The organism is Streptococcus catagoni (assembly GCF_011421425.1).
GTDB classification, from domain to species: Bacteria; Bacillota; Bacilli; order Lactobacillales; family Streptococcaceae; genus Streptococcus; species Streptococcus catagoni.
The window spans coordinates 230,686-288,356 of sequence record NZ_WPCW01000002.1 but is presented as its reverse complement, the minus strand read 5'-3'; the positions used below and the strand labels follow the sequence as shown (position 1 = coordinate 288,356).

The 57,671-nt window shown below is 38.2% G+C and carries 55 protein-coding genes and 6 pseudogenes (2 of these 61 only partly in view); 9 read left to right on the top strand and 52 right to left on the bottom strand.

What is annotated here, in order from left to right:
* The 10 genes from HBN42_RS05315 to argF form a co-directional block, all read right to left on the bottom strand.
* Positions 1-1,069, bottom strand: partial view of an SEC10/PgrA surface exclusion domain-containing protein gene (locus HBN42_RS05315; RefSeq protein WP_165994027.1) — the 5' portion only. It extends 1,670 nt beyond the left edge of the window; only the first 1,069 of its 2,739 coding nucleotides appear in the window; the start codon lies at positions 1,067-1,069; its stop codon lies off the left edge, out of view.
* A 25-nt stretch (positions 1,070-1,094) separates the two neighbouring features.
* Positions 1,095-1,907 carry a pur operon repressor gene (purR, locus tag HBN42_RS05310; RefSeq protein WP_165994026.1) on the bottom strand — a complete coding sequence of 271 codons (813 nt, stop codon included), beginning with the start codon at positions 1,905-1,907 and terminating at the stop codon, positions 1,095-1,097.
* Between the two features lie 124 nt (positions 1,908-2,031).
* Positions 2,032-2,970, bottom strand: a complete 939-nt coding sequence (locus HBN42_RS05305; protein WP_165994025.1) for a 3'-5' exoribonuclease YhaM family protein — start codon at positions 2,968-2,970, stop codon at positions 2,032-2,034.
* The gene (locus HBN42_RS05300; protein ID WP_328804288.1) at positions 2,960-4,222 is read right to left on the bottom strand and encodes a DNA recombination protein RmuC; all 1,263 of its coding nucleotides are present in this window, start codon (positions 4,220-4,222) and stop codon (positions 2,960-2,962) included. Before HBN42_RS05300 ends, HBN42_RS05305 begins: the two co-directional genes overlap by 11 nt.
* Before the next feature lie 10 nt (positions 4,223-4,232).
* The gene (locus tag HBN42_RS05295; protein ID WP_165994023.1) at positions 4,233-4,865 is read right to left on the bottom strand and encodes a thiamine diphosphokinase; all 633 of its coding nucleotides are present in this window, start codon (positions 4,863-4,865) and stop codon (positions 4,233-4,235) included.
* Positions 4,858-5,520: a ribulose-phosphate 3-epimerase gene (rpe, locus tag HBN42_RS05290; protein WP_165994022.1), complete on the bottom strand. Its 663-nt coding sequence runs from the start codon at positions 5,518-5,520 to the stop codon at positions 4,858-4,860. Before rpe ends, HBN42_RS05295 begins: the two co-directional genes overlap by 8 nt.
* Before the next feature lie 8 nt (positions 5,521-5,528).
* Positions 5,529-6,401 carry a ribosome small subunit-dependent GTPase A gene (gene rsgA, locus HBN42_RS05285; protein WP_165994021.1) on the bottom strand — a complete coding sequence of 291 codons (873 nt, stop codon included), beginning with the start codon at positions 6,399-6,401 and terminating at the stop codon, positions 5,529-5,531.
* 230 nt (positions 6,402-6,631) lie between these two features.
* The gene (locus HBN42_RS05280) at positions 6,632-8,188 is read right to left on the bottom strand and encodes a YfcC family protein (protein WP_165994020.1); all 1,557 of its coding nucleotides are present in this window, start codon (positions 8,186-8,188) and stop codon (positions 6,632-6,634) included.
* Positions 8,189-8,304: 116 nt separating this feature from the next.
* Complete coding sequence (arcC, locus tag HBN42_RS05275; protein ID WP_165994019.1) at positions 8,305-9,234, bottom strand: carbamate kinase; 930 nt, start codon at positions 9,232-9,234, stop codon at positions 8,305-8,307.
* A gap of 10 nt (positions 9,235-9,244) precedes the next feature.
* Positions 9,245-10,243 carry an ornithine carbamoyltransferase gene (gene argF, locus HBN42_RS05270; protein WP_165994018.1) on the bottom strand — a complete coding sequence of 333 codons (999 nt, stop codon included), beginning with the start codon at positions 10,241-10,243 and terminating at the stop codon, positions 9,245-9,247.
* A gap of 100 nt (positions 10,244-10,343) precedes the next feature.
* Here argF and HBN42_RS05265 point away from each other — a divergent pair, with 100 nt between their 5' ends.
* Positions 10,344-11,639 carry a sensor histidine kinase gene (locus tag HBN42_RS05265; protein ID WP_165994017.1) on the top strand — a complete coding sequence of 432 codons (1,296 nt, stop codon included), beginning with the start codon at positions 10,344-10,346 and terminating at the stop codon, positions 11,637-11,639.
* Positions 11,636-12,475: a DNA-binding domain-containing protein gene (locus HBN42_RS05260; RefSeq protein WP_165994016.1), complete on the top strand. Its 840-nt coding sequence runs from the start codon at positions 11,636-11,638 to the stop codon at positions 12,473-12,475. Before HBN42_RS05265 ends, HBN42_RS05260 begins: the two co-directional genes overlap by 4 nt.
* A gap of 148 nt (positions 12,476-12,623) precedes the next feature.
* Here HBN42_RS05260 and HBN42_RS05255 read toward each other — a convergent pair whose 3' ends face one another.
* The 10 genes from HBN42_RS05255 to HBN42_RS05210 form a co-directional block, all read right to left on the bottom strand.
* The gene (locus HBN42_RS05255; RefSeq protein ID WP_165994015.1) at positions 12,624-12,809 is read right to left on the bottom strand and encodes a hypothetical protein; all 186 of its coding nucleotides are present in this window, start codon (positions 12,807-12,809) and stop codon (positions 12,624-12,626) included.
* Positions 12,793-13,128: an Fn3-like domain-containing protein gene (locus tag HBN42_RS05250; protein ID WP_165994014.1), complete on the bottom strand. Its 336-nt coding sequence runs from the start codon at positions 13,126-13,128 to the stop codon at positions 12,793-12,795. Before HBN42_RS05250 ends, HBN42_RS05255 begins: the two co-directional genes overlap by 17 nt.
* 99 nt (positions 13,129-13,227) lie before the next feature.
* Positions 13,228-13,932: a S8 family serine peptidase gene (locus HBN42_RS05245; protein WP_165994013.1), complete on the bottom strand. Its 705-nt coding sequence runs from the start codon at positions 13,930-13,932 to the stop codon at positions 13,228-13,230.
* A 98-nt stretch (positions 13,933-14,030) separates the two neighbouring features.
* Positions 14,031-14,876, bottom strand: a complete 846-nt coding sequence (locus HBN42_RS05240) for a putative RNA methyltransferase (RefSeq protein WP_207927415.1) — start codon at positions 14,874-14,876, stop codon at positions 14,031-14,033.
* A complete protein-coding gene (rsmA, locus tag HBN42_RS05235) occupies positions 14,873-15,751 on the bottom strand; it encodes a 16S rRNA (adenine(1518)-N(6)/adenine(1519)-N(6))-dimethyltransferase RsmA (RefSeq protein ID WP_165994011.1) in 879 nt (292 codons plus the stop codon). Before rsmA ends, HBN42_RS05240 begins: the two co-directional genes overlap by 4 nt.
* A 227-nt stretch (positions 15,752-15,978) precedes the next feature.
* Entirely contained in the window at positions 15,979-16,563 is a 585-nt protein-coding gene (gene rnmV / locus HBN42_RS05230; protein ID WP_165994010.1) for a ribonuclease M5, read from the bottom strand.
* Entirely contained in the window at positions 16,535-17,308 is a 774-nt protein-coding gene (locus HBN42_RS05225; RefSeq protein ID WP_165994009.1) for a TatD family hydrolase, read from the bottom strand. Before HBN42_RS05225 ends, rnmV begins: the two co-directional genes overlap by 29 nt.
* 140 nt (positions 17,309-17,448) lie before the next feature.
* The gene (locus tag HBN42_RS05220) at positions 17,449-17,847 is read right to left on the bottom strand and encodes a PTS sugar transporter subunit IIA (RefSeq protein WP_165994008.1); all 399 of its coding nucleotides are present in this window, start codon (positions 17,845-17,847) and stop codon (positions 17,449-17,451) included.
* Positions 17,828-18,175 carry a hypothetical protein gene (locus HBN42_RS05215; protein ID WP_165994007.1) on the bottom strand — a complete coding sequence of 116 codons (348 nt, stop codon included), beginning with the start codon at positions 18,173-18,175 and terminating at the stop codon, positions 17,828-17,830. The genes HBN42_RS05220 and HBN42_RS05215 overlap by 20 nt, the downstream gene beginning before the upstream one ends.
* Positions 18,148-18,501, bottom strand: a complete 354-nt coding sequence (locus HBN42_RS05210) for a PTS fructose transporter subunit IIB (RefSeq protein WP_165994006.1) — start codon at positions 18,499-18,501, stop codon at positions 18,148-18,150. Before HBN42_RS05210 ends, HBN42_RS05215 begins: the two co-directional genes overlap by 28 nt.
* A gap of 219 nt (positions 18,502-18,720) precedes the next feature.
* On the opposite strand from HBN42_RS05210, the pseudogene HBN42_RS10310 reads away from it, so the two are divergent.
* Positions 18,721-18,909: pseudogene (locus HBN42_RS10310) on the top strand (helix-turn-helix domain-containing protein); the annotation flags it as partial.
* 174 nt (positions 18,910-19,083) lie between these two features.
* The gene (locus tag HBN42_RS05200) at positions 19,084-20,001 is read left to right on the top strand and encodes a LysR family transcriptional regulator (RefSeq protein WP_165994004.1); all 918 of its coding nucleotides are present in this window, start codon (positions 19,084-19,086) and stop codon (positions 19,999-20,001) included.
* 106 nt (positions 20,002-20,107) lie between these two features.
* Here HBN42_RS05200 and HBN42_RS09990 read toward each other — a convergent pair.
* Positions 20,108-21,471: pseudogene (locus HBN42_RS09990) on the bottom strand (TIGR00366 family protein).
* Between the two features lie 352 nt (positions 21,472-21,823).
* Between HBN42_RS09990 and HBN42_RS05185 the strand changes: the two are divergent.
* Both HBN42_RS05185 and HBN42_RS05180 read left to right on the top strand, forming a co-directional pair.
* A complete protein-coding gene (locus tag HBN42_RS05185; RefSeq protein WP_165994002.1) occupies positions 21,824-22,636 on the top strand; it encodes a MurR/RpiR family transcriptional regulator in 813 nt (270 codons plus the stop codon).
* Positions 22,637-22,821: 185 nt separating this feature from the next.
* On the top strand, positions 22,822-23,055 hold the full coding sequence (locus HBN42_RS05180; protein WP_165994001.1) for a hypothetical protein: 234 nt from the start codon (positions 22,822-22,824) through the stop codon (positions 23,053-23,055).
* A gap of 82 nt (positions 23,056-23,137) precedes the next feature.
* On the opposite strand, the gene HBN42_RS05175 is transcribed toward HBN42_RS05180, so the two are convergent.
* The 24 genes and pseudogenes from HBN42_RS05175 to HBN42_RS05065 all read right to left on the bottom strand — a co-directional run bounded on the left by HBN42_RS05175 (position 23,138) and on the right by HBN42_RS05065 (position 48,023).
* Positions 23,138-24,031: an ROK family protein gene (locus tag HBN42_RS05175; protein WP_165994000.1), complete on the bottom strand. Its 894-nt coding sequence runs from the start codon at positions 24,029-24,031 to the stop codon at positions 23,138-23,140.
* A gap of 15 nt (positions 24,032-24,046) precedes the next feature.
* The gene (locus HBN42_RS05170) at positions 24,047-24,967 is read right to left on the bottom strand and encodes a dihydrodipicolinate synthase family protein (protein ID WP_165993999.1); all 921 of its coding nucleotides are present in this window, start codon (positions 24,965-24,967) and stop codon (positions 24,047-24,049) included.
* 24 nt (positions 24,968-24,991) lie between these two features.
* A complete protein-coding gene (locus HBN42_RS05165) occupies positions 24,992-25,444 on the bottom strand; it encodes a NanQ anomerase/TabA/YiaL family protein (protein ID WP_165993998.1) in 453 nt (150 codons plus the stop codon).
* 159 nt (positions 25,445-25,603) lie between these two features.
* Positions 25,604-27,067: pseudogene (locus tag HBN42_RS05160) on the bottom strand (sialidase family protein); the annotation flags it as partial.
* Positions 27,068-27,313: 246 nt separating this feature from the next.
* Positions 27,314-27,430: pseudogene (locus tag HBN42_RS10360) on the bottom strand (YSIRK-type signal peptide-containing protein); the annotation flags it as partial.
* A 125-nt stretch (positions 27,431-27,555) separates the two neighbouring features.
* Positions 27,556-28,191: a DUF624 domain-containing protein gene (locus HBN42_RS05155; protein WP_165993996.1), complete on the bottom strand. Its 636-nt coding sequence runs from the start codon at positions 28,189-28,191 to the stop codon at positions 27,556-27,558.
* A gap of 26 nt (positions 28,192-28,217) precedes the next feature.
* Positions 28,218-29,048, bottom strand: coding sequence for a carbohydrate ABC transporter permease (locus HBN42_RS05150; RefSeq protein WP_165993995.1), 831 nt, complete (start codon positions 29,046-29,048; stop codon positions 28,218-28,220).
* 11 nt (positions 29,049-29,059) lie between these two features.
* Positions 29,060-29,947 (bottom strand): carbohydrate ABC transporter permease, encoded by an 888-nt coding sequence (locus HBN42_RS05145; RefSeq protein ID WP_328804286.1) that lies wholly within the window; start codon positions 29,945-29,947, stop codon positions 29,060-29,062.
* An 88-nt stretch (positions 29,948-30,035) separates the two neighbouring features.
* Positions 30,036-31,355 carry an ABC transporter substrate-binding protein gene (locus HBN42_RS05140; protein ID WP_165993994.1) on the bottom strand — a complete coding sequence of 440 codons (1,320 nt, stop codon included), beginning with the start codon at positions 31,353-31,355 and terminating at the stop codon, positions 30,036-30,038.
* 42 nt (positions 31,356-31,397) lie between these two features.
* Positions 31,398-32,099: an N-acetylmannosamine-6-phosphate 2-epimerase gene (locus HBN42_RS05135; protein WP_165993993.1), complete on the bottom strand. Its 702-nt coding sequence runs from the start codon at positions 32,097-32,099 to the stop codon at positions 31,398-31,400.
* 102 nt (positions 32,100-32,201) lie between these two features.
* Positions 32,202-33,713 carry a PTS transporter subunit EIIC gene (locus HBN42_RS05130; protein WP_165993992.1) on the bottom strand — a complete coding sequence of 504 codons (1,512 nt, stop codon included), beginning with the start codon at positions 33,711-33,713 and terminating at the stop codon, positions 32,202-32,204.
* A 267-nt stretch (positions 33,714-33,980) separates the two neighbouring features.
* Complete coding sequence (gene rpmH / locus HBN42_RS05125; RefSeq protein WP_000831903.1) at positions 33,981-34,115, bottom strand: 50S ribosomal protein L34; 135 nt, start codon at positions 34,113-34,115, stop codon at positions 33,981-33,983.
* 894 nt (positions 34,116-35,009) lie between these two features.
* Positions 35,010-35,921, bottom strand: a complete 912-nt coding sequence (jag, locus tag HBN42_RS05120; RefSeq protein ID WP_165993991.1) for an RNA-binding cell elongation regulator Jag/EloR — start codon at positions 35,919-35,921, stop codon at positions 35,010-35,012.
* A 10-nt stretch (positions 35,922-35,931) separates the two neighbouring features.
* Positions 35,932-36,762 (bottom strand): YidC/Oxa1 family membrane protein insertase, encoded by an 831-nt coding sequence (locus tag HBN42_RS05115; protein ID WP_207927404.1) that lies wholly within the window; start codon positions 36,760-36,762, stop codon positions 35,932-35,934.
* Positions 36,728-37,087 (bottom strand): ribonuclease P protein component, encoded by a 360-nt coding sequence (gene rnpA / locus HBN42_RS05110; RefSeq protein WP_165993989.1) that lies wholly within the window; start codon positions 37,085-37,087, stop codon positions 36,728-36,730. The genes HBN42_RS05115 and rnpA overlap by 35 nt, the downstream gene beginning before the upstream one ends.
* Positions 37,088-37,611: 524 nt before the next feature.
* A complete protein-coding gene (locus tag HBN42_RS05105) occupies positions 37,612-38,349 on the bottom strand; it encodes a response regulator transcription factor (RefSeq protein WP_165993988.1) in 738 nt (245 codons plus the stop codon).
* A 6-nt stretch (positions 38,350-38,355) separates the two neighbouring features.
* Complete coding sequence (locus tag HBN42_RS05100) at positions 38,356-39,663, bottom strand: GHKL domain-containing protein (RefSeq protein ID WP_165993987.1); 1,308 nt, start codon at positions 39,661-39,663, stop codon at positions 38,356-38,358.
* Entirely contained in the window at positions 39,664-41,019 is a 1,356-nt protein-coding gene (locus HBN42_RS05095; RefSeq protein ID WP_165993986.1) for a GHKL domain-containing protein, read from the bottom strand.
* 448 nt (positions 41,020-41,467) lie between these two features.
* A pseudogene (locus tag HBN42_RS05090) lies at positions 41,468-42,250 on the bottom strand (group II intron maturase-specific domain-containing protein).
* Between the two features lie 552 nt (positions 42,251-42,802).
* Positions 42,803-44,248, bottom strand: a complete 1,446-nt coding sequence (gene gltX / locus HBN42_RS05085; protein WP_165993985.1) for a glutamate--tRNA ligase — start codon at positions 44,246-44,248, stop codon at positions 42,803-42,805.
* Between the two features lie 449 nt (positions 44,249-44,697).
* Positions 44,698-45,411: a TIGR00266 family protein gene (locus HBN42_RS05080; RefSeq protein WP_165993984.1), complete on the bottom strand. Its 714-nt coding sequence runs from the start codon at positions 45,409-45,411 to the stop codon at positions 44,698-44,700.
* 111 nt (positions 45,412-45,522) lie between these two features.
* Complete coding sequence (locus HBN42_RS05075; protein WP_165993983.1) at positions 45,523-46,023, bottom strand: beta-class carbonic anhydrase; 501 nt, start codon at positions 46,021-46,023, stop codon at positions 45,523-45,525.
* A 134-nt stretch (positions 46,024-46,157) separates the two neighbouring features.
* Positions 46,158-47,519 carry a DNA repair protein RadA gene (gene radA / locus HBN42_RS05070; protein WP_165993982.1) on the bottom strand — a complete coding sequence of 454 codons (1,362 nt, stop codon included), beginning with the start codon at positions 47,517-47,519 and terminating at the stop codon, positions 46,158-46,160.
* A gap of 57 nt (positions 47,520-47,576) precedes the next feature.
* A complete protein-coding gene (locus tag HBN42_RS05065) occupies positions 47,577-48,023 on the bottom strand; it encodes a dUTP diphosphatase (RefSeq protein WP_165993981.1) in 447 nt (148 codons plus the stop codon).
* A 142-nt stretch (positions 48,024-48,165) separates the two neighbouring features.
* On the opposite strand from HBN42_RS05065, the pseudogene HBN42_RS10240 reads away from it, so the two are divergent.
* A pseudogene (locus HBN42_RS10240) lies at positions 48,166-48,291 on the top strand (NAD(P)H-dependent oxidoreductase); the annotation flags it as partial.
* Positions 48,292-48,392: 101 nt separating this feature from the next.
* On the opposite strand, the gene HBN42_RS05060 reads toward HBN42_RS10240, so the two are convergent.
* The 4 genes from HBN42_RS05060 to HBN42_RS05045 all read right to left on the bottom strand — a co-directional run bounded on the left by HBN42_RS05060 (position 48,393) and on the right by HBN42_RS05045 (position 53,290).
* Positions 48,393-49,160: an epoxyqueuosine reductase QueH gene (locus tag HBN42_RS05060; RefSeq protein ID WP_165993980.1), complete on the bottom strand. Its 768-nt coding sequence runs from the start codon at positions 49,158-49,160 to the stop codon at positions 48,393-48,395.
* A gap of 194 nt (positions 49,161-49,354) precedes the next feature.
* Positions 49,355-51,139 carry an ABC transporter ATP-binding protein gene (locus HBN42_RS05055; RefSeq protein WP_165993979.1) on the bottom strand — a complete coding sequence of 595 codons (1,785 nt, stop codon included), beginning with the start codon at positions 51,137-51,139 and terminating at the stop codon, positions 49,355-49,357.
* On the bottom strand, positions 51,139-52,848 hold the full coding sequence (locus tag HBN42_RS05050; protein ID WP_165993978.1) for an ABC transporter ATP-binding protein: 1,710 nt from the start codon (positions 52,846-52,848) through the stop codon (positions 51,139-51,141). Before HBN42_RS05050 ends, HBN42_RS05055 begins: the two co-directional genes overlap by 1 nt.
* Positions 52,841-53,290 (bottom strand): MarR family winged helix-turn-helix transcriptional regulator, encoded by a 450-nt coding sequence (locus tag HBN42_RS05045; protein WP_165993977.1) that lies wholly within the window; start codon positions 53,288-53,290, stop codon positions 52,841-52,843. The genes HBN42_RS05050 and HBN42_RS05045 overlap by 8 nt, the downstream gene beginning before the upstream one ends.
* 198 nt (positions 53,291-53,488) lie before the next feature.
* Here HBN42_RS05045 and HBN42_RS05040 point away from each other — a divergent pair, with 198 nt between their 5' ends.
* Positions 53,489-54,505: an NAD(P)H-dependent glycerol-3-phosphate dehydrogenase gene (locus HBN42_RS05040; RefSeq protein ID WP_165993976.1), complete on the top strand. Its 1,017-nt coding sequence runs from the start codon at positions 53,489-53,491 to the stop codon at positions 54,503-54,505.
* 30 nt (positions 54,506-54,535) lie between these two features.
* A complete protein-coding gene (gene galU / locus HBN42_RS05035) occupies positions 54,536-55,438 on the top strand; it encodes a UTP--glucose-1-phosphate uridylyltransferase GalU (RefSeq protein ID WP_165993975.1) in 903 nt (300 codons plus the stop codon).
* Positions 55,439-55,463: 25 nt separating this feature from the next.
* On the opposite strand, the gene HBN42_RS05030 is transcribed toward galU, so the two are convergent.
* From HBN42_RS05030 to HBN42_RS05020, 3 genes are all read right to left on the bottom strand, one after another.
* Positions 55,464-56,135 (bottom strand): rhomboid family intramembrane serine protease, encoded by a 672-nt coding sequence (locus HBN42_RS05030; protein WP_165993974.1) that lies wholly within the window; start codon positions 56,133-56,135, stop codon positions 55,464-55,466.
* A complete protein-coding gene (locus HBN42_RS05025; protein WP_165993973.1) occupies positions 56,132-56,659 on the bottom strand; it encodes a 5-formyltetrahydrofolate cyclo-ligase in 528 nt (175 codons plus the stop codon). The genes HBN42_RS05030 and HBN42_RS05025 overlap by 4 nt, the downstream gene beginning before the upstream one ends.
* Positions 56,660-56,961: 302 nt before the next feature.
* Positions 56,962-57,671: the 3' portion of a nucleotide sugar dehydrogenase gene (locus HBN42_RS05020; protein ID WP_165993972.1), read on the bottom strand. The gene runs 496 nt beyond the window's last position; the window shows 710 of its 1,206 coding nt (coding positions 497-1,206); its start codon lies off the right edge, out of view — the gene reads right to left on this strand; the stop codon is at positions 56,962-56,964.

The window sequence follows — 57,671 nt, the reverse complement described above, 5'->3', positions numbered from 1 at the left end:
CTGAATTAATCATTTCAGAAGCAAAAACAGCTAATTCATGCTGTACTTCTGGTGTTAATTTGTCAGGATTAACAAAGCGGTTTAAATCCTTGGCAATATCCACGTAACGGTTCATCATTGCGCCTTGTTGTGACTTTTGAATAATAACATTTCGCAATGAATTGAAAGTACTCATGTAAGTCGGGCTACCAATATAGCTACTTGAAATAAGTTTTTTAATTTCGTTTATTGGATAGCCAGCTGGAGCCTTCATCACATTTTGACCAACAACATTAACAGCTACCTTGCTTGATGATTGCAATTTAGCTAATTCGGCTTGCTTAGTCTTTAAAGCAGTCTGATGGCTTGTCAATTCTTTTGTTAATTGAACTTTGCTGTTTTCTCTTGCCTTAGCCAATTCTCCTTCTGCTTTCACTAAAGCAACTGAAGTTGTTTTAAGATTGTTTTTAGCCTCTTTAGCCTTTGAAGAAACAAGATCTGGTTGATTAATAACCGCTTTAACACCTGATAATTTTTTATCAGCAGCAAGTGCTTGTTCAGCTAATTTTTTGGCTTCATTATTAGCAGCTGTGACAATAGCTTCTTGATTTGCAAGGGCTTTTTGAGCTGCTGCTTGATCAGCTTGTGCCTGTACTAATTTAGCATTTGTACTTGCCAAATTTTCTTTGTTTTTAGCAACTGCATCTGTAAATTCTTTTTGTGAAACAGCTGAAACGTCTGCTAAAACTTTCTTAGCATTAGCAACTGCTGCCTCATCTTTTTCTGCTTGAGCTTCAGTTGCAGTAATAACTTCCTTGGTTTTATCAATATTACCAGTAACAGTTTGCAATTCTGCTTTTTGTGTTTCAAGTATGTGTTGACTTGCAGCTAGAGCGGCATTTGCTCCTTCAGCTGTTGAAGGCATTTTGACAGATTCATCACTTGTCACCTTAGCTCTGCTATCATTACTGGTTACTTCATCAGCCTTAACTTGCTGGCTGGTACCGACACCTGCTCCCAACAATGCCAATGTTGATGTCAAGGCAATCGTTGTTTTAACGTGGTTTGATTTATTGTTTTCTAATTCCATGACTCTCCCTTAATTTTCCCAATTTTCAATCGAAAATATTTCCTTCTTCAACAACTACTCTATTGTTTTTGACATCAATTTCAGAAACCTTCAACAAAGATTTATAGGACATATGTTCGCGTTCTTCTTTTGCATTTTCTGCAAAGACAGCAACACCAACCAAGGTACTATCGAACTCTGCCAATAGGCTAATCATACCGGTGATGGTCCCACCACCCTTTAAAAAGTCATCAACAATGAGAACTCTACTGTTAGGTCGTAAACTACGCTTTGAGAGGAACATTTTCTCAATCCGATCACTAGATGCGCTAGCATAGTTGACTGACACTGTTGAGCCTTCTGTAATCTTTAAATCGCGTCGAACAATTACAAAGGGCACGTTTAAAATATTGGCAACTGCATTGGCCAAAGGAACTCCTTTAGTTGCGACTGTCATAACGGCATCAATTTTTTGTCCTTTGAAGGCATTAGCAATGATACGACCAATATTTTGTAAAATTTTAGGTGTACTCAATAAGTCGGTTAAATAGATGTATCCCCCAGGAAGAATACGGTTGTTCTCTGAAAGTCGCATGCATAAGTCCTTAATGATGGACCTTGCTTCTTCTTTGGAAATACTTGGTGTGAAAATAACCCCACCACTGGCACCTGTTAATGTTTCAATTTCTCCGATATTTCCTTCTTCAAATGCCTTTTTGATAATAGCGATATCTTCTGAGATAGAAGATTTGGCTGCTTCATACTTTGTTGCAAATGTATTTAAACTTGTCAATTTATAAGGATTGTTGATCAGATAATTTGAAATGACGACCATACGGTCACTACGTCTTAATTTCATATTCTCCCCATCTTATATTCTTTCCGACATTATACCATATTTTTAGAAAAAAGACGAACATTCATAAAAGAAACCGTTCGCCTCATTATTTATTTCTGACATTTTTTAACCTAATTGAAATATTTCAATATTTAGGTTTATAGAATGACCGGTTGTCCATGGCAAAAATTCTGCTGGTCATTTCACCCTCTCCAACCCTACTCAAGGCCGTTGTCATCATCATCATACTAGCATCGATGTTGTCAATCATGTGTAAAATTTCAGCCTCCATAATGCGTGGACGAACTGGACTTCCATACTCTAATTGTCCATGATGGCTTAAAATAAGGTGCCTTAAAACAGTAACTTCTTCTTTTGTGTCATCAATATTTAACTCATTTATAACTTTTGTAATCTCCTCATTAAGAAGAGAAATGTGACCTATTAAATTGCCACGAACAGTGTATTCTGTGTGATCTGGACCTGTTAATTCAATGACCTTAGCCAAGTCGTGTAACATAATTCCAGCAAAAAGTAAACTTCTATCTAGTTCAGCATAAATCTCACTAATACTATCAGCTAATCTAACCATTGTTGCCGTATGATAAGCTAAGCCTGATTCAAAAGCATGGTGATTTGTTTTGGCCGCAGGATAAGTATAAAACTCTTTATCAAACTTCCTATAGAGGGCTCTGACAATTCTTTGCCAGGTGGCATTTTCAATTTTAAATAGCATCTGATCAAGATAATCATGTACTTCTTGAACACTCACCGGAGCCTTTTCTTTGAAATCTTTGGGATCCTTAGGTTCACCGTCACGGGTATTTCTTAAGGTAATCTGGTTGACTTGAGGGGTGCCATTATAAACTTCTCGGCGTCCCTTCATATGAACGATTTTCCCAGCAGTAAATTCCTCAACATTGTAGGTTTGAGCATCCCATAGGTTGCCAGAAATTTCTCCCGTATCATCTTGGAAGGTGAAGGAAATGTAATCTTTACCAGCCCTTGTTTTTCGAACTTCTGCTGACTTGATTAAATAGAAACCTTCAAAAAGTTGATCTTTCTTCATTTGATTAATTTTCATTTTCTTCCTCTTCTAAAATTGGTATATTAAGCAGAGCTTTGGTATCCTTATCCTGATAGGTTTCAACAACTGAGAGTGCCTTAACAATGGCATTTGTACGTGTTGAGATTAATTGATCTAAGGTGGTGTTTGCTGTATTGATTTGTTTTTGAGCTTTGATGAGTAAGCTACCAAATTTTTCAAATTCTACTTTGACATTGCCCAATATCTTACTGATAGCGTCAGCATTCTTTTGAATATTTAAGGTTTTAAAGCCAACTGATAAGGAATTCAGCAGAGCAGATAAGGTTGAGGGACCAGCAACTACGATGTTATCTTCTCGGCGTAGAGCATCAAAAAAGGCAGCATTTCTGACAACTTCTGAGTAGAGACCCTCAGTTGGTAAAAACATGATGCCAAAGTTTGTAGTTTGAGGAGCTTTGACATATTTTCGATTGATATCTTTGGCAAATTTTTTGATGGCTGATAATAGGGCACGTCTAGAAATCTCTATCTGAGCCTTATCAGCTGTTTCATAGGCATCTTCCAAACGATAGTAATCTTCAAGTGGAAACTTGGAATCAATTGGTAAATAGATGTAATCCCCCTGACCACTACCAGGAAGTTTGACGGCATATTCAACACGTTCTCTAGAATCCTTTATGGTAGGAATTTCTTTTTCATACTGCTGTACTGTTAATATATCCTCGATGATTTGTCCCAATTGTAGCTCACCCATAATTCCCCTGGTCTTAGTGTTGGACAAGACCTTATTTAAGGTTCCTACATCTTTTGCTACGGTACGCATCTCACCCAGCCCCTGATTAACACTCTCTAACTGTTTAGAGACTGTTTCAAAGGAGACTTGCAGACGATTTTTTAGGGTTGCTTCTAACTTTTCTTCAACAGTTTGTCGCATTTCCTCTAGCCGCTTCTCATTGGATTCTTGCATTGATTTTACAGAAAGGGTGAGGTTTTGATTGATCTGTTCCAAACGTTGGTCCGAACGGTCTCTATTTTCAGTAAGATTTTGATGTAAAACAGTCTTTAGATCATTAAGCTGTTGGTAGAGATCACTTTGTTGGCGATTCATCAAGCTACTGATCTCAATCACCTGATTCTTACTGAATGTCTCTAGCTGATAGCTCAATTGATCAGACAAATTATCTGCATGACCTTCTAAGGTTTTATGTAATTGATTTTCTAAGCCTTGCAACTTATAATAGGTTAGCCCTAGTAAGACCAAAACTAAAAGAACTATAATCAATAGGATAACTTCCACTTTAACTCCAATCTTTACTGTGAATAATCAGGATATAACCCGAATTGACCGATACTTCTATCGAATCCTTAAGAAATTCATTGCTTGAGTAGATTTTCTTTTTGAAAAAATGATCTGGTCTTAGTTCAAACTTGGCTTTGTAAATACTCAGATCTGCATCCCCATCAGTCATAAAGGAAACATAGTCCATACCTTCTATTTTTTCAATAGAATGACTGCCTTGGGGGCGATATTCCAGAATATTTTCCTTATCTTCCAATCTAATCTGTGTCATAAAAGCTGCTAAATCTGGGTTGTTGGGGATAAAAACGTTAGATAAGAAATGGTCTAGCCGACCACCAAAGGCTCCGAAGATGGTTACTTGAGCGTGAGCATCCCTTGCAAAGACTGATTTTAAGGCTAATTCTGTGTCTGTGTCATTCTTATCAGCAGATGCTACAATCAGTTCTTTAGCCCTCTCTTTAATATTCGAAAATTCTTCCGCAGAAACAGAATCAAAATCACCAACAGCCATATCTAAAGGAAGCCCATTTCTCAATAAAAACAGGCTCCCAGCATCAACACCGACAAAATAATCAAAATTTTTACGATAGTGCCTGAGAGGGCCACCAGCAAAGAGGGCTACTTTAGTCATGTAAGGCTATCCTTAGACTTTCAACCCGTCTGACAAGATCAGTCGCTTTAAAGAGGTAAGAGCCTGCAACAAAAACATTTGCCCCAGCATTTTGACAAGCTGAAATGGTTTTATTATCCACTCCGCCATCAACTTCAATGTCAAAATTATAATGATTTTTTTCCCTCAGTTTTTTAAGAACCCTAACCTTGTCTAAACATTCTGGGATAAATGCTTGGCCACCAAAGCCTGGATTAACAGTCATAATAAGTACTTGATCAACTAGTGATAATAAGGGCTCAAGGGCACTAACCGGAGTCCCAGGATTAATAACCACACCAGCCTTCATTCCAGCAGCCTTAATCTTTTGAATGGCACCATGAATATGAGGAGTACTCTCAGTGTGAATAGTCATGATATCTGCACCAGCTTGGGCAAAAGCTTCAACATATCTTTCAGGGTTTACTACCATTAAATGGCAATCAAAAACAAGTTTACTGTGTTTACGCATACTAGCAACCACATCAGCACCAAAGGTAATATTTGGAACAAATTGTCCATCCATAATGTCTATATGAACGTATTCAGCATCTGTTTCTTCGATACGCTTGAGTTCTTTTTCAAAATTGGCATAGTCTGCTGCTAAGATGGATGGGGCTATTTTATTAGTAAACATGAATAAACCTACTTTCTTTTGATGACTTTTTTAAATGTTTCACGACGATTTTCTATTTCACTCAGGAATTGAAGGAAATTATCATAACGACTTTTCCAGATATGGCCAGCTTCAACTGCAACCATCACCGCACATTGCGGTTCATGACGATGGGTGCAGGATCTAAACTTGCACTGATGGCTATAATACCTTATTTCAGGAAAGGCCTCGCTCAAATCTTCAGCATTAGTAATATCATAATCTAAATTGGAAAATCCAGGTGTGTCCGCAATCTTGCCACCATGGAGATTATAAAAGCTGACAGCCCTTGTGGTATGGCGCCCCCTACCAAGACTCTCAGAAATGGCTGCTGTTTCTAGGGCCAAGTCCGGAGCTATTTTATTGAGAAGGGTCGACTTCCCAACACCAGTCTGTCCCATAAAGACTGTTATTTTATCAGTCAAGTAAGGAAGTAAACTATCCCTATCCATCACAAAGCTATAGCCTATTTCTTGATACCTTTGACCAATCATCTTTAGCTCCTTTGAGGACTCTAAGAGATCCATCTTTGAGATGTAAATGATGGGTTTTATCTTTTTATGTTCTAATAAGATCAAAAAGCGATCTAGCAAATTACTGTTAAAATCCGGCTCCTTAGCTGACATGATTACAATAGCCTGATCAATGTTCACTATTGGAGGCCTGACCAGTTCATTTTTACGATCATGAATGGCTAGAATGTAACCTTCGGAATTATCTGCTGCCGTAAAGTCAACAAAATCTCCTACATATGGCTTTTGACCCTTTTTTCTAAAATTACCACGCGCCCGTGTTTGGTATACTTTCCCTTCTGACTCTACATAATAAAAGCCAGCAAGAGACTTTATGATTCTTCCTTGCAATGGAACTCCTTAGATAGTTTGATAAGTCTATTGTAACAAATTTCAATGCTTATTTCAGCTGAAAGACAAGGAAACTTTGTAATTATAAGGCTAGTCCTTATAGGCTTGGTTATTTCCTCACCTTTTTCAGCCGATCCTCTTTGTTCCTAAGGGCTCCTTCCATAAGCTAGAGCAGAATTTCAAAAAAAAGTTGGTAGAAGTTTTCTTCTATCAACTTTTCTTATAACTGCCTACATTAATAATACTTGGGCAACTAGTAAGCCCCCTCCAAAGACTAATAAGAAGACAACTACCGGCCATACAAACTTAAACCAGTGAGAATACTTCATATCTAACATCTGAAGTGTGGCCATTACTAGTCCTGTTGGTGCTAGGAATAACATAGCATATTGGCCAAACTGATAAGCCATAACAACAGCTGCTCTTGGAATGCCAACGGTGTCCGCTAAAGGAGCCATAATTGGCATGGATAAAACGGCCAAACCAGAAGATGATGGAACCACAAAACCGAGAATAAAGTAAATCAACATCATCAGAACAATGAAGATGGGACCACTGACATGAGATACCAGCTTAGAAGCTGAATATAAGAGAGTATCAGACACATAACCATTGTTCAAAATAAGATTAATACCACGGGCTAAGCCGATGATTAGAGACACACCAACTAAGCTAGCCGCACCATTTACAAATTCATCTACTACTCCTTTTTCACCAATACCATTTTTACCAGTTGCCGTTAAAAGCATAATCACAATGGTAATAGCCAAGAAAGATGAAGCCATGGTTGGGAACCACCAGCCTTTAGCCATAACACCCCAAACCATAATAGGAAAGGCAACAACAAACAAGAGTAAAATGATTTTTTGTTTTAGGGTGAATGAAGCAGAGCTGTTACCATCTGTTATGGACCATTGCTTGAAAAATTCCTCTCTGTCCTCATAGGCATAGGAGAAAGTTGGATTATCCTTGACTTTTTTGGCATACCAATGAAGATAATAAAGGACAAAGATAGCCCCTATGACACAACCAAAAGAACGCCAGCCCAAACCTTCTGTAAAGTTAATCCCTGCAGCATTAGAAGCAATGACTGAAGAGAAGGGATTAATGGTTGAGAAGGAGGTTCCTATGGAGCTTGAAAGGAAAATAGCTCCAACGCAGACAATGGAGTCATAGCCCATAGCAATAAATACAGGTACTAAAATGGGATAAAAGGCAACGGCTTCTTCTTCAATCCCACACAAGGTTCCACCAATGACCATTAAGAGCGAAACCAAAGAAATCAATAAAAATTCCCGACCCTTGGTCTTTTTGGTCAGTGACAGAAGACCCGTCTCAAAAGCACCGCTTTTTCTAACAACCCCAATTAAGCCACCTAGAACCATGATAAAGACCATAATATCAACAGCTTCAATAGTTCCATTGACCATACTTTCAGTAATAGCATTTAGACCTGAAGGATTTTGTTTGAGCCGTTCATAGGTGTTAGGAACTGAAACGGGTTTATTGATGGAACCTGATGTGAATTCATCAATTTTAATTTTAACACCGATCTTATCCAGTTCTTTTTGACTAGCAGGAAAGCGTGAAACCTGCCCCTTAGGACTCGTTATCATAAGTTTAGAACTATGAGCATCATACTGTAATTTAGCATAAGAACCAGCTGGTATCCACCAAGTTGCAAAGACCGCTACTATTGTTAAAACAAATAATATGGTAAATGCACCTGGCATTCGGAGACCCTTTTTATCTTTTTTTATTTCCTTTGTTACGCTACTTTCTTCCATAAATATCCCCCTTTAATGATCCTTGTTTAGACAAGTTCCTCAAAAAGGACTATAGAAAAGGTGCAAAGAATTAACCTTTGGTAATGATTCTCTTTGCACCTTAACAGCCTATTTCCTTACTTGCTAATTCGGGTACCTATTTTCCCTTTCAAGGCTTTTTCTAAGCTATCAAGGGACGTAATCAATGCTAAGCCTCCTGGATTTCCATCTAAGAAACTCAAACAAGCTGCTACCTTAGGAAGCATGCTTCCCCTAGCAAACTCACCTTGCTTAACATATTCTATAATTTCAGGAACTTTCACATCTCTCAAGGCCCTTTGATTTTCTTTTCCAAATTGGATATAGACATTATCAACAGCTGTCAAAATAATAAGCTGGTCTGCTTTTAATTCACTAGCCAATAGGGCGCTGGACTTATCTTTGTCAATGACAGCAGCAACGCCCTGATAACCAGCCTTTGTTTGAATGACGGGAACACCACCGCCACCACCTGCAACAACCAGTGTGCCAGACTCAATTAGAGCCTTAATACTATTTAATTCCAAAATATTTTTAGGTTCCGGTGAAGCAACCACACGGCGATAGCCTCTACCTGCATCTTCAACAAAGATATAGTCTTTTTCTTTAGCAATCTGCTGAGCTGTTTGCTGGTCATAAAAGGCACCAATAGGTTTTGAAGGGTTCAGGAAAGCATTGTCTTTTTCTTCCACTTCTACTTGGGTTACAAGAGTAACCACTTCCTTATCAATACCTTGTTTTTTGAGTTCATTTAAGAGGCTTTGTTGCAGATGATAGCCTATGTAACCCTGACTCATAGCACCACATTCTGGGAATGGAAAGGCAGCTCCCTGACCTTGTTCGGCCGCAAAGTTCATGCCGAGATTAATAGCTCCAACCTGTGGACCATTCCCATGGCTAATAACAACTTCATGCCCTTCTTTGATCAAAGCTACCAAAGATTTAGCCGTATTTTTGACTAAGCGTAATTGTTCTTCAGGAGAATTTCCAAGGGCATTTCCTCCGAGCGCAACGACTATTTTTGCCATAATTTTCCTCCTAATCTCCTAAGGTTGCGACCATGACAGCCTTGATGGTGTGCATACGGTTTTCTGCTTCTTGGAAAACGACAGAGTGAGGTCCCTCGAAGACTTCATCAGTTACTTCCATTTCTTTCAAACCATATTTTTCATAGATTTCCTGACCAATCTTAGTGTCAGTATTGTGGAATGATGGCAAGCAATGTTCAAAGATAACATTAGGATTTTTAGTCATCTCAATCATTTCTTGGGTCACACGATAAGGCTCAAGTAGAGCAATTCTTTCTTTCCAAACGTGATCAGGCTCACCCATAGATACCCAAACATCTGTGTAGAGGACATCTGAATCCAAAACACCCTTTTCAATATCACTTGTGATTTCAATACTTGCACCAGATTTTTTGGCTAATTTTTGACATTTTTCAAGGAGCTCTTTTTCTGGTTTCAATTGATCTGGACAAACTAGATGGAAGGTCATTCCCATGATAGAAGCACCGATCATAAGGGCATTAGCCACATTGTTGCGGCCATCACCAACATAGGTAAAGTTAATATCTTTGTAAGGTTTTTGTAAGCATTCTTTAGCAGTGAGGAAATCTGCTAGCACCTGAGTTGGATGATCAGCATCTGTCAAACCATTCCAAACAGGAACTCCTGAAAATTCAGCAAGTGTCTCAACGGTTTTTTGTGAAAAACCGCGGTATTCAATTCCGTCATACATACCACCTAGGACACGAGCTGTATCTTTAGCTGTTTCTTTTTTACCCATTTGGCTACCTGTAGGTCCTAAATAAGTAACTTGGGCACCTTGGTCATAGGCTGCCACTTCAAAGGCACAGCGGGTACGAGTAGAGTCTTTTTCAAAAATCAAGGCGATATTTTTACCCTTTAATTTCTGCTGTTCGACACCTGCATACTTAGCCTTTTTTAATTGATCAGAAAGGTCTAGAAGAAAAGCGACTTGGTCAGTTGTAAAATCTAATAAGGTTAAAAAACTACGGTTACGTAAATTTTTCATTGCTTATTTCCTCCTTTTCATTTATACTGTCAGTATAGTTAACGCTTTCACAAATACTCAGATTTCTTCAAAAAAAATCAAAAAAAGTTTGAGGAATTTTATGCTCACCATTTTACATGAAAAACATTCCGAAAGACGACAACGCATTATTATTGCCGCCATTACCATTGCCCTTGCGGCGCAAATACATATTACTGCTATCACGGATGGCTTTATACTGACGCTTTCCCTCTTTATCTTGCCCGTTTTCCTTTACTATAACGATGACGTCAATCCCTTTCATATCTGTCTTGGCATTGCAGCTGTCTCGCCTATTTTTAGAGGACTTATCCTAACAATCGTGGGAGATGCCTCCTTGGATAAGATAATGGAATTCGTTTTTACTGATATCATTTTCTATCTCTGTTATGGAACCTCTTTTTATCTCATATATTGGCGACGTTCCTATGGTAATAAGGGAACTTTTTTCTTGTCCATTATTATCTGCGACTACCTTTCAAATATTGTAGAAGTCAGTATTTTATTAAACTTCCACAACTACTCTATAAGGCTCTTTCAAATTCTTTTTATAACAGCCCTAGTCCGGGCTTTTATCAGCTGTGGCTTGGCCTATGGTTACAGCTATTTAAACTTGCTTCTGTTGAAAGATTATCATGAGCAGCGCTATTACTACTTTATCTGGTCAACTTCTGCTGTTAAAAGTGAGGTTTACTTTATGCAGAAAAATATTCTTGAAATTGAGAATATCATGAAGAACGCCTACCTTTTAGACAAGGAGCTTGAAAAACATAACCTGCCCAAGGAATTCCAGCACCTTTCTCTGGATATTGCCCGAGATGTCCATGAAATAAAAAAAGACTATCAGAATGTGATCAAGGGACTTGGTATTTATTTTAGTGCCAAAAATGAGTCTGAGATGACCTTAAAGGATATTTTTCGCATTGCCCTATCCTATGTGAGAAGTTTGATAAAAGCCCACAAGCAAGATATCATTATCATTGAAAACATTAAAAGCGACATCTCTGTTTGTAATTACTACTTTCTTCTAACTGTCATTTCAAATATCATCCTCAATGCCGTTGAAGCTATTGGGGAACAAAAAAAGGGAACCATTACGGTTTTGACCCAAGAAGAGCTTGAGCAGATCAGAATTGTTATCTGTGATAATGGACCTGGCATTTCAGATAAAATGAAATCCTTTATTTTCCAACCTGGTTTTTCAACTAAGTTTGACGCCAATGGGGATATCTACCGCGGAATCGGCCTACCTAATGTCAAAGTCATCGTTGAAGAACAGTTCCATGGCTCCATAAAAGTTTACGATAACACGCCTAAAGGAGCTATTTTTACCGTTTTCCTCAACAAAAAGAAACTATTAGAAGGGGATAATCTATGAAATTTTATATTATAGATGATGATCCATCTATTACCATGATCCTGCAAGAAATCATTGAAGAAGACTTTAATAATACCGTCTGTAAGTCCAGTAATGACGCAACAGCAGCCTACCAGGACCTACTCATCTATGATGTTGATATTATCTTGATTGATCTCTTGATGCCAGATTTAGATGGGGTCACCCTGGTCGAAAAGATTCATCAAAGTCGGCCAAAGTTGAAATTTATCATGATTTCTCAGGTGAAAGATAGTGGCCTAAGACAAAATGCCTACCATGCTGGCATTGAATTTTTTATTAACAAGCCAATCAACATTGTCGAAGTCAGAAGTGTGGTCAAAAGGGTCAAAGAAAGCATCCTGATGGAAGAAAAACTGAATCAGATTCAGCAATTACTAGAACCAGCAGAGGCAAGGCCTAAAACAGAATCTGAAAACAGGGACTCCTTAAACAAGATCCGTTCTATCTTAAGCTATATTGGTGTCAGTTCAGAGGCTGGCTATAACGATATTCTCACTATTTGCAAGCTAATGATGGATTACAATCTTACCTTTGAACAACTTGACTTAAAAGCTCAGCTGGGGCTGGATTTACACCAGCAAAAAATTATCCTACAAAGGGTTCGTCGCGCTATTAAAAAAGCAATGATTAACATTGCTCATTTATGTTTAGATGATTTTGAAAATGAAATCAGTCTACAATATGCTAATGCCCTCTTTGGCTATCAAAATATCCATAGGGAAATCCAACAAATTGAAGGGCACTCCTATCATGGTGGCAAGATATCCTTAAGAAAATTCTTTGACCAACTACTAATACAAGGACAAGAATACTAAGGCTGATAAGCTCAGACTAAGAAAAAATCCTAAAATAAGAAAATAGCATGAAATCTTTGTTCATAAAACAGTGATTCCATGCTATTTTTATATTTCAACCTTGAAAGAGGTCACTCCACTTTGGACTCTTTAGCTAGTCCTTTTTTTATTAATCTTCTTTTTCCCCTTTTCTTGTTTTCCACACAAGTGCTGATAAAGGTAGGGGCAGTAAGCTTAAGAAGCTGATTGCAGAAGATCCTTTTTGGCCAGTATCTGGCAGTTCTTCTGATTCTTTAGTAGCTTGATTAGCTTTGATCTGAGATAAGCTTACTACTTTTTCAGCTTGTCCTAGCATGCCAATCTCCGTAGAACCCCATATAAGGAATATTGAGATCAGGTTGGTTTTTATCCACTGATTTGAAACGGATAAAGCCTTCAACAAATGCACCTTCTTTAGCCTGACCTACGTCTGGGGTAACAGTCAGTTTTAACTGTCCATGAGCTGCCACATGAAGAATATCAGCCATTTGTAAAGATGCCCCCTCAATCACACGGGAATGTATGGCATTGATATTTCTTGTCTTTTGAGCTCCGATCTTACGCTCTGTTTCATAGATTATCTTACCAATAACCTGGTCTAGATCCACCCTAAAACTATAGGCCTTGTCGGACAAGTTTTTAAAGGCCTTTAAGTCAACTACTCCCTTAGTATCCTTGTAAGTAACAATAACATTGGTTTTAAGAGCTTTTTCAATATTTAAGGCCCCTGCACGTCAAGGTGAATAATCTAGGATTGCCTTGCCTTTGGCCACAGTGTGATCCTTGAGGACATCAGCAGTATTTTGCATCATCAACTTAGTTAAATCAATGACTCTATTATGTTTTAATAAGTCTTTTTCTTTGGTTAAAAGAGCTTTAAACCTTCGGTAATAGCCGAGTAATAGCCGAGCGCTGGCCCCTACTACGTAAGGTGAGGCCATAGAGGTTCCACTCAAATTGAAATAAGCATTAGCATTGGCCGTTGACCAAATGTTTTCACCAGGTGCAACGATATCTGGTTTGATTTCTAAATTAGGGCTGCTTCCCCATGAACTAAAGCCGGGAATTCCAATATGATCAAAAACCTTGGTTAGTTTTGCTTCCCTACCAAAAGTAACCTTTTCTTTTGATTTTGTTTGAATCAACTCTTTAAGAACCTGGCCATCCTTGTAAGAAACACTGACCGCCCAAGTCTTTTTGAAAAGATTGTCATCATCTAATAAACTGCTCCTGATTTCAGGAATTGTTTGGTAATTTCCTAAGGTTGATGGGGTTGCTGTATTAATGAGGATAATCCCTTTGACATCTTTCTTCATTAAGTCTAGGATCTGTGTATAGACTGATCCTTCTCCCCGCTCAAAGACAACAACCTTGTTTTTAAGTGATCTATCATTTGTAATTTGTAGCCTTGCTCTTATCCCAATAGACAAATTCTTCATCGTATGTCACTTCAGATTTGTCCTTACGATTAAACAGACTAAGCTTAAAAGAAAAAAGCAGTCTGAAATGACAGCAAAAAAAGCTAAGTTCCAAAAACTTAACTTTCTTTTTGTCTACCAATAAGTAAGAGGGCTGAAACCGTGATATGAGTGATATCTGTCCAATCAAATAGAGAGCTATCCACATTAAATAAAAGAGGGGTCATCTCAATAAAGGCAGCTCTTTCTGCTGCGCTACAGGGATAGGTAGCTCTTACCTCTCTTTGACCAATGATCTCAAAGTGATCCTGAAAATGCGACACAACCTTAGTATTAGAGTAGGCTTTTTTCTCTAGCTGACTACCAACTTTTTCTCTAATCTCTCTGAGATGATTTTCTGTAGGAATCAGCTTTAGCAGATAGCCATCCTTTTTCAACACACGTTTGAACTCCTCATAATTGGCCGGTGAAAAGATATCTAAAATGCAGTCTACCGACTGATCTTGAATGGGCAGGCGGGCTAGATCTGATACAAACCATTTGACCAGACGACTATAGTCACTTTTAGCAGCCAGTTGAATAGAATCCTTGGAAATATCAAAGGCTAAAAAATCCTTGGAAAAACTTTTGCTTAATTCACGGGAATAATAACCCTCTCCACAACCAATATCAATGACTGATCCTATGTGGGGGTAGCCCTGTAGAAACTCAGCCAAAGCTTCCAAAATATGCTTATAGTAGCCACTTTCTAAGACTAATTGCCGATTTTCAAATGACTTTTTACTATAATGATCATCTACCTTTCGACCACCCAATAAATTAACATAACCAAATTTTGATAAATCAAAGTTATGGTTTTTCAGACATTTTAATGTATTGTCACTCTTAAAAAGAGGATTGCGGCAAATCGGACAGGCAAAATAGAACTGACCGTCTTCAAAGCGTTGTCTTTTATCCCTCATCAGTTTAAAATCTCAACTTCTAGCAAGGCGTCTGCCAACTTGCCATACTGAGCAATACTTAAGGCTTCTCCCCTGAGAGACGCCTTAATATCAGCTATTTCTAGGGCTTTCTCTAATTTTTCTTTGATCTCATCACTTTTTCCAAAATGACTGGTTAAATTATTCCAAAGGGTCTTACGGCGGTGCACAAAACCTACCTTGGCCACTCTAAAAAAGAAATCTTCATTACGCACTGAAATCAAGGGGTCAATCCGACGTTCCATTTTCAAAATGGCAGAATCCACATTGGGAGCCGGCACAAAAACTGTTTTAGGAACAATAAAGGCCACTTTTGCTGCCATATAGTATTGGACAGCAATAGAAAGGCTTCCATAAGCTTTGGTATTAGGCTGAGCAGAAATCCTGTCTGCAACTTCTCTTTGCATCATAACTACAAACTCTTGGAAGGGGATTTTACTTTCAATCAAATGCATTAATATTGGAGTTGTAATGTAGTAGGGTAAATTAGCTACCACCTTTATAGGGAGTTCTGGATTTTTAAAGGATTTAATCTGAGTTTGTAAATCTGCTTTTAGGATATCTTGGTTGACAACTTGCACATTGTCAAAGTCCCTTAGGGTATCCTGTAAAATTGGGATCAAGCGGTCATCAATTTCAAAGGCCATAACCTCAGCTGCATTTTCTGCTAAAAATTCTGTTAAAGCACCAATACCTGGACCAATTTCAATGACATTAACACTCTTATCAATGTCAGCAGTGTCTACAATTTTTTGTAAAATATTGGTGTCTGTCAAAAAGTTCTGACCAAAGGATTTTTTAAAGGTAAAACCGTGACGATCCAAGATAGCACGGGTCACACTATAGTCTGCAATTCTCATTATTATTTCCTACTTGCTTATTTTTTACTATTGTAGCATATTTCTAATGGTCATATTAAAAAAGGGGTGAAATATTTCTCCAAAAGAAATTGACGGCGCTTTCTCCACATCCTATCTTTTTTCTAGAGATAGGATATAGCCTTAATAAGATTTTGACTTAGCATACTAGTGAAAGTAGCTACTATGAAAAAAAGTTATTAAAAGGTGCCCCAAAAAGGGAACACCTTTTAATAATCTGCCATGGCTTCTTCCAAGTCTTTAAGGCTGATGCCAAATAGTTCAAGCCTGCTTAGGAGCTGCTTGCCATTACAATAACCAATCCTTAGGGTCTCTCCTAAGTATTCTCGGCGTTGTCGACTGTCCACCCCCAGCAATAAACCAAATCTAAGCAGATCTTCTCTTTTAATATCAAAATCATTTTGGTCATCATAGGCTTGCGTCACCTTGGACAAGGCTTTTTGCAAATCTTCAAAAGAGGCATGTTCCACTCCTAGTGATCTCCCCTTAGATTTAGAGCCTGGAACAGCTTCATCACGTTTTAAAAAGGCATGTCTTGCAGTAGGCACAGCTTCCATGATGATTTTACGAATTCGTTCACCATTGTAATCAGGATCTGTAAAAACAATGACACCGCGCAATTGATGCAGACGCTCAATTCTTTCCAAATCTTCCTCATTGATGGCTGACCCCCTTGTTTCATAGGTATCAACATCATAAAAACGACGAAGATTTCTTGTGTCATCCTTACCTTCTACTACAAGCACCTCATGAATTTTAATTTTTTTAGTCAAGTTTAAAAACCCTTCTGGCATTATTATAAGTAGCTTCTGCCAGCTCCTCTACCGGTATTCCCCTCAAGTTAGCAATCTTGTCCACCACATAACGCACATAGGCTGTGCGATTTTCACGCCCTCGCTTGGGTACTGGTGCTAGATATGGCGCATCTGTTTCAACTAGTATTTTGTCTAGGGGTAATAGCTGAGCTGCTTCCTGGATATCTCTTGCTTTTTTGAAGGTAACCACACCAGAAAAAGAAATCATCATTCCCAGATCCACAAATTTTTGGGCCATCTTAAGAGAGCCAGAGTAAGAATGCATAATACCGCCACAAGGACCCACGCCAGCTTCCTTAATAACCTGGTAGGTGTCTTCTAAAGCGTCTCTGGTATGAACAACAAAGGGAAGCTGATAGTCCTTAGATAATTGAATCTGTCTTTTAAAGACCTCAATTTGAACTTCCTTAGGATCCTCCATCCAATGATAATCTAAACCAATCTCTCCTAAGGCAATAACCTTAGGATCCTTAAGATGAGAAACAATCATATCTTCAACAGCCTGATTATAAGAACCAGCCTCTGTGGGATGCCAGCCTATGCTAGCATAGATTTCTGGATAGTTTTGAGCCAAAGTCAAAGCACCAGCAATGGTTTCATGATCAAAACCAACAACATTATGGGCTACAACCCCCATTTCCTTAGCTAGGCTAAGCTCCTCAGCTTCTTTTCCTCTAAAATTTTCCACATTTAAATGGGTATGGGTATCAAAAATCCTTAGCATTGCACACTATTCTCCTGACTATTTTAGACATCCCTAAGTTCTACTTGGCTAGATAAATGTCTTTCTTAAAAACCTATTATAACACAACTAGAGGACATTCTCACCAGATCCTAACATGAGCTACTTGATCCCCTAAAGGGTCATTCATAGCTAGACATTTGGCTTAAGATATCTAGGACATTATTGGTTCGACAGAGCTGATCTAGCTTATGAGGATTTTGGCTGAGGTAATGAATCAGGGAGAAAAGTTTTTTAAACTCCGGATTTTTCAATTCTTCCTTGCTAAGTGCAATTAAAATGACTAGTCTAATAGATTCACCATGCCAGTCAATGACTTCTTTTAAAGTAGCAATGGAAATAACCGACTTAAGCACAAAATTCGGGTTAGCATGAGGCAAGGTAATATAGATTGCTACCCGAGTACTTGAGTACTTATCCCTCTTCAGTAATTCTGAAACAAAATCTTCCTGAACATAATGATTTCCTACCAGATTTACCCCCATAAAGGTTAAAATCTCTTCAGCTGTTTTCAATGTCAACTGTGGATAGATCAAGAAGGGTTGTGTAAAGCTGGCTGGCCAGTTCACTGAGGCTAATTTTACCTTGGGGATTTTGTAAAATATGAAAGATGATCAGCTCCTGCAGATCTTGATTAGAACCATTTTTGATCTGATCTGTTGATAAAAGAGTTAATAGCCTCTCCTTCTCATGGGGCAGACCTTTTAGGACAATACCTCTTCCTTTTTTACGAACCAGGGGCAGGGGCAGATTATGCCTCTTGATAGAGTCCTCAATCTGGTTCAAATCTTTTTGTAGTGTCCTTTCTGAAACCCCACTCATCAAGCTACGGTAGACACGCTTGCCCATAGGCTCATCTTTTGCTTGGTCAGCTTCCCCTCTAGCAGACGACTAATCAAGGTCTTAGACTGATGAATACCTTCTTGAACCCCACATTCTATCAAGGCTCTGCCAATAAAACGAGATTTGTCAACTTTGGTATCTGCTGCAATGATCACACCCACTGCTTCTGCAATGTCTTTTGCAGATAACTCATTTTCAAGACCAATTGAACCATGTGTTTCAACCTTAATGTCTACACCTAATTCTGCTCCTGCCTTTTCCAGATTTTCTGCCGCCATATAAGTATGGGCAATTCCAACTGGACAAGAGGTTATTGCTACAATCTTTTTCATTTTTCTCCTTTTTCTTACAATTCAATCATAGCAGAGCTAAAAGTTTTTGCTAAGGAAACATTAGTTCCGTTACTATCGGAACTTTATGGCTATAAGCCCTGATAAAACTGCAAAGAAGAGTAGCCCCAAAAAGAAAAAGCAATGCTTAAAAAAAGCTGAGCAAAGCTCAGCCCAGGTTGCAGACAAAATCCTTATCTTCAATCTTTTAATCATTTTTCCTATACTGCCAGCAGTCAGATTTTATTTGTGCATGTTAATACCTTAAGAGCGCGACTGGCTAAAAGTGAAGAGATCTTAGCCATTAGTCTAAAAAATACAGGTCATCTGATGAATCTTCATTTGGCTTTAAGGCTTTACCAAAATCAGCTTCTAAATTCTAGCCAAGCTCATCAGAGAAAGTCTTTCTAAGCCTTTAATAGCAACCATTGAAGCTGTCCTTTTTGCCCTATTCAAAAATGTAAAAAAACCTATTAAAATGGACCTTGCATGCTTCTCCAAGATAGGATATGATTTTTCAATCAACAATAGCTATAGTATTTGTTAATTATCATAACTATTCTTCATAATTATAGGGAGGAAATTATGCATATTTCTAATTTGATCCACTTTATAGAAATCGTTCATTGCGATTTTAATTTAACAAAGGCAGCTCAAAAAAGTCATATTTCACAGCCTGCCCTCAGTAAATACATTAAAACACTGGAACAGGATGAAAATATTAAGTTATTTGTCCGAAACAAAGGAAGACTAGTAGGCCTAACATCTGTGGGCGAACGCTTTTATGAGAATGCCAAAATTGTTATCTCATCTCATGAACAGCTCATGTCCGACTTAAAGAGCGAATCTAAAAAGTACAAGGGAGAGGTTACCATTGGTATTCCTCAGTTAATTTCGGGCATTATATTTTCTGATTTGGTTCCTCAGATGATTGAGGACAACCCTGATGTCAAATTTAATATCATTGAAGCTGGTGCTTATGAATTGCAAAAGAAGGTCTTTCTCAATGAAGTTGATTTTGCTGTCTTGCTAACACCTACAGCCCTTGATTCTTCCATTGCTGATATTGACATCCTAGTCAGAAATCAATTATGTCTTTATATGAGTGAGACAACCCATCTTGAGAAATTTAATGGGGCAAAAACAATCTCCTTCAAGGAACTTCACCAAGAAGATTTGGCTATCTTTGACAAAACCTTTATGATTCATCATCAATTAAAAACACTTTTTAAAGATGAGAATATCTGTCCCAACATTAAATTCCATTCAAAATCCTGGGACTTTTTACTCAATAGTACCAGACGTTCTTCTTATTTAACAATTTTACCAAGACCTATTACCTGCTTTGCCAATATGGATAATATCGTTGAGGTGCCCTTCATTGAGCATCCTAAATGGGAGATTGTGCTGACTTCCTTAAAAAAGAATCGACAAAACCATCTCAAACCCCACATCAAAAACACCATATTAGATTACTTTTCACATAATCACCCTTTCAGATAAAAAACCTTGTCCAGCTTCCTAAAAAGGAGTCTGACAAGGTTTTATTTTTTTACTTTTAAAAATTCCTTACTGGCACAAGGTCTATTGCTTAAAAATTTTGTCATGATTAAATGAGCAGGTAGATAATGGCAATAACAGCAACAATCAAAACACTAGGAATGATATAGGCCACAATCTGGTTACACTTCAACTTGAAGTTGGACAGATAAGACAGAACCCAAAATGAGACAATCAGGTTTGTCGTTGCATCTCCTAGTTGATAGGCCTGGAGGATCTTGCCCAGATTATTTCCCACTTCTAAAGTAGCTGGTACAATATAAGGAGACTCAATAACAAACTTAGAACCTCCTGAAGGCACTGCTATATTTAAAAGAGCTAAGTAAGACTGGCCAAGTTCTACCATTTGAGATACTGACAAAAAAGTGTGAAATGACAAGTCCTAAGCCTGTACTCTGAATAATCCCAAAGATCCCTGCATAAAAAGAAAATTGCAAAACCAAGCCCCATGAGGACATGACCCCATCCTTGAAAAGGGTGGCATAGTAGTCTGGACCTTGCTGAGCGCAGAGCAATAAACCAAGGCCAAGGAAAAGAAAGTGAAAACTATTAAGGTCTAAGCCTGACAGCCCAACTTGGGAAAATTTGTAAAGGCTGTAAGAAAAGATCATACCGCCAATAAGATACATCACCAAGCGTGAACCGTTCATCTTCTCAGCCGGTGTCCTTCTTGCAATCTGAACTTTGGTGGAATGATTAAGTCCCTGTTGGTAGATTTCGTCATCTAACTCTTCAATCTTACTCGGGTCTTTAGGATGTGCTATAAAGGCAAAAGCCAAGGGTACCAGCATACAGATGGCTAACAAGCCAATAAACTGAATATTTAATACGGATTCTGTTAGAGGAACACTCTCAGGCACTATACTCTTGTAACTTTCAGCAACACTGTTTTTTTAAGTAATTAGGGGTTGCTGAGTAGAGCACAGCCTCTCCGGAAATACCAGAGGTGGTCGGTAAGAAAGTGAAAAATAGGGTCGCAACAAATAAGGGTGTGTGTATTTTAATTCCTTTATTGCGGGCTTGTACCAATAGTCCCTTACCAAAACCAATGGCAACCATCATCCCTAGTCCCCAGTGCAGGTAAGCAAAACAGGTACCTACGATAATAGAGAAAATAAAAATTTGTGCTCTATTTCTGGGTAATCTTGCTAAGAAGCGAAATAATTTATGGGCTGGAGGAGAACTGGCCACTGCATTCCCAGTTGCCAGTAAGACAGTCATTTGCATGGCAAAGGATAATAGTCCCCAGAGACCATCAACCCAGCCGTAGACAATTCCTACCGTTTTTTCTGTTCCAATAAAGGACGCCTTGGTTAAAAAGGCAGCCAGCGCCACAACAATAAAAGTTAAAATAAAACAAATAAAGAGTGACTCTGGCATCCATTTCATAAAACCGTCTATATAAGTATCCATAAAACTTTTTTACGCTTTGTTTTTGTCATCTTCTTTCCTTTCTTTTTTAGATTTACAAGATATTAGTCTATAGATAAGGGCCCTTTTCCTGCTAGATCACAGCCATTTGCTTAACTGCTATCTTACCCTACATAATAAAACCGCTTTTATTAATTATCAAATAGTATTTTTATGTTATCTATAACTTTTATTTATGGATTTCTTTCGTTTTGTTATATTCTCTGTCTTTTTAACCATTATTCTGATCCCATTTTTTAAGAAAATCTTCTGTTTAAAAGACAAAAGAAATTGAGTCATTCAAAAAACCTTTATGATATACTATTATGTAAAGCCTTACAAAAGGAGTTATTTCATGGCACACCATCATCATTTCATCACAATTATTGAGTCAGCCTTAGATAAGATGACTCCTTTGGAAAAAAGTATCGGACACTTTTTTATGGAGAATGACTTCAATGACACAGAGTTATCATCTAGACTAGTCACAAAAAGGCTCCATATCTCCCAAGCAGCCCTTACTCGCTTTGCCAAAAAATGCGGTTTTTCTGGCTATCGTGCCTTTGCTTTTGAGTACCGTAAAAGCCTTCAAGAAGCCAATAACAACTTCCAATCTATCAATCGAGACTTAACAAAACAAGTGCTCATCAATTATGATTCTCTCATTAACAAAACCTATGATTTGGTAGATGAAGAAAAGCTAGAAAACTTAGCTGAAATGATTGATAAGTCTGAAAGAATCTATTTCTATGGCAAGGGCAGCTCTGCTTTGGTAGCCCAAGAAACAAAGTCACGCTTTATGAGACTGGGCTTTATCTGCGATGCTTATTCTGATGCAGATGGCTTTACCTGGGCCAATAGCCTGCTAAATGAGAACTGTCTAGTTTTTGGTTTTTCACTTTCTGGTAAAACAGCTTCTGTTATTAATGCCTTAAAGGTGGCCAGCCAAAGAGGGGCTAAAACTGTTTTAATGACAACCCAGACCCAAGAAGACGTAGCAGCTGACATCGATGTTATAACAGTTTCTTCAACCCATCGACTGAACTATGGCAACCGTGTCTCCCCTCAGTTTCCCCTCTTGATCATGATGGATATCTTCTATGCCTATGTTTTAGCTATTGACAAACCCCATAAGGAAAAAATCTTTAAAAACACCATTATCGATTAAAAAAACTCTAGAAAATAAATTTCTAGAGTCAGAACGTAGATAAAGTGATGATTTCTCAGAGAAATCTTATGACAGGTAAAAAGAGGGACGAACGAAGTGAGTCTCTAAAGCCAGGTATCACCATTAGTCAGTTGTTGAAAGTTTGAGAAATTTCGAAACAAGGTTTCCATAAGACTCTGAAAGCTTTGAAAGAAAAAGAACTCATTTATGAGCGCAGCACAGATTATGACAAAAGAGTCAAAAGTCTCTATCCTAGTCAAGCAAGTTTGGATTTAATCAAGATTCTTAACAAGGCACAGGAAGAACTGATCCAAAGCATCGTTGCTGAAAAGGGAGAAAATTGGTATCCCATCATGGAAAGCTTAGCCCAAAAACGCCAAGGTTTTAATATTATTACCCAAGATTGGAAGGATCAGTAGCGACTGCAACCAAACACTTGGCATAAAGAGAAAACTAAAAAATTCTAGACGTAATATCTAGAATTTTTTAGTTTTTAGGAGATTAATTTTTACTAGCTTCTTTCTCTTTAAAGTGGTAGTAAGCACCCACCATGCCAGCATCGTTTTTATAATGAGCAAATCTTATCTGTAGTTTTTCAGAAAGGCTAGGCACTAAATTATCCTCAACTGCTTTTTGAATTTTTTCAGCTAGATAAGCTTCCTCAGCCATTATGCCACCTCCAAGAACAATCAAACTTGGATTGGTAACATAACAAATATTAGCAATGCCTTGAGCCAGGTACTTAACCATCCGATCAATAGCTTCTATACAGACAAGATCCCCACTTTTGGCAGCTTGAAATATCCTACGTCCATCCCATGCCTCTATGGGATCTCCAACTTTCTTGGCGACCTCTTTTACCAGAGCTGTGGTTGAAGCCAGATCTTGAAAGGAACCATCAGCCAAGTGCATATAGCCGACTTCACAGGCTGCATAACTAAAGCCATGAAAGATCTTTGAATCAATGAGTAAACAGCCGCCTATCCCTGTTCCCACGGTTAAACAAACTGTTACAGGACTATCCTTAGCGGCGCCTGATATAGCCTCAGCCAGGCCTGCGCAATTGACATCATTATCTATCTGACAGGGCAAGTGATAGGCTTCTTCAATGACCTTCTTGAACTGAGTGCCCGCATAGTGAGGAATCTGAGGACCTGCATAGAAGATTTCTCCCTTTTCAGGGTCAACCATTCCTGCAGAAGAGATGGCAACACCAGATAGGGGCAGCTTCTCTTTATAGGACGAGACGAGATGCTTTACCTTTTCAAGAATAGCAGAGCCCCCTTTATAGGCTTCTGTGGTCATTTCATGCTTTTCTGTGAGCTGACCACTCTGATCAATAATACCGTACTTTATCCCTGTTCCACCAATATCTATTGTTAAATAATTTTCCATGAAAGACCTCAATGTTTAGTCTAAAAAGTTTTCTTTGGCTTCAACAATCATCTTAGCTGCTTTCAGACATAGGACCTTGTCCGACTCAATAAGCTCTGCCAAAGGCGAACGTACTGAACCAATATCAAGTCCTTCATTAATCCGAAGCACTTCTTTTACCAGTGCATACATATTGCCATGTCCTGAAACCAAGACGGAAATAATAGCATTGATCTGGTACTGAAGTTCTCTAGCCTTATCAAGCTCTCTAGCTTTAATTAAGGCATTGAGCTTAAGGAAGAGTTCTGGCATGGCTCCATAGGTGCCACCAATGCCCGCAGAGGCTCCCATCAGACGCCCAGCTAAAAACTGCTCATCAGGGCCATTGAAGACCAGGCGGTCTTCACCTCCAAGGCTAGAAAAAATCTGTATGTCCTGAACAGGCATAGAAGAATTTTTAACCCCAATCAGGCGTGGATTCTTGAGCATTTCTTTATAGAGGCTGGCTGTCAAGGCTGTTCCAGCCAATTGCGGAATATTATAGATGATAAAGTCAGTATTTGCTGCCGCCTCAGAGATCTTGTTCCAGTAATCTGCAATAGCGTGTTCTGGCAGCTGAAAATAAATTGGTGGAATGGCTGCAATGGCATCAACTCCAAGAGATTCAGCATGTTTAGCCAAGTCTATGCTGTCCTTGGTATTATTACAGGCAACATGGTTAATGATGGTTAACTTACCCTTGGCTTTGGCCATAACATTTTCTAAGACCAGTTTACGATCATCAACACTTTGGTAGATGCACTCCCCTGATGATCCATTAACATATAGTCCTTGGACGCCCTTATCTATAAAGTATTGGGTTAAGTTCCTAACTCTTTCAGGGGAAATGTTTCCTTGTTCATCATAACAAGCATAAAAAGCTGGAATGATCCCTTTATACTTATCTAAATTTTTCATCTCTTTGAGAACTCCTTTTCAAAACTAATTAATGCGTACCTTAACAACTTGTTTTTTTATTTCAGTTATGTCATTGAGCTGAATACCGGGTTGATGATATTCATTTGGGAAGAACAGCACAAAATATCCTGGAATCAGATCAATAACAGAACTCAACTGACAAGATACCAAACCAATATCAGCACTTTCTTGATAAGCTTCTATCTTTTCATCTACTTCTAAACCATAGAGGATCCGTTCTCGTCCTTCAATAACGATATGAATATCAGCATAGGCTTTATGGTATTCAAAGGAAGCTTTCGGCTCTTTGATGGGAGATATTCCCCCATAGTTGCTAAAAACATCCTGACCCCAAATCTCTTCTTTGCCGTCGGCTAAAGTCTTGGGATCTCGCTTCATTAAATAATTTATGGCTTGGTCTAAATGAGGGTGTAAAGATTTATATGTTGATAAACGTGATATCTTGTCAATGATCATCACTATCCTACTTTCTATAGTAATGGACTAGTAAGCTCAGGCTTTTTAGGACTATCTATATCTAGACTTGAATCCTTTTTAAATCTAAAGTTATCAGTCTATGACTTTTTAGTTAGTAAAGAAGCCCAAGGCTGACAAAAACTCTGTAAGGCAAGTTTTTTAACATCTAAGGGACTCATTAGCCTTAGTATGAACTGGGTCTTGAATTAAGAATTCCCAATTGAAGGTTTTCAAACTTAGGGTGAAGGTGTTTTGGTTGCCTTCTTTATGCTCATAAAGCAGAGCAAATTGGTCTTCTCCAATTTCTTGTAGGGAATTATAGGCAAATTCTCCCTCTTGGATCAAACGATGATGAATCCATTTGAGTTTTCCATCATTTTGAACCTCTGCTAAGCGAACATGTCCATTATTTCTGCCTGAACCATTAGCATTAGCTAAGAGTACATATTCCTTACCATCATGTTCCAGAGCAATAGCTGATAACTGAACATATACCTCATTAACATCCTCATAAGTTTCTAAGTCATTCTGCCAGCTTGCCCCACCATCCTTACTAGTGGCTACTTGTAATTTTCCTGTTTTATTACGAAGAAAGAGCTTGATATCTCCATTTTTCAATTGCAGAGCTACAGACTCTGTGTTTTGTTCATTTGGATGATTCATGGTTGAAGAATGGATCCTCTCCCCACTTGCAATGACACGATTATCGTTAACAGCAGCACCCATCTGCCAGGTCTGACCATGGTCATCAGAATAGATAAGACGAGAAGATTGTGAACCAGTCAAATGAGACTTCCAGTTAGTGGAATAGGCGGGTATAACAATACGACCCTTGTGCTCACCATATTTTAAGACAATACCAGTACCAGGACCAACACCTAGGAACTTCATCTCAGGACTTCTGACCATTGATGTAATATCCTTTGGTGAAGACCATGTTTTACCATCATCATCGCTATAGGACATCCACAGATAATTTGACTTCGCAATACGAAATGGTGAGGTTTTGTGGCTTGTAAAATAAACATTACCAATCAAGTCTTGGTTCTGATAGATATCTCCTAAGTTGGCATGGTCTTTTTCATGAGATTCTAAGATAACACGATAATCTGTTTTTTTGCCCTCAGGGCTATAAACAAAACCACCTTCACGAATAGTGTAAAGACCTGTTTTTTGACTATCCGTATGGTAGAGGTTCATATAGACCTTGTCGCCTATTTTGCTGTATTCTGCTTCTCTTTTTTCTGGTATACCGAAAATCCCACGACCTTCTGGAAACATATCATAGATGGAGAAAATACGTTTGGTACTTGGATCTTGAACCAATACCATATCAATGTTAAAGGGAGATTTTTGCTCTTTAACAGCAGCTTTTGGATTGTCACGGAGATTAACTAGGGTGTAAGGGTCAGTCCAGGTCTTACCCTTATCTTCACTGCGTCTAACAACCATGCCAATATTGCCCCAGTCATTTGAGTGATCAAAGCGCTGATCGGCACCAGCAATTAGCGTTCCCTTATCTGTTTTTAAGAGTGCAGGTATACGATAGCCAAAAACACCATCCTCATTTTTTCTATCTGAATGGCCACTTTGATAAATATCTTGCTTTTCAGAAAGAAAGGCACTGACTGCCGGTTTTTCAGCAGCTTTTTCAATTATCTTAGTCTCTTCTAATGAACTTGTCACAGGAGCTAGCTTAGTCTCAATAGTTTTTGCTTCAGTCCCTATCAGGCTTTTTTCAGGGCTTTCTGTTAGAGTCTCAGTAGCTAGAGAGCTTGTTTTTGCTGTTTCTACCCTTTCTTTCAGAGGCTGACTGGCAGCTGGCATAAGTACTTTTGGAATATTAAGAGCTGTGCTTTCTTCTGCTAATACCGTACTTGTTCCAAAAAGACAAATACCAATCAAAACAGAACCCACACCAATTGAAAGTCGACGGATTGAAAAACGTGAATGCTTTTCAAAACATTCTTTACTGTTTCTTTTCATAACTTCTCCTTTAAAATGAAATAATAATATACGCCAATTTTTTAGTAAAACAAGTTATTAAAGTGTCATTCTTTTTATGTCCACCAGCATTAGAACAAGTATATCGAAATAGTTTTTATACTTTTTTATTTGAGTAACTTTTCCATAATGCACACATAGCCATAGCCTAAGCTACTAACCCCAATAATCAGCAGCAAAGATAGCCCTGTTAAGAAGAGTAAGGGAGATTGTTCTAATAGGATGAAAAGAAGAAGGATGACTGCTAAAAATGCAAAGCTCCATGGAAAATGCAGGCTTAAAAGGATAAAACTTCTCTTAAAAATAAGACTTAGCTTACTTTGACCCTTAGTTACTTGAGGATAAGCGTAAGCAAAAGTTAAGATGACTAAAAATAGACTGCCCCAACAAAAAGCTTTAAAGACTTGATAAGGAAAGCTTGATAGAGCCCAAACCAAATAAAGATCTGTAAAAATAGCAGCAAGGAGGGACAGTTCTATGAGTCCCATTTGAAAACCTATGGTTCTATATTTCCTAAAATAACTAAGATAATCTCTGAGCAGGCTGTTTGATTGCTTATTACGACGCTGAGCAAGACTGGCATAAAGAGCTAGCTTAGCAATGCCTATGCTTAAAATAGGTAGGCAAGATAGGCAAAAAAGCAGATTCAAAGTCATGAAGTCAAAAACAGACTCAGAATAACGCAACCACTTGCTGTCTAAGTTAAATAGGGATTTTACAAAACTTTTTCTGGGTTCTTTCATCTTCCTTACACCCCCTTTTTTGATCCTTAACCTTTAACAGCTCCCATTGTAATACCTTGAGTAAATGATTTTTGGAAAATCAGAAAGACTGCTACAATAGGCACAGCCGCCATAGCCGCCCCTGCCATAATCAGGCCATAGTTTGTTGCCATTTCTGCTTGCATGGTGGCAACACCTAGAGAAATGGTCAAATTCTCTCTTGAAGTCAACATTACCAACTGCATAAAATAGTCATTCCAGGTATTGATAAAAGTAAAGATGGCTAAGGCTGCAAATCCTGGTTTAACAATAGGAAAGGCAACATTAAAGAATGTTCTGACTTCCCCACAGCCATCAATTTTGGCTGATTCTAATAATTCTGTTGGAATATTTTCAGAAAACTGTTTCATCAGGAAAACCCCAAAGGGCCAACCAACCAGTGGTAAAATAACAGCTGGCAGACTATCATGAATGCCCATAAAATTAACTATTCTCACCAAAGGAACTAAGACAACCTGTTTGGGAAGTGCCATAGCTGCAATAAAGATAGAAAATAGGATTTTTTGCCCATAAAAGCGTTTTTTAGCCAAAACATAACCAGCTAGGGATGAGGTGGCACAAACAAGCAACATGGTTGTGATGGAGATAAAAATACTGTTCCAAAGCCATTTTAAAGCTGGGTTTTGGATGATTAGGGCTTTAAAGTTTTCGATGGTGATTTCTTTTGGCCACCATTGGGGAGGAATAACTATGGTAGCGGCCTGTGATTTAAAGGCCCCTGTCATAATCCAATAAAAAGGAAAGATAAATAATATGGTTAAAATACATAAAACAAGACTTGTTAAGAGATCTGAAAGGGTCACTTTTATTTTTTTCATGCCACACTCCTTTAGTAATCTACTTCATTACCCAAAATTTTGAATTGGGCAAAACTAATAATGGCAATCATCACAGCCAGAAAGACCCCTATGGTGTTAGCATAGCCATATTCTGATAGTTTAAAGGCCTTCTCATATAGGTAATACATGAGTGTACTGGTTGAATAATTTGGTCCACCAGATGTCAAGAGTTGTATGAGGGCAAAACATTGGAATGAATTGATAGTGGTAATGACAGCTATATAGAGGGTTGTCGGTAATAAGCTCGGCCATTTGATATTCCAAAAAACTTGAAATTCTGTAGCTCCATCCACTCGCGCTGCTTCGCAGAGAGATTCATCAATATTACCCATGGCAGCAATGTATAAAATAATAGGTTGACCAACAGATGTGGTTAACAAGATGACAATAATAGCTAAGAGAGCCCAATGCTTATCACCCAGCCAGCTAATGTTTTGCTCAATCACATGACCATATTTCAGTACATAGTTCAAAATACCTGACATGGGATCATAAATCCATTTCCACACAACGGTTACTGCTACACTACCTGTAACGACTGGTAGGAAGAAAACTGCTCGATAAAATGATCTGGCAAAAACATTCTTATTGTAGGTTTTTGTGGCTACAAATAAGGAAAAGAAGACCACCACAGGAACAGAACCAATAACGATGATTAGTGTATTGATTAAGGATTTAATGAAGATGGTATCATGAAACATTCTAGAATAATTGGCTAAGCCAATAAAGGTGAACTTTGTCATGGAATAATCAAAAAAACTAGTAACAAAGCCCATTATCATAGGAATGAGGACAAAAACGATAAAAAAGACTAGAACTGGGGCAAGAAAAATGTATGAGATGAGGGTTTCTCTCATTTTTAATTTATTGACATTCACAAACAATACCTCTTTTTCCTACAGGGAAAGGCTCCCTCTCAAAAACATAAGTATTATGTAGTGAAAAGGAACTCAATTCAACTTAAAGTTATTGTGCTTTTTTTATTGTCTCATTAGCTTTTTCTGTAAAAGTTTTTAGAGCTTTTTCAGGTTTTTCATCGCCATTTGAGACAGATTGAATCATTGGGAACCATAGGGTTCTCATTTCGGCAAAACCATCGATGGTATTATAGTATGGAGAATAATATTTAGTCCAAGAGGAAATCTTTTCCATACGTTTATCTTTATAGAGGGCTCCAAAGGAACTTCTAACTGGGAATGCGCCGGTACGTACAACGTTTTTAGGCCCCCATTCTTTGTCATCAGCAATAAACTGAATAAACTTCTTAGAAGCTTCAACTTTTTTATCATCCTTATTGTTGAAAACAGCAAAGCCATTGACTAGGTACTCTAATTCTGCTTTGCCATCTTCTGATGGGAAAGGAATTTCAAGGTATTCTACCTTACTTGCTTCCAATAATTTGGCTTGGATACCAGGTTGAGCAGGTGCCCAGAGAATAGTAAAGGAAGTTTGGCCATTGGCAAAGTTTTGAATATCTGCTGAGCCATCATACTGAGATCCATTCATCATCAAACCATCCTTGATCCACTCTGTAATTTTCTTCAATGATTTAACAGAATTGGCATCGTCAGTCGTGTACTTGGTCACTTTTTCATCTGTGATTTTACTGCTATAGAGATTTGCAAAGAAGGCACGTGTTCCTTGGTCTCCGCCCTGCCCATTAGCAAAGAATGAACCAGGATGATAGCCCTTATCTTTTAAGGCCTTTAGCACTTTTTCAAAGTCATCAGTTGTCCAACCTTCTTTGACAAGATCTAATACACCTGCTTCTTTAAGCATTTTCTTATTGAGCGCCATATAGAAAGGTGCAGAGCTAATAGGATACATATAGGCTGTATCTCCAGCTTTTGAGGCCTGAATTAATTTTTCATTCTTGACATCTTTCTCAAAGTCTTTGCTGAAGAGATCGTTCAGTTTTGCTAGTTTTCCATTTTTTCCATATTGGATAATGCGTCCAGGGGCATCAAAAAGAACATCTGGAGCTGTCCCTGCTTCAATGGCTGTTGTTATTTTTTCTGGTCCAGAGGTAAAGTCAATAGTTTCTAGATTAACCTTTATATCTGGATGAGCTTTTTCAAAGGCTGAAATGATTTTTTTCTCATAGGTTCCCACACCATCTTCTGATTTTTCTTGGGTAAAAACTGGGAAAGCCCACCAAGTAATCTCAGTTTTTGCAGATGATCCTGACTTGTTGGCACTGTTTCCTTTATTACCGTTCCCACAAGCAGCTAAGGCCAGGACTGATGCACCAAGCATGGCCAATGAAGCTAGTTTCTTCATTTTCATATTAAATCTCCTTTAAGATTTTTATTTTTTAACATCCTAAAATTAGTGGTTCACGGCTTCGATAAACCGCTCTGCTATTTCTTTTGGCCTAGTAATGGCACCACCAATAACAATACTTGCCACTCCCAGATCATTTATTTTCTTAGCATCTTCTGGTCTGTGCATTTTCCCTTCAGCGATAACAGATACTCCTGCCTGACATAGCCTTTTGATCAGCTCAAAGTCAGGGCCTTCTTCTTGACGACTATAGGAAGTGTAACCAGAAAGTGTTGTTCCAACGAAATCAACTCCTGCCTCATAGGCATTTATACCTTCTTCATAGGTACTGATATCTGCCATTAGAAGCTGCTTAGGGTATTTGGCTTTAATCTTTTTGATAAAGTCACTTATCTCTAAACCATCATGCCTTTTTCGCTTTGTACAGTCAAAAGCAATAACCTCTATATCTAATGCAGCTAACTGATCAACTTCTGCCATTGTCGCTGTAATAAAGGGCTCTTGAGGGGGATAATCTTTTTTGATAATACCAATAATGGGCAGCTGACAGATGGCTTTTATTTCTTTGATATCTCTAACAGAGTTTGCTCTGATACCAACAGCGCCTGCTTGTTCAGCTGCCTTGGCCATTAGAGGCATCACACCGCCATTTTCACTATATAAGGGTTCCCCTGGAAGGGCCTGGCAGGAAACAATAATTCCTCCCTTTAGTGATTCTAAGAGTTTTTCTTTACTGATGTCAGGCATCTATCTACTTCCTTTCTTTCATTTTAGCTATAGAGAGGTCATTCTCTCCAGTAACTTGCTTTTGTTCTTCTGGAAGAGCCCTGCAATTCTTCTTAGAGCTTTTTATTCTTCTTTTCCCAATATTTGATTAATTTCTTGACTATATAATATGGCTTTGCCACCATAGATAGCTTGAATACCATTTTTCACATCTAAAACGGCTGTGGCTCCCATGGATTTTAGGATTTCCTTGTCAACGATTGAACTATCTTTTAAAGAAACACGTAAACGCGTCGCACAGGCGCTAACATCTTCAATATTAGTGCTTGTACCTAATGCTTCAATAATAATAAGGGATTTGTCACGGAGACTTCCTGTTTTTACTATTTCTACAGGTTCCTGACTGTCAGTAGGTCCTGCCAATTCCATCCCTGGAACAAGGACATGGAATTGGCGAACACAAAATCTAAAGACAGCATAATAAATGAAGAACCAGGCTATTCCAACTGGCAAAACTAAGAGCCAATTAGTATGAGCATTCCCTTGTAGGACGCCAAATATAAGGAAATCTATGAAGCCACCAGAAAAGGAATTACCAATCCGAATCTGTAGTAAATCTGCTACAAGAAAGGAGCAGCCATCTAAAAAGGCATGCACAACATAAAGCCAGGGTGCGACAAATAAGAATGAAAATTCAATAGGTTCTGTAATCCCTGTCAATAAGGATGTTAAAGCACTACTTGAATAGAAACTTCCTACTTTTTTACGGTTGCTCTTAGGGATGCTATGATACATGGCTAGACAGGCTGCTGGCAAACCAAACATCATTGTGGCAAAACGTCCTGCAAAGAATCGTGTGCCATAGGTAAATAAGCCCATATGATGCGAATCTGCTAACTGGGCAAAGAAGATATTTTGTGCCCCTTCTATTGTCTTGCCTGCAACAATTTCACTACCTCCTAGGGAGGTATACCAAAACATAGGATAAATGGTGTGATGTAATCCTACTGCCCCTGTTAACCTTAGAAAGAAACCATATAAGAAGGTTCCAAAGCTACCCATAACAGCAATCTTTTCACCTAGCATGACCAAGACATCTTGAACTGGTGGCCAGATGATGTAGAAGATACTAGCAATGGCAATGGCAGCCAAGGAAGAAACAATGGGGATAAAGCGGGATCCTCCAAAGAAGCCTAAAAAGGCTGGTAATTCAATTTTCCTGTATTTATTGTGAAGTTTGGTAACGACCAATCCAATGACCAAAGCTCCCAGAACACCCGTATCAATTTTAGCGTCCTTGGCAGCAAAGAGGCTTAAATAACCACTAAGGGTTGCAGTGAAAACAAGATAGGCTACAGCTGCAGAGAGGCTTGCAGTTCCCTTATCTGCTTCTGCTAAACCAACTGCCACACCAATGGCAAAAATAAGAGCAATATTGGCAAAAACAGCATTTCCTGCTGTGCTCATGATAGTGAAGACAGCCTGTAACCAACCTTGATTTAAAATGGGAAACTGAGCTATGGCATTGGTATTTGATAGGGCTCCGCCAATTCCCAATAAGAGACCTGCAACAGGTAAGATTGAGATGGGGAGCATGAAGGCTTGTCCCAGTTTCGAAAACTTTTTAAAATCCATTTTATTTCTATTCTCCTTTAACCACCCTTTAAGAGCTGACCTGATGGATAGGATCTGGTTCTGACTCTTATGCTGCCATTTCTTTTACGAAGTGACCTTTTATAGTGATTATTATAACAACTTTAAAAGCGTTTTCAATACCATTGCCCTATTTAGAAATTACATTCAAAAAAACTAGAAAATGGGCTTATTTCGAAACTATTTTCAACATAGAAAAAAACCAAGAGTCTCGAGCACTCCTGGTTCATTTTATTTGTATTCTTGCTATTAAGCGGATAATACTTTACGTCCCTTACGACGACGGCTAGCTAGCACGCGACGACCGTTCTTTGTTGACATACGGTGACGGAATCCGTGTTTACGTTGACGACGGATTTTACTTGGTTGATAAGTACGTTTCACAGTGAATACCTCCTCATAGATTTTCGTATTCGTTTAGCCGGCTATTTGTGATATCAGTTACTAAACATACCATAATATTCTATAATATCTGAGAGCCTATGTCAAGATAAATTTAAAATATCTATGTGTCTAGAATTTTGAGATGAGTCAATATCTTATAAAATTAAGAAAACGGAGCTTAATCTTAAACTATCCTTTATTATGGGTTCAAAAGAAGGTCCCATACTATTACTGATAAATCTGTCTTAAACGATTCCTAAACTGCTCTTCTAGTTTTTTCTATTTTCATAATAAATCACCAAAAATAAGAAGAGAAGAAAAATATTAAGTCCGGAATATTCTCAGAACCAACTGATAACTGATAAAAGATTAAAAATACAGTGTAGGAACCTAACTGTTGATAATCTTTACGTAAACTACAATCAATCACGATATACAACAAAATAAGGCAATATAAAATAAGAAAAACTGGATCTAACATGTTTCTTGACCATCCCTTTTCTTTTTATCACTTGTAAGAGGAGACCTCTGGTCTATCCCAAATCACAGACAATTTGGCAAGATTCCTTCTTACAAACTTATCTTATCAAGGAAATTCCCCCTTGTAACCACTTCTTAGATAAGAGGTTAAAACTGCGAGTCAAGAGGCTCATCCAAGAAAGACTATAAGTTCTTTCTAACCCTATTTTTAAAAGTTCCACTTGATATACCATGCTAATATTAGCCATTTGACTGATACACTAGTACTCTATCAAGACAAGACTCTCAAGATTGGATTAAGAATCAACTAGGTAAAACTCCCTAAACTAGAAATTGAGGGCAAAAGAAAAGAGAAACAGGTATGACAACCTGTTTCTCTTCAACCTGAGATAAGATGACGACTTATCTTTTTTATTAATCTGCTAAACTAACAACCACGTAGCGGTTTGGATCATTGCCTTCTGAGAAGCTCATCACTCCCTCGATGGTTGAAACAGTCTGATGAACGATTTTTCGTTCACTGTTACTCATAGGATCCATAATGTAGTTCTCTTTGCTTTCTAAAACACGATTAGCAATTTTTTGAGTGAAGTCAATTAATATTTCTGTTCTGTGTTCAACATAGTCATGGACATTAACTGAAACTGCAAAATTCTTTGAATAACGATCATGAAGGAAGTTTTGAGCCAATAACTGTAAGGATTTCAAAACCTTTCCGTGATAGCCGATGACACGTCCTGCTTCTTGTGTCTCCACTTGAAGGTTAATTTGTCTGCGATTATAGGTAGCTTCAATACTAGCCTCAATGTCCATTTCATAAATGATCTTTGTGATATAGTCAGAAACTTCTTCTGTTGCTTTTTTGATATCCTGGCTATAAGTATCTTCAGAGAATTCCTTAGCGACAAATTCTTCAAAAGCGTCTTCTTTTAGCATCTCTGCTTTATCAGACTCTTTTTCTGTACTTTCTGCCAGGGGCTGGCTTTGCTCACTAATAGTGATGTTTTCCCTTTGTTCAGTTTCTTCTTTTACCTTACTTGGAGAAGGATTAAGAGGATTGTCTTTCATTGTATCTGGTTTACGGACAGGTGCATTTTGCTTATTAATTTCTTCAGGTACTCCGCGAGTCGCCTTCTTATCAGCTTTGTAGACTGTCTTTTCATTGATGCCTTCAATATCAACCTGAGCCAGCTTCTTACCAAAACCTAAGAAACCCTTTTTCTCTTTTGAAATAACCTTAATATGAGCTTTTAAACGCGGTAGCTGAAGTTCTTCTAGGCCTTTCTCAATAGCCTCTTCAACAGTTTTACCTGTAAACAATACCATAACTTTACTCCTATTTTCTTTGTTTTAATGCTTTTTTACGAGCTCGTTTCTCTCTGGCACGACGCTCTTTTTCTTCTTGGGCTAGACGATTTCTTTCTTCGATAATCTTGAAAGGATTATTTAACAATAATAACTGAAGAACTTGGAAGGCATTTGAAACTGTCCAATACAAGACAACCCCACTGGCTAAATTGAAGCCCATAAAGAAAATCATCAAAGGCATAACATAAATCATAATGGTCATCATCATATTTTTTTCTTTGGCAGCCATATTGGTTAAATAGGTTGATAAGAAAGTAAAGACCGCAGCAAGGACAGGTAGGATGAACAGTTTATCATGGTGCGCTAGCTCTACCCATAAAAATGTCCCTGTTCTTAAGAAGGGTACCCTAATCAAGGCCTGGTAAAGGGCAATCATCACTGGCATCTGAATCAGCAGCGGCAACAAGCTAGCATAAGGGTTGACACCTTGTTCTTTATAGAGTGCTTGACTTTCTTCTGCCAAGGCCATGCGACTTGCATTATCTTTGCCAGGATATTTTTTCTGTAGTTTTTTCAACTCTGGTTGCAAATCTTGCATTTTTTGGCTTGATTTGATTTGCATGTTGAAAAGGGGCATCAATAAAAGACGAATCAAGAGGGTGAAAAGGATGATCCCAATTCCAATTGATCCATTAAGAGACATCCACTTAATAGCTTTGGCAAAAAAATAGACCAATTGTTCCCATCCATTTGATGAGTTGGGTCCGACTTGACCACGACCACATGCCGCAAGGAATAGAACCAGTGGGAGGAGACTTACTATTTTAATGTTTTTCTTCACTTTCAAAACCTTTCTCAAGTAAATTGGCTAATTTTAAGACATGTTGTAGATTCTGCTTGACTTGCTGATAATCGAGATCCTCAACACCTTTACGGGCAATAACAACAAAATCATCTTGCTTAAGATGATCAGTAAATTCCATTAAGACGTGTCTTATCTTACGTTTGACAGCATTTCTGGTCACTGCATTTCCAATTCTTTTTCCGACAGAAATGCCTACTCGAAAATGATCTTGTTCTTTTTCTAAAAAATAGATGACAAATTTTCGATTTGCCGTACTTTCACCCTTATCAAAAACAGCTTGAAAGTCTTTCTCTCGCTTCACACGATAGGATTTTTTCAAAATTTAACTCCAACTATCTAAATTATCACCATTATACCACAAAATAGGAAAAAGCCTCAAGCTTTACAGATTTAGGCCCTAAAGCAGATCAAGAAGTCCCTTTGCCTACTTTTAAATGGATGCACAATAAGTCTCTTAGAAGCTAGAATTGGGGCCTTCTGCTCTTACTTATAAGGCAGGGCAGATTAGACTGTTTTTAATTGTCATACTGCAAGCCTAAAAATCTCACAAAAAAGACCCAGACTAAACTGGGCCACTTAACTGAAAAATCTCAGTTAAAATGATATCCAAACAAAGACAACTGAAATCACGATCAGTAAAGTGAGCGATCATATCAAAAATACTATTTGTTTATGGAGAGAGAGAGAAAACAATATTTTGATTGAGTTGGGGATTGACCCTCCTTACAGCTGAAACGTGTGAGGTCTTTATTTATACATATGATTATAACTGAAATTTTACTTCAAAGCTGATTTTTTCCTGAAATGTTCGTTTTTCATCCTAAAATGTAAGATTTTTTCAAATTATTGCAGTATCTCCCACTTTTCAATTAAAGTTTTCATTTTAAGACGAGATACCAAGCAAGAATCCCCATTTTCAAAGTAGACCATTTGATTAAATTTATCAATTCTAACAACATTCTCAAGGTTTATCAAATAGGAACGGTGACACATGAACAGTTTTGGAGCTACATCATGGATTTCTGAAAGATTTCCGTAAAATTCCAAACGCTCTGTTTGTGTCCATAAACAAACTTTATGTGGGGTAGAAGAGGTAGCAAAATATAAAATATCTTTAAAGGGTAGGCGCAGCTTGGTTTGCGAGGTTTCAAACATGAACAGGTCCTCTGGCTCATGCTTGGTCATCGTTTCGTAGGTGTAGGCGATACAGTCAGCAATCTGTTCTTTGAATTGCTCCTTATCAACAGACTTATCAATAAAGTCTAAGGCAGAGACCTTATATTTAAAAGAAATGGGAGCCAACTCAGAGTGTGTGGTCACAAAGACAATAATCGCATTGGGGTCTAACTGTCTAATGTCCGAAGCTAGTTCAAGTCCTCTTTTTCGTTCATTTTTAATTTCAATATCTAAAAAGAACAATTGGTGATTTCCCTTTTCTTGAACACTTTCGTATAACTTGTTAGGATTGGAATAAATTTCCAGACGGCTACAACTAATGTCTTTTTCTGTCAGTATCTCTTCGATAACAGACTCAATACGTGTCTGCTGGATAAAATCATCTTCAAGGATAAAAATATTCATATGTTCTCACCACATTTCTAATATTTGTCTTAAGCGGTAGTGATTACTACGTGTTGAAAAATTGGTATTGGGATAGGTTTCCAAAATTGATGTCAAGCGAGAAATACTCTTTTGATTGAGGTAATGACTGTTATCAACCTTTTGGTCGAAGAGTTTTGCCATCTTAACCTGCTTCATTTTCGTACTATTTTCAATGATAAAGCACTGCTTATTCCCTTGATAAAAATAAGCAATGGAAATAAAGGGTCTAATGCTTCCTGTTGCTGTGTGGATAGCAGTATCCAAAAGCACAGACAAAACGACCACCAGATCCAGTAATTTAAAGTTAATCTCTTCTATTGTTTCTGGTACTTCAATATAGAGATCAATCCCCTGGCTTTGTGCCTCTAATAATTTAGAATTTAAGAGACTTCTGATGACAGATTCTTTGATGTTTTCTAAGCCACAAAAGCCTAAATCATGGTTAAAGATTGGGGCTGCTGATTCCTTGACGACGGTCTGATAGACCCTAGCTATTTCTTTTAGGTCACCACTATCAACACTATCTTTTAGACTGATCATAATATTTTCTGAATCATGCTTAATGGCTCTGGTATCCTTATAAAATTGTTCAATATAGTGATTATACTTCTCCAGATTATCAGTCCGTTCTTTTTGAGCCAGTAAGAGTTTCTTTTCTAGCTGATCCTTGGTAAAACGATCCCAACGCAGAATGAAAAAAATTAAAATCAGTAAATAAGCTAGAATCAATTTTGGCCGAAACTGGTAGTAGAGACTATGATAGTCTGTTTCAAAGTAGGCCATGATATGTACAGAAAAAAAGTAGGATATCATGATAATATTCATGAAAACAACCCATTTTTTGATCATATCTTCATTGATAAAGCGAATCAAGGAGATATCAATACTAAAAACATAGGATAGAAAAGTAAAAAAGGGGATGACCAAAAGATATGAAAGGATCAGCAGGGTGCTATTATGGTAGATCTCTCCTATTTTATATCCCAAGAGTACTGGGAAAAAAAAGAAAATGACCAGCCTAACCAAGGTCTCTACCAGTACATTTGAAAACAGGCCATAGAAAATATGCTCCGCAAATTTTCTGTCTGAAAAGTAAAAATAACTTAAAAGAATAAATAATAGTTGATTACAAAGAACACTATAATTAAAGACGATATTTAGACTAACAAATACCAAGGCTATGAGGAAAATTTTAGACCATTTCAACTTAATACCTGTTGACTTTGAAAAAAGTAGCCAGATATCAAGGAAGATAATGGCATATAAGATCATAGCACTTCCTATCTTGCCCATTTATACTCCTTTTGATGGTGAAATTGTTAAGGTTTGACTAAAAGTATAGTTTTCACTTTTAGTTTGTAAGGTAACTTGAGAGTATTTCTGCAAAATTAATCTTGCATTGGATAGTCCTATCCCACGCGCATCTCCTTTGGAAGAATAGCCTTCTGTAAAGATTTTTGAGATATTTATTTTTTCTTCCTTAGTTGAGTTTGTCACAACAAAAACATGCTTGCCTTCAAGTAAGAAGTAAGCAAGAGCTATCTTAGGATTTTCTAATTCTGAGCAGGCCTCAATAGCATTATCACAAAAAATAGATAAGAGTAAGACCAGATCCAATTCTGGAATCAAAGATTCACTAATGGTATCAGGAACCTCTACCATAGTTTCAATTCCTACTTTCTCAGCTTCGATAATCTTAGCTGAAAGCAGACTCTTGATGGGAGAAATCCCAATAACACTTAATTTTGAAATGTTGTAGTGCTTGTCGTCCCAATAGATATTGGACTTTTCTACTATTTGATTATACAGAGACTGAATGCCTTTGATATCACCTTTTTCAATGGTTTCTCCTAAATGATTTAAGCATTTGACATAGCCTTCCTGGAACAATTTGACATCTTTATAGAGCTGTTCTAGATGATTGCCATAAAGCTCTAAATTGGTGATGTAGTCCTCCTGCTCCTTTTTCAGTTCACTTTCTAGATAAGCTTTTGATTTGCGATTGAAATAAGAAAACAAAAACAGGAAAAGAAAGTTTAAGACTAAGAAAAGACTACGATAGGATGCGACAGTATCTGCTGGTTCATTGTAATGCAGAAAATGTAAAAAGGGATCATCAAAGCCTAGAATCAAAAAAATATCCACATAGTAGGTGATAATAAAAATAGAAAAAATGGTATAGAAATTTGTGGCCCTCTGGGTGGGACCTGATGAAAAGATAAGCTTATATTCCTTTCCAACCATATAATTCATCAAGGCAAAACAGGGATAAACAAAGAGGTAGGCCAGAATATTAAGGACTGCCGTATTTAAATTGATGTAATGCGATGGGGCTAAGAAAGGAATAATACTGGTCATTAAAAAACGGGAAAACAGATCCATAAAAACACTTGGCAAAAAGGCTAAGAAGAAGGATTGAATGGAAAACAATTTTCTTTTTTCAAGTCCAAGTACTAATAGAAATAGGAAAGGATCAATTAGTAAAGGGGTCAAAAAATGAACTTGGTTCAAGAATATGGCTGCCGAAATAATAAAGAATTTCTTCCAAATCGGCAGACGAACATCTGATAAAAACGAAAAAATCCGAATCTCTGACCAATAATAAATGATAATTGAGAGGGAAAAACAAACAAAGCCAAATAGTTCCATATGTCATCCTTTCTAGCCTTTTTATTTTAGCACATTTTTTCCTAGAAAGGGTAAGTCTATTTGATAACAAAAAGGAATGCTTTTGACTTTTCTCAAAATCTTAGAAAAAAATAAAGATCTTGATTGAAATGCGGTTTTTAAATCCTCTATTGAAGCAGAAGCTTTCTTTTTGACCTTTTAAGTCTATCACACTAAGTTATAGCGTCAAATGTCAAAAGTTATTTTTTGTCGAAAAATAGAAAAATAGCATGACAAGTCTGGCAACAAGGCCTTTTTCTTCTTGCTGCTAGGGCTGCCAATCCTGTCTCTTTAAGATCTCCTCTAAGACAAAGAAACGTTTCTGTTAAATGGACTTGTTTTGTTTTTTTGTTGTTTTTTTAAGAATCGAGTAGGGGCTAATTTCTAACCCCTCTCACACCACCGTGCGTGCCGTTCGGCACACGGCGGTTCAATTAACTTTTAACGCATGTCGTTCTAAGTAGTAATCCAAGCAAGAAATCAGTCCCCGTTTTGCGAGGACTGATTTTTATATAGCTCGTTTTAGAACTGACTTTTGAGCTACTAATTGATAATGGTCGCCCCATCCAGATACTTTATCTGCTATCCATTTCGGAACTCCTAATTTAAGAAGTCCCCAAAGTCGCTTAGATTTCTTCTTCCATTGTTTCCAGATAATAACCCTAACTCGTGTCCTCAACCTTTCATCTATTTCTGACATCACTGTCTTCATATGGGTTAGTGAGAAATAGTTTATCCACCCACGGATAAGCCAATTGAATTTCTCAATACGGCTATCTAAGTCAATACTCCATTTGCGTGTGGTAAGTTTCTTGAGCTTTCTCTTGAAACTCTGTACACTGTCTGATGTGGACGACTTTTCCACCCCTCTGCTGACTTACAGAACCCAAATCCTAGATACTTCAGTTTACCTGGTCTCACAATCTTGGTCTTGGTCATATTGATATTGGATTATCCTATCCATCACTGTCGGAATCCCAAGCTGACGGACGCCTCCATTGGGTTTAGGGATTTCAACTCGCAGGACTGGTTGAGCTTTGTATTTCCTCTGTTTTATCAATTCCTTGGTTGGTCGCCAGTGTTGGCGGAGATAGTCTTCTATGTCATCAATTGTGATGCCATCAATTCCAGCTGAGCCTTTGTTAGCTTTCACTTGATTGTAGGCTTCAAACATATTGGACCGAGATAGGATATTATCTAGTAATTCTGACATGTGCGTATTCCTTTCTTATTTCGGTGTCTGAGGGACATCTTATATTAGTGAACTTTCCTCTAGTCAATACGCGACCGCACCCTGTTCTATCAGACCGCTAGTTGTACAGACACAAGTGAAGTAGGTAGCCTTCGGTTAATTGTTTAGCCCTTCACTCTACTTCCATTACAGAAGTTTCATCGCTACTATGGCATCGGCTGACTTCTCATGATTCATTCTTACTACGTCTAGAACGCTCATGAGACCTCACAGGATAAGGTGTACATCTTTCCTCGTTTACTCTCATGATTTACGACTATAGGTTACGACTACCTTTTTGGACTTTAGAGTTTCAAGCCTCATCATCCGCTATATAGGCCTTGATATCACCTTTCTATTCGTAGAGCCACGATTTCGCTCTCTCTTCCTTTCCCCGCTACCTCACGATAGTCAGGCTTGGGGGTCGCTATTGGGTTCACCGGTAGCGGGTGCCAACGGAGGACTCTCACCTCAGATGTACAACATGCCTGTCGTACTTAAAAAGCACTTTTGGAAATCCAAAAGTGCTTCACATTACAACATATTATTCAAATGCTCAATCGATTTTTCACGTCCTAAAAGATAGATAGTGTTAGGAAGATCTGGCCCATGCATTTCTCCTGAAACAGCTATTCTGATTGGCATGAATAGGTTCTTGCCCTTTATACCTGTTTCTTTTTGAACAGCTTTGATTTGTGGGAAAATATTTTCTGGTTGGAAATCTTCCTCAGTCATTGCTTCCAATTTTTCTTTAAAGGCTTTAAGAACAGTTGGCACGGTTTCGCCGGCCATCACTTCTTTTTCAGCCTCTGTTAATTCTGGGAAATCTGAGAAGAATAGGTCAGTCAGTGGCACAATTTCATCTGCTGATTTTAATTGTGGTTGATAAAGTTCCACTAGTTTTTCTGCTTTTTCGTTTAATCGCCCTGCTCCTTTCAAGAAAGGTTTGCAAAGAGCAAATACTATTTCAAAATCAGCATTCTTGAGGTATTCGTTGCTCATCCAATCCATTTTCTTTTGGTCAAAGGCAGCTGGAGATTTGCTTAAACGATTTTCATCAAAGAGGTCAATTAACTGCTCACGAGAAAAGATTTCATCCTCACCGCCAGGATTCCAACCGAGAAGCGCAATGAAGTTAAAGACTGCTTCTGAAAGATAGCCTTTTTTACGGTAATCTTCAATAAATTGAAGGGTATTGGTATCACGTTTAGACAATTTTTTCCCAGTCTCTGAATTGATGATCAAGGTCATATGACCAAATTCTGGTGCTTGCCAGCCAAGTGCTTCATAGACCATCAACTGTTTAGGCGTATTGGCAATATGGTCATCTCCTCGAATGACATGAGAAATTTGCATATCATGGTCATCAACCACCACTGCAAAGTTGTAAGTTGGGTAGCCGTCTTTTTTCTGGATAACCCAATCACCACCGATATTGCCACCTTCAAATTCAATGTCACCCTTAACCATATCGGTCCATTTGTAAATGGCTTTTTCATTGACTTTTAAACGAACGGTTGGAATGATACCTTGAGCTTCACGTTCAGAAATATAAGCTTCTTTTTCAGCTTCAGACATTCCCATAAATTCATTGATGTAACGAGGCGTTTCACCAGCTGCTTCCTGACGCTCACGCTCAGCTGCCAATTCTTCTTCAGTCACATAGGACTTGTAGGCAAGGCCTTTTTCAAGCAAACTGTCAATATGTTCTTGATAAAGTTCTAGGCGTTCAGACTGACGGTAGTTTCCATGTGTTTCTGGACTTTCGTCCCAATCCATACCCAGCCATCTAAGATTTTCAAGCTGTGATCGTTCCCCGTCTTCCACATGACGTTTGCGGTCAGTATCTTCAATACGGATAATAAAGTCACCACCATGATGGCGGGCATAAAGATAATTGAAAAGTGCGGTACGGGCATTACCGATATGTAAAAGTCCAGTTGGACTTGGTGCATAGCGCACACGAATTGGTTTAGACATTCCTGTTCTCCTCTTAGAATTTACAAGTTATAACAATCATCTAAAAACAAGCAACAAATGGCCTACTTGAGCTTGTTTTGGCTTATCTTACTTTGATAATTGCACTCAATCTTTCAATTGAAATCATCACTATTATAGCATACTTTAGAATATATTTTATGGTCTTGAGCCATAAAATCCGATTTCATAGAAAAAGCAGGGCTTATTTTACCTTTCTTGTCTGTTTTCAAACCCTTTATTTTTTTAATTGATCCTTAATGCCTATAGCAATAACCCCTAGAATAGTCAGTATGAAAAAGCTTATTAACCAGATACCGATCAGTTTAAGCATAGCCCTAATCTCCTTGTCCTATTCATTGAAAAAAATTGTAAACAAGTGAGGAATTCAGCTAAGTCCAAACTTCATTCTTACAAGGAATTGACACTTGTTTGGCTAATGGACTATCAGCTTAATTACCACCTGTTTTAATATAAGGCTGTAAAACTCTGACAAATTCTTTGATGTTTAGACTTTGCACATAGATATCACCTGTTCCGTCAAAGGTATTAACAATCCCTTCTCCTGTTCCGAAAGATTGCATCAAACCATTTTCTAAGTGAATATCATAGTGCAAATCCTGACTCCAAGCAATAACATGTTCGTTATCAATTGTTATTTGTTCATCGTGCAGGCTAATTTTTTTGATGGAACCAAAGGCATTAACAAGCAAGGTCCCTTGTCCATGTGTAGACATAACAAAGAGTCCTCCTTGTCCACCAAAGACCGCCTTACCAACACTTTGTCTTTGCATACTATACTGAGCTGAGCCATCTAAGGCAAGAAAAGCGCCGTCATTTAAACGGTACTGCTCTTCTCCTAGATCAAGCGCAAGCACTTGTCCTGGCGCTGAAGGTGCCAAGGCGATCTTACAAGAATCAGAAGTTGAAACCGCCTGGGTAATAAACATTGATTCTCCTGAAACCATAGACCGACCAATGGCTCCTACAAGTTTTCCCAAACCTGATCCCTTAGCATTTAGTTTTGTATTTAATTGAACCCCTGGTGAATGATAAACCATACTTCCTGGCTGGAGGTAAATGGATTCCCCAGCTTCCAAGCTTACCTCTACCAATGGGAATTGCATGTTTGAATCAATACTATAAGTCATCCGATTATCTGCCATTTTTAGATCTCCTTTTGTATTAATGAAATGATACAGGGAGTATGCTCCTTTTTGTCAAAAATGTCTATAGAGATCACAAAAAAGAAACCTTTTTTGTTAAGGCTTCTTCTCTTATTTTTCAAAAACCTGGGTCATGCGACCTGTATCAACGTCATAAACAGCCCCATTAATTTCAACATCATCAGGGATAAATGGAGAATTCTTTAAGAGAGCTATGTCTGTACGCACACTTTCTTCCACATCTTCAAAGGGCAGAAAATCAAAGTCAGAGGCTTCAACATCTAACTCTTCTTTTAAGTGCCTAGCAAAACTTTCATTGGTAAAGGTCTGGGCACCGCAATCTGTATGATGCAAGACGACAATTTCGCGGGTTCCCATTTGTTGTTGGGAAATGGCCAATGATCTGATCATATCTTCTGTGACCCTTCCACCAGCATTCCTTAGAATATGGGCATCTCCAAGTGCTAGCCCCAAGGCCTGGGCAACATGGAGACGAGAATCCATACAAGTCAAGATAGCAACCTTTGTCTTGGGTTTAAGTGGTAGATGCGCCTTGCCATGTAGCTCAACGTAAGCTTTATTGGCAGACATTAATTTTTCAAAATAGGACATTAGCTCTCCTTATCTTCAATCTCATAATTACTGTAAGTCTACAAATCTTACCACTTATTTATCAAAAAGTCAGATGATTGAACCTGAAATTTGTCCCAGCCTGTCAGCTCATTACTAACTCTTTGTCTAGGAAATCAGGAGAAAACAGCTTTTAAAACCTGACCAAGGGTTGCAAGGCCAATAAGCTCAATACCTTTTGGAGTATCAATTCCCTGCAGGGAATTTTTGGGAGCATAAATCTTGGTAAAGCCTAATTTAGCAGCCTCATTAATACGTTGCTCGATCCGAGATACGCGACGCAACTCACCCGTCAAACCAACCTCTCCCAAGAAAGCAGTCTGCGGATCTGTCGGTCTTTCCTTATAACTTGAGGCAATTGCTATCGCTACTGCCAAGTCTATGGCTGGTTCATCAAGCTTAACCCCACCAGCCGCCTTCAAATAAGCATCCTGATTTTGGAGCAAGAGCCCACAGCGTTTTTCAAGGACAGCCATAATGAGACTAACCCGATTGAAGTCTAAGCCAGTGGTTGTGCGCCGAGCGTTGCCAAAGACTGTCGGTGTTACCAGAGCTTGCACTTCTGCAAGGATTGGTCTACTCCCTTCCATGGTAACCACAATAGCTGAACCTGTGGCATCTGCCAAGCGTTCTTCCAAAAAGACCTGACTAGGATTTAAAACTTCGATCAAACCACCGGATTGCATTTCAAAGATGCCGATTTCATTTGTCGAGCCGAAACGATTTTTAACAGCTCTTAAAATGCGGAAGGTGTGATGGCGTTCACCTTCAAAATAAAGAACGGTATCTACCATATGCTCAAGCATACGCGGCCCAGCTAGGGTTCCTTCCTTGGTAACATGTCCCACGATAAAGGTAGCAATATTATTGGTTTTAGCAAGTTGCATCAGTTCAGCAGTCACTTCTCTAACCTGACTAACTGATCCTTGAACCCCCGTAATATCAGGGCTCATAATAGTTTGAATGGAGTCAATGATTAAAAAGTCCGGTTGGATCTTTTCAACTTCTGCTCTGACATTTTGCATATTGGTTTCTGCATAGAGATAAAATTCATTATCAATATCACCCAGTCGTTCACTTCTAAGCTTGATCTGTTCTACAGATTCTTCTCCAGAAACATACAAAACGACCCCCTTGTTGGCTAATTGGGTTGAAACTTGTAGCAAGAGTGTGGACTTTCCGATACCTGGATCCCCACCGATCAGAATAAGACTTCCAGGGACAACACCCCCTCCAAGCACACGATTAAACTCGTCCATATCTGTTTGTGTACGAGAATAGTAAATATTGTCAACATCTTTTAATTTGAGGGGTTTGGAGCGCTCTCCTGTCAAACTGATGCGAGCATTTTTAACTTCTTTGATTTCTACTTCCTCAACGAAGGAAGACCATGCAGAACAATTGGGACAGCGTCCCAGATACTTTGGAGACTGATAGCCACATTCTTTACAGACAAATGTTGCCTTTTTCTTTGCCATATATTTGACTAACCTTTATTTTCTTTCATTTCATAATAAGCAAGAGCCAAGCAATGATTAATGCCCTGTACTACCAAAGCCACCTGAGCGAACCCCGTCAGCCTGGTCACCATCTACTAGTAAATAAGGGACAAAAACACCCTGAACAATTCTTTCACCCACCTTTAAAGTGACGGACTGATCAGTCACATTCTTCATCTGAGCAAAAATATGACCTTCATTACCTGCATTATTATAATAATCACCATCAATGACGCCGACAGAATTAATCAATACCAAACCTTTCTTGCGGGGATTTGACGAACGGTCAAATAAAAATAGGACTTCCCCAGCCTGCATGTAGGCCTTCACTCCTGTGGGTACAAGCTTAATATCACCAGCTGCAATAGTTATCTCTTCAGCAACCTTCAAGTCATAACCAGCTGCATGTGCTGTTTCTCTCTTTGGTAATAGCTGAGCTTCTTTTTCATATGCGCTAATTAACTCAAAGCCACGAATTTTCATTTTATTTCTTCCTTTTCATTCTTAATACAATGTCTTCATTATAATGTATTCGTAAAAGAATAGCAAAAAATCGAAAATAAATAGAGATTCTTTCTTTATTAGCTTTTTATGACTATTTAAAAAAGGGCGGGCCTATAAAATAACCCATAACTATCATGCCATGTATTATTAAGACGCTTCCTATGCAGGTATTAATGAAGTGGTCTTCAATTTCAAACCATGGTTGGATTGCTCTCTTAAAGAAGCGGGGCAACATTTGGTAGGGGGAAGGCCTTTGTTATGTCGGGACTGACATCTGTTGATAGCAGTTCCGCAGCTTCAGAACATTAAATAAAAAGACTTAAATCTAAAGCAATAGATTTAAGTCTTTTATAGTTTTTTCCCCTGATATTTGAAGGCAATTTGTGGAAAATCTCCACGACCATCCTTGCCCTTCATAGCCTTTTCTGCCTCTTCATTGATGCTTTTAAAGTCAATACCCTGGGCCTTGGCTGCATAGACACAGCCACAATAACACTGACGATAAATATCGTACTCATCACACATCTCTACCGACCTACGATAGCCATTATTCTTCTTGAAATCACTAGGTAAGTATTGAGTAGCGTAAATCTTTTGCACATCGATTCCCACTGCATTAATGAGCTGCGAATTTTTATGAGGGCTAATGGTTAGGGCGCTAGCAAAGTAATCAAAACCAAGCTCTACGGCCTTTTGAGCTGTTTTATCTAAACGGTAATCAAAGCAGATACGACAACGATCCCCACCCTCAGGTTCTTTTTCAAAACCACGTACTTTTCGGACATATTCATTGGGAACATAGTCCGCCTCAATAAAAGTAACCTCTTGCTTGGTCTTGGCATTAAAGTCAGCGACAAACTTTTGGGTCACATAGGCTCTTCTGCGGTATTCCTCCCTAGGATGAATATTAGAGTTGGCAAAATAGACAGTAATATCAGCAAACTGCGTCAAATATTCCAAGGCGTAGGTTGAACAGGGTGCACAACAAACATGCATCAGAATTTTAGGACGAACCTCCTCTTTCTGCCAAAGTTTGGTCATTTCCTGCATCATCTTATCATAATTTATTTTTTGATTTGGTCTTGCCTTGGCAAGTATGTCTTCTATGTCAATCATGAGTGGTATCCTTTTTTCTTCATATTATAACATAAGACAAACAGACTGAAAGACTTATCTGAAAGAAGCTTCTTGACCAGCATTCCCTTGTTAAGCAGACCTTGCTATCTTTATTTTTGGAATTGAAGAAAAGGGGCTTCTAAGAAATCCTATGGTCGGTAAAGACACTGAAAAAGCCCCTTCGGGCTTTTGTCTTATTCAAATACGAACTGATTATGATAAAGTTCTGAATAGAAACCTTTTTGTTTTAGGAGTTCATGATGGTTTCCTTGTTCAATGACTTTTCCATCTTTTAGAACAATAATGTTATCCGCATTTAGGATGGTTTTCAAGCGATGGGCAATAACAAAGCTTGTCCGTCCAGCAACAATGGCTTCCATGGCCTTTTGTATCTTACTTTCTGTAACGGTATCCACATTTGAGGTTGCTTCATCAAGAATCAAGACTTGAGGATCAGTTAATAAGGTTCTTGCAATAGATATTAACTGTTTTTGTCCTGTAGAGAAAATATTTTCATCATCAGAAACTTTTGTATCATAAGCTTCAGGTAGGGACATGATAAAGTCATGGATATGCGTTGCACGAGCTGCAATCTCAACCATTTCCTGACTGATACTATCATCGCCAAAGCGGATATTATCCCTAATTGTTCCAGAGAAAAGGACAGATTCCTGTAGGACAATGCCAACATTCTTACGCAGACTATCTAAATCATAGTCTCTGATATCTCTTCCATCAAAGCTAATGGAACCACTATCCACATCGTAAAAACGGTTTATCAAATTCATAATAGTTGTTTTACCTGAACCTGTCGGGCCAACAACAGCCACCATTTTCCCCTTAGGTGCTGAAATACTAACATCAGATAAGACCTTTTGTCCTGGTAAGTAACCAAAATCCACGTGATCAATTAAGACACCCTCTTTAAGCTCAGTGAATAAGGGAGCATCTACTGGGCGAACCTCTTCTTTCTCATCGAACATTTCCTGAATACGTCCAGCGCCTGTAAAGGCCAACTGTAATTCACCCCAAGAGGCGGACACTTGCATAATAGGCTGATAATACTGCTGTGAAAACTGAACGAAAGTCACCACAAGCCCTAATCCAGCAGCCATTGAGATTGATTTATCATTTAAGACAATGTTAGAACCGACAAAGATGACAATGGCCGTATTTAAGAGGCTCATCCCATTCATTACAGGCAGTAAAAGTCCTGCAAAGAGACGCCCTTTAAAGGTTGCCTTTCTAACCTTTTCATTATGTTCTAAAAAGCCATCGATAGTCTCTTCTTGTACCCCCTGAACAATGATAGCCTTTTGTCCAGAAATCTTTTCATCCATATAGGCATTTAAGGCAGAGACTTCTTTTTGTTGAATATCAGTGTATTTGCGTGACAAACGAATGATGATAACTAGAAAAATGATAGCAATTGGAGTGGTAGCCATGGTCAATAGGGCTAAACGCAGATCTTCTTTAAGCATCATCCCAACCAAGCCAATGTAGAGGGCAATATTGGTAACCACCTGCACCAAGGATTGGTTGAGAGAATTTTGAATATTATCCAAGTCACTGGTGAAACGAGATAAAATGGCACCATCCTTGTGACGATCAAAGAAAGAAACAGTTAAACGCTCTAATTTTCCAAAGAGACCCTTTCTCATACGGTTAGTGGAATAGGCAACGATTCTTGTGAATAAGAGACTATAAATAAGACTAGCCATAGCAGTAAAGAGATAAGCCACGAGTAATTTGCCCATGACTGCCATAAAAGCGGACTTATCTGGAGTAAATCCTGTCTGTCCCATAAGTTTGGCTTTATAATAAGTCTGTCCTATCTTACCTAGTTCCGTTAGAGATTGACCCAAATAAACCGGAGCTTTAACTTGAAGGTAGGTGGCTAGAACAATGGCAATAACAATAAATACAAAGGATAATTTGTACCGTTTAAAATAAAACCAGAAAAAACGAGCTGTTTTCATTATTCTTCCTCCTTCCCTTTTTGTGTTTCATATATTTCACGGTAGACCTCATTACTTTGAACGAGTTCAGCGTGGCTTCCTTGCCCAATTAAATGACCATTATCTAAAACTAAAATCGTGTCAGCCTTGACCACCGATGAAATTTTCTGTGCAATAATAATGGTTGTCGTGTTTTTCAGTTCTTTATTGAGCGCTTCTTGAACCAATTTTTCAGATTTAGCATCTAAAGCAGAGGTTGAGTCATCAAGAACAAGTATCTTAGGATTAGAGATAACACCCCTAGCAATAGACATCCTTTGTTTTTGTCCACCAGAGAAGTTGTTTCCTCTTTCTTCTACTTGACTCTCATAGCCCTGATCCATACGATCAATAAATTCTCTTGCTTGTGCAATACTTGCTGCCTTTTCCATAGCATCAAAGTCAGCTTTAACATCCCCTTGTCGTAAATTATCGGCTATGGTCCCTGAAAAGAGAATCGCTTTTTGCAGCACAATAGAAATATTAGCCTTTAGGGTATTTTTACTAAGTGACCTTAGGTCTTTCCCACCAATCATAACCCTACCTTCTTGAGGGTCAAATAAACGTGGAATTAACTGGGCTAAGGTTGATTTACCAGCACCAGTTGCACCAACTACTCCGACCATTTGCCCAGAAGAAATGCTAAAGGAAATATCCTTGAGGGTAGGTTCTGTATCATTAGGATAAGTAAAGGACACGTGCTCAAAAACAATGCCACCTGCAATAGCTTCATCTTCTTTCGTTTCAAAGCTCATGGCTGGTTCTGTGTCTAAAACTTCTTTAATCCGGCCAATAGAAATGAAGGCACGACTAGCTTGCATGCCCATAAATCCAACCATAATGATAGAAAACATAATTTGCATCATATAAGTCATAAATGAAGCAATACTACCAATAACAGTCGGCTCTGTTTTAACCATTCCAGAAACAATCCATATAGAAAGATAGATTGCCAAGTAAGATACAAGCATCAAAGCTGGCTGCATCATTGAAAAGCCGTAACCAATAAATAAATTTAAGCCTAGGAGTTCATTTGAAGTCTCTTTAAACTTGGCATATTGTTCTCTTTCTTGCACAAAGGATTTGACCACACGCACACCACGCAAGTTCTCCTTGGCAATTCTATTGATGGTATCCATCAAAGCTTGAAATTTCCCAAAGCGAGGACCCATTTGTCCCATAACCAAGGCCATAATAAGCATGATTAAAAGAACCATTAAAACTAAGACCCACCATAATTTTGGCAGGGTATGGACAGCCATTGCAAAAGAACCAATAAATAAAATAGGTAATCTCAACAAGACTTGGAAAAGCATCATGACCAGGTTTTGAATCTGATTGACGTCGTTGGTCATCCGAACAACTAGATTTCCTGCATTGAAAGCTTCAACGTTTGCATAAGAAAAACTTTGAATCTTCCGAAAGGTCTCTTCTCTGATATCCGCAGAAACCCCTTGGGCGATCTTAGCAGAAAGTACTGTGTTAAGAGCCCCTGCTAATAAGCCGACAGCAGCTATAATCAGCAGTAAAACACCCACTTCTGAAATTTTACTCTGGTCGTTTGTAAGAACGGCCTTTAAGACATCTTGTAGATAATGAGGCTGCAAAAGACTACTGGCCACAACAAGCATGATCAGTAGCATGGAACCCAATGCATACCACTTATATCGTAGGATTGCTTTTTTAAGCATCTCTCTCTCCTCTATATTCTTTCATGTTTTCTTTCAATTGTTGGATCACTTTTCGAACCGTTTGAAACTCTTCTTCACTGATATTCTTTAAGAAATGCTTCTCAATTCCCCTTCGACATTCTTGTAACAAGGGGATTTTTGACTGACCCTCATTGGTTAAGATGACTTGCTTATAACGTTTATCAACCTTTGAAGGGACAACTTCGATAAAGGTATTTTTTTCCATCCGCTTAACCAAATTACTGGCTACTGATTTTGAGATTTGCAGGTGTTTTTCAATATCTTTTACAAAAATTTCTTTGTCTTTGTTTTTTTCAAGGAATATGAGAACACAGCCCTGAGGCCCTGCCAAGTGATCAATATCATATTTTTTTGCCTTTTCTTCACAAATTTGTTCAACTTGATGGGCTAACTCTCTAAGATCCCTAATAACTCGTGTCATCTATTTCCTCCTTAGTTCTCATAATGACTATTTTAGTTCTCTTGGTAACTATTGTCAAACATAAAGTCTCAATTCAAAAAATAAATTTTGTCAATTATTTTGACCCATTGTCCTTTAGGCAATGTAATCCTTTTCTAATAGAGTTAGCTTGCTTCTTGTGATATAATAGGATGACTACTCTATAAAAGGAGAAAAGAAATGACAAAAGAGAAAGTTGCCATTCTAGGCCCGGGTTCTTGGGGAACAGCTCTGGCTCAAGTTTTAAACGATAACGGGCATGAGGTTCGCCTATGGGGAAACCTAGAAGATCAAATTGAAGAAATTAATACCAAACACACCAACACGCGCTACTTTAAAGACATTGTCATTGATGAAAAAATTAAGGCAACAACAGACTTAAAGGTAGCCTTGGATGATGTTGATGCGGTGCTTTTTGTCGTTCCAACCAAGGCCACAAGAATTGTTGCTAAACAAGTGGCTCAAATACTAGATCACAAGGTTGTTATGATGCATGCCTCAAAAGGATTAGAGCCAGGAAGCCATGAGCGTCTATCTACGGTTATTTCTGAAGAAGTTCCAAAAGAATTCCGCAGTGACCTGGTAGTCGTTTCAGGACCAAGCCACGCTGAAGAAACAATTGTCCGCGATATTACCTTAATCACTGCGGCATCTGAGGATCTAGAAGCGGCAAAATATGTCCAAGCACTCTTTAGCAATCACTACTTCCGCCTCTATACTAATAGCGATGTTATTGGCGTGGAAACTGCTGGTGCCCTTAAAAACATTATTGCCGTAGGTGCTGGAGCCTTGCATGGTCTTGGATATGGTGACAATGCAAAGGCTGCTGTTATCACCCGCGGCCTGGCTGAAATTACCAGACTAGGGGTTAAGCTTGGTGCAGATCCTTTAACTTATAGCGGTTTGTCAGGTGTTGGAGATTTGATCGTCACTGGAACATCTATCCATTCACGCAATTGGCGTGCTGGGGATGCCCTTGGCCGTGGTGAAAAGTTAGAAGACATTGAGCGCAACATGGGTATGGTTATCGAAGGCATTTCCACAACCAAGGTCGCCTATGAAATTGCTCAAGAACTTGGTGTTTACATGCCAATCACCAGTGCTATTTATAAATCCATATATGAAGGTACCGGCGTCAAAGAAAGCATCTTAGACATGATGTCAAATGAATTCCGCTCTGAAAATGAATGGTCTTAATAAAAATTCTTAACAAATAAGGAGCTATTAATGTCAAAAAGAGTAAGAAAAGCAATTATTCCTGCTGCTGGTCTTGGAACTCGTTTTTTACCAGCAACTAAAGCCCTGGCTAAAGAAATGCTACCTATTGTAGATAAGCCAACTATCCAGTTTATTGTTGAAGAAGCTTTAAAATCAGGAATAGAAGAAATTTTAGTTGTCACAGGAAAATCAAAACGTTCAATAGAAGACCACTTCGACTCTAACTTTGAATTAGAATACAACTTAAATGCCAAGGGCAAAACCGAATTATTGAAGTTAGTCAACGAAACAACTTCAATCAATCTTCACTTTATCCGCCAAAGCCATCCAAGAGGCTTGGGAGACGCTGTTCTCCAAGCTAAAGCATTTGTTGGAAATGAGCCCTTCATTGTCATGCTCGGCGATGATTTGATGGATATCAACAACAACAAAACTGTCCCATTAACAAAACAACTTATGGATGATTACAAGGTAACCCATGCATCCACAATAGCTGTTATGAAAGTACCTCACGAAGAAGTTTCTTCTTACGGTGTTATTGCCCCTCAAGGTAAGGCAGTCAAAGGCTTATACAGTGTAGACACCTTTGTTGAAAAACCAAAACCAGAAGATGCTCCAAGCGATCTAGCTATTATTGGACGCTATTTACTAACACCAGAAATCTTTGGTATCTTAGAAAAACAAGCTCCTGGAGCTGGTAACGAAATCCAACTAACAGATGCTATCGACACCCTAAACAAGACACAGCGTGTTTTCGCTCGTGAATTTACAGGCGATCGCTATGATGTTGGTGACAAGTTCGGATTCATGAAAACATCTATTGACTATGCCTTAGAACATGAACAAGTTAAAGATGATTTGAAAGACTATATCATCAAACTAGGAAAAGAATTAGAAAAGAAAAACAAGTAAAAAAGGTGCCAAAAGTGGCACCTTTTTACTTTATAATTAGAAAAATACTCAGAACAATAATAGCACAGTAAACAAGTAGACTAGCCATCTGGGTTTTCTTATTCAGAGATTCTTCTGCTATTTTAGTTGGAAGAAATAGACTGGCCAATGCTCCCCCGACAACACCACCTACATGTCCAACCAGACTGACATTTGGCATAAAAATATTTAAAATTAAATTGATTATAATCAGACTTTGATAGCTTTTAGCTAAATCTTTTAAACAAGCGTTATGACTTCTTAAGCCTAAAATCACTATAGCTGCAAAAAGCCCAAACAGGGAAGTTGAAGCCCCTGCACTAACAGTATTTGGACTTAAAAACAAGGTGAAGATATTACCCATTATACCTGACAAGATATATAGTAATAAAAACTGCCTTGAACCCCAAATCCTTTCTGCTAACTGACCAATAAAAAATAGGGTCAAACTGTTAATAATGAAATGATTCCATCCGATATGAATAAAAATAGGAGTGATCAGCCGCCACAACTGGTCAGGAAATTCTTTGACAATATAGCCATACATACCACCAAAATGGTAAACGACCTGTGGACTAGTAGCTAAACTGCCATACATCAATTGCATGGCCAAAAAAACAAGGATGGTTATGAGGAGTAAGAAAAGGGTCAGAGGACTTTTTTTAAGATCATAGGTCATCTAGAAAAAACCTCCTTAACAGCTACATCATGCTCTTGAGCTTGAAAATTCTGCTCCTGACATTTATAAATAGTACTCACTGTGTGACCTTTGTAGTCACTCAAATACCGATCATAAAAACCGCCACCGTAGCCAATCCTAAAACCATCTGGATTAAAGGCAAGGCCAGGAACATGGATCAAATCGATTTCCTCTTTTGCCACTGACAACTCACTCTTTGGCTCTAGTAGACCGTAGTTTGTTCTCTCTAAGTCTTTGGTATCATAAGCCACAAAGACCATACGCCCTTTAGGATAGGTTTTAGGAACAAGAACTTTTTTCCCATCCTTAATAGCCTGATTAATGATAAGATGACTTTTATACTCATGAGCCATTGGAAGGTAGGTCGCTATAGTCTTAGCTTCTTGATATTTTTCTGAACGGCAAAAAAGGTCTAACAATTCTTTATCTTTTTTAGCTTTATCTTCTTTAGCCAAGGATCTCATTTGTAATAAAACCCTTTGTCTTATTTCTTTTTTTGTCATACACTTATTCTATCATAAAAATAGCCTTTAAGTTCTTCAATAAAAAGAGATCTATCTTTAAAGGTGAAAACTTTTAAGATAGCTTAAGAAAACTTTAAGCTATTTCCTTTACTATAGAATTATCCTAAACAACGGTTTCTTAAACCGTTAGGGAGTGAGGGTATCCCTTGCTTTCCCTTTTCATAAATCTCCTGGACATCTAAACTATTAGGTGTCCTTTTTAGTCTACAAAAAATAGGCCCTTTCAGGCCTAACTATTATTTAGAAGTTGTTGGATAATTAAATGAAAATTGAGGATAAACCTAGTCTATACCAAAAATATCTCTTGAGTAGACTTTATGAAGCACATCACCGAGTTGTTGATCATGTCTGTTTGAAACGATAATGGTTGACTCTCTTTTGAAATCTTCCAAATCTTCAACGACTGTCATATCAACCTCTTCATTAAGCATTGGCTCGTAAAGAAGAACAGTGATATTTTTACTTCTTATGATGTCGATAACGTCTTTGATAGCACTTTCTCTGAAATTATCAGAATTGCTCTTCATAATAAGACGGTGAATACCAACTGTCAATTTCTTGGATTGCTTACCTTGTTTCTTCAATTCTTTGATAATCTGATCTGCAATATATTGTTTTCGAATTCTATTAGATTCTACAATAGCAGTGATCAAAGACTGAGGTGTGTTCTTATAGTTTGCCAATAATTGCTTGGTATCTTTTGGTAGGCAGTAACCACCATAACCAAATGATGGATTGTTGTAATGAACGCCTATTCTACTATCACGACAAACGCCTTCTATAACTTTGTGAGCATCGAGACCTTCTAATTCTGCGTAGGTATCTAATTCATTGAAATAAGACACACGCATAGCTAAATAAGTATTAGCAAATAATTTAACAGCCTCAGCTTCTTTTGAACCCATAAATAAGACTGGAACGTCTTTCTTTAAAGATCCTTCTTTTAATAGCTCTGCAAAGCGTTTAGCGTCTTCGATAACTTTAGGAGAAT

Coding starts and splice junctions, on each gene's coding strand:
- purR (WP_165994026.1), bottom strand. CDS start 1,907: ATGAAATTAAGACGTAGTGACCGTATGGTCGTCATTTCAAATTATCTG.
- HBN42_RS05305 (WP_165994025.1), bottom strand. CDS start 2,970: ATGAAAATTAATCAAATGAAGAAAGATCAACTTTTTGAAGGTTTCTAT.
- HBN42_RS05295 (WP_165994023.1), bottom strand. CDS start 4,865: ATGACTAAAGTAGCCCTCTTTGCTGGTGGCCCTCTCAGGCACTATCGT.
- rpe (WP_165994022.1), bottom strand. CDS start 5,520: ATGTTTACTAATAAAATAGCCCCATCCATCTTAGCAGCAGACTATGCC.
- HBN42_RS05280 (WP_165994020.1), bottom strand. CDS start 8,188: ATGGAAGAAAGTAGCGTAACAAAGGAAATAAAAAAAGATAAAAAGGGT.
- arcC (WP_165994019.1), bottom strand. CDS start 9,234: ATGGCAAAAATAGTCGTTGCGCTCGGAGGAAATGCCCTTGGAAATTCT.
- argF (WP_165994018.1), bottom strand. CDS start 10,243: ATGAAAAATTTACGTAACCGTAGTTTTTTAACCTTATTAGATTTTACA.
- HBN42_RS05265 (WP_165994017.1), top strand. CDS start 10,344: ATGCTCACCATTTTACATGAAAAACATTCCGAAAGACGACAACGCATT.
- HBN42_RS05260 (WP_165994016.1), top strand. CDS start 11,636: ATGAAATTTTATATTATAGATGATGATCCATCTATTACCATGATCCTG.
- HBN42_RS05255 (WP_165994015.1), bottom strand. CDS start 12,809: ATGCTAGGACAAGCTGAAAAAGTAGTAAGCTTATCTCAGATCAAAGCT.
- HBN42_RS05245 (WP_165994013.1), bottom strand. CDS start 13,932: ATGAAGAATTTGTCTATTGGGATAAGAGCAAGGCTACAAATTACAAAT.
- rsmA (WP_165994011.1), bottom strand. CDS start 15,751: ATGAGAATTGCAGACTATAGTGTGACCCGTGCTATCTTGGATCGTCAC.
- rnmV (WP_165994010.1), bottom strand. CDS start 16,563: ATGCCAGAAGGGTTTTTAAACTTGACTAAAAAAATTAAAATTCATGAG.
- HBN42_RS05225 (WP_165994009.1), bottom strand. CDS start 17,308: ATGCTAAGGATTTTTGATACCCATACCCATTTAAATGTGGAAAATTTT.
- HBN42_RS05215 (WP_165994007.1), bottom strand. CDS start 18,175: ATGGGCAAGCGTGTCTACCGTAGCTTGATGAGTGGGGTTTCAGAAAGG.
- HBN42_RS05210 (WP_165994006.1), bottom strand. CDS start 18,501: ATGAAAAAGATTGTAGCAATAACCTCTTGTCCAGTTGGAATTGCCCAT.
- HBN42_RS05200 (WP_165994004.1), top strand. CDS start 19,084: ATGCATATTTCTAATTTGATCCACTTTATAGAAATCGTTCATTGCGAT.
- HBN42_RS05185 (WP_165994002.1), top strand. CDS start 21,824: ATGGCACACCATCATCATTTCATCACAATTATTGAGTCAGCCTTAGAT.
- HBN42_RS05175 (WP_165994000.1), bottom strand. CDS start 24,031: ATGGAAAATTATTTAACAATAGATATTGGTGGAACAGGGATAAAGTAC.
- HBN42_RS05170 (WP_165993999.1), bottom strand. CDS start 24,967: ATGAAAAATTTAGATAAGTATAAAGGGATCATTCCAGCTTTTTATGCT.
- HBN42_RS05165 (WP_165993998.1), bottom strand. CDS start 25,444: ATGATCATTGACAAGATATCACGTTTATCAACATATAAATCTTTACAC.
- HBN42_RS05155 (WP_165993996.1), bottom strand. CDS start 28,191: ATGAAAGAACCCAGAAAAAGTTTTGTAAAATCCCTATTTAACTTAGAC.
- HBN42_RS05150 (WP_165993995.1), bottom strand. CDS start 29,048: ATGAAAAAAATAAAAGTGACCCTTTCAGATCTCTTAACAAGTCTTGTT.
- HBN42_RS05140 (WP_165993994.1), bottom strand. CDS start 31,355: ATGAAAATGAAGAAACTAGCTTCATTGGCCATGCTTGGTGCATCAGTC.
- HBN42_RS05135 (WP_165993993.1), bottom strand. CDS start 32,099: ATGCCTGACATCAGTAAAGAAAAACTCTTAGAATCACTAAAGGGAGGA.
- HBN42_RS05130 (WP_165993992.1), bottom strand. CDS start 33,713: ATGGATTTTAAAAAGTTTTCGAAACTGGGACAAGCCTTCATGCTCCCC.
- jag (WP_165993991.1), bottom strand. CDS start 35,921: ATGGTATTGTTTACAGGTAAAACTGTTGAAGAGGCTATTGAGAAAGGC.
- HBN42_RS05105 (WP_165993988.1), bottom strand. CDS start 38,349: ATGAATATTTTTATCCTTGAAGATGATTTTATCCAGCAGACACGTATT.
- HBN42_RS05100 (WP_165993987.1), bottom strand. CDS start 39,663: ATGGGCAAGATAGGAAGTGCTATGATCTTATATGCCATTATCTTCCTT.
- HBN42_RS05095 (WP_165993986.1), bottom strand. CDS start 41,019: ATGGAACTATTTGGCTTTGTTTGTTTTTCCCTCTCAATTATCATTTAT.
- gltX (WP_165993985.1), bottom strand. CDS start 44,248: ATGTCTAAACCAATTCGTGTGCGCTATGCACCAAGTCCAACTGGACTT.
- HBN42_RS05080 (WP_165993984.1), bottom strand. CDS start 45,411: ATGGCAGATAATCGGATGACTTATAGTATTGATTCAAACATGCAATTC.
- HBN42_RS05075 (WP_165993983.1), bottom strand. CDS start 46,023: ATGTCCTATTTTGAAAAATTAATGTCTGCCAATAAAGCTTACGTTGAG.
- radA (WP_165993982.1), bottom strand. CDS start 47,519: ATGGCAAAGAAAAAGGCAACATTTGTCTGTAAAGAATGTGGCTATCAG.
- HBN42_RS05065 (WP_165993981.1), bottom strand. CDS start 48,023: ATGAAAATTCGTGGCTTTGAGTTAATTAGCGCATATGAAAAAGAAGCT.
- HBN42_RS05060 (WP_165993980.1), bottom strand. CDS start 49,160: ATGATTGACATAGAAGACATACTTGCCAAGGCAAGACCAAATCAAAAA.
- HBN42_RS05055 (WP_165993979.1), bottom strand. CDS start 51,139: ATGAAAACAGCTCGTTTTTTCTGGTTTTATTTTAAACGGTACAAATTA.
- HBN42_RS05050 (WP_165993978.1), bottom strand. CDS start 52,848: ATGCTTAAAAAAGCAATCCTACGATATAAGTGGTATGCATTGGGTTCC.
- HBN42_RS05045 (WP_165993977.1), bottom strand. CDS start 53,290: ATGACACGAGTTATTAGGGATCTTAGAGAGTTAGCCCATCAAGTTGAA.
- HBN42_RS05040 (WP_165993976.1), top strand. CDS start 53,489: ATGACAAAAGAGAAAGTTGCCATTCTAGGCCCGGGTTCTTGGGGAACA.
- galU (WP_165993975.1), top strand. CDS start 54,536: ATGTCAAAAAGAGTAAGAAAAGCAATTATTCCTGCTGCTGGTCTTGGA.
- HBN42_RS05030 (WP_165993974.1), bottom strand. CDS start 56,135: ATGACCTATGATCTTAAAAAAAGTCCTCTGACCCTTTTCTTACTCCTC.
- HBN42_RS05025 (WP_165993973.1), bottom strand. CDS start 56,659: ATGACAAAAAAAGAAATAAGACAAAGGGTTTTATTACAAATGAGATCC.